Below are 57671 nucleotides of genomic sequence, written 5' to 3'. Positions count from 1 at the left end.
AGAGGGCGTCCCCGACGAGCATGGTGCGGTAGGCGGTGCCGGTGCCGATGGCCAGGGCGACGGCGGCGGCGAGTCCGCCGATGCCGAAGCCGATGTTCACCACGGTGCGCTGGAGTGCCTGGTAGCGGACGCGGTCCGGACCGGCGACGCGGGCGGCGTACAGCTTGGTGAGGACCGAGGCGGAGCGGTCGCCGAGGCTGCCGAGCGCGGCGATGGGGAGCAGCAGCCAGAGGGTGCCGGTGAACAGGATGCCGACGGCGGCCGCGGCGCGCAGCGCGTGGACGGCGGGGAGCAGCCGGGTGAGCGGGACGTGGTCGGCGACGCGGCCCGCGACGGGGGTGCCCGCGACGCCGACGGCTCCGGCGACGCCGAGCAGGAGGCCGATCTCGTGCGGGGCGAGTCCGGCCACGTAGGTGTAGTAGAGCGCCGAAGTGCCGTACCAGAGGCCGGATCCGGCCTTGTCGGTGAGGCTCACCAACAGCATGCGGCGGCCGTCGCGGCCGCCCGGTACGAGCTGCTCGATGTCGCTGCGGCTGCGAGGGAATCGCATGCACTGCCCCCTTGACCCGAAGTTTGTATTGATACAGACTTGCGAATGTGGCAGCACAATATGCGATCAGCGGCACGAGCGCCAAGGGCATTGCCGCGTCCGTCGAACGGGGCGTGGCCGAGGGGACGTTGCCCCCCGGGGCCGCGCTCCCGCCGGTGCGGACGCTGGCCGACCGCCTGGGAGTGAGCCCGGGCACGGTGGCGACCGCCTACAAGGAGCTGCGGCAGCGCGGGATCGTCGTCACGCGCGGGCGCGGCGGCACCGTCGTCGCGCAGGCGCCGTCGGTGGCGTCCAGGAGACCGCCGAAGGTGCCGGCCGGGCTGCGGGACCTGGCGGGCGGCCACCCGGACCCGGCGTTCCTGCCGGAGCTGCCGCCGTCGGTGCGGGTGACGCCCGGGGCGCGTTCGCACCGCTCGGCTCCGCGGCTGCCCGAGCTGGAGGAGCCGACCCGCGCGTGGTTCGACCGCGACGGGGTGCCGGCGGACGACGTGACCTTCGCGCACAGCGCGCTCGACTGCGTGGGGCGGCTGCTCTCCGTCGAACTGCGGCCGGGCGACGCGGTGGCGATGGAGGACCCGGGCTACCACCATCTGCTCGACCTGGTGCCCGCGCTGGGACTGCGCATGGTGCCGGTCGCGGTGGACGACAAGGGCATGCGGCCCGACGCGCTGCGCGACGCGCTGCGGGCCGGGGCCCGCGCGGTGGTGTGCAGTCCGCGTTCCCAGAACCCGTACGGAGGGGCCTTCTCGCCCGAGCGACGGGACGCGCTGCTCGGCGTGCTGCGGGAGGCGCCCGACGTGCTCGTGGTCGAGAACGACCACGCCGCGGAGGTCGCGGGCGTGCCGCTGCACAGCCTCGCCTCAGGGGGGCTGCCGCGCTGGGCGCAGGTGCGTACGGTCACCAAGTACCTGGGCACGGACCTGCGGTGGGCGGCGCTCGCCTGCGATCCGACGACCCTGGCGCGGCACGACGGGCGCCTGCTGCTCACCTCGGGGTGGATCAGTCATGTGCTGCAGGCGATGGCCGCGCGGCTGATGACGGACCCCGCGGCGCGGCTGCTGGTGGACGCCGCCCGGGACGCGTACGCGCAGCGGCGCGAGGCACTCGTGGCGGAACTGGGTGCGTGTGGGATCGCGGCGCACGGCGCGAGCGGGCTGAACGTGTGGGTGCCGGTGCGGGACGAGGCGGCGGTGGTCAACGGCCTGCGCTCGCGAGGGTGGTGGGTGGCCGCCGGGGCGAGGTTCCGGCTCGCCGCGGGGCCGGGCGTACGCATCACGACCGCGGGTCTGGAACCCGCGGAGGCGGGTGCCCTGGCCGCCGACTTCGCGGACGTGCTGGGCGAGTTCGGCGCGACGTACGGGGGGTGAGGCGGGCACGGGCCCGCCCCTCCCCCCTCCGGGCGCTCAGCCGCGGGTGCGGGCCAGCTCCTCGTAGAACCGGAGCAGCTCCACGTTGTCGACGGAGCCCGGGTTGACGGCCCTGTCCATCGGCGTCCCCTGCAGCAGCTTCTTCACCGGGACCTCGATGCGCTTGCCGGTGAGGGTGTGCGGGATGCCGGGGACCGGGATGATCTCGTCGGGGACGTGGCGGGGGGAGAGCTGCTCGCGGATGGTGCGCCTGACCTTGTCGCGGAGGGCGTCGTCGAGCACCGCGCCCTCGGCGAGCTGCACGAACAGGGGCATCCAGTAACCCCCGTCGGGCTCCTCGACGCCGATGACGAGCGATTCGCGGATCTCCGGGAGCCGTTCGACGGCCTCGTAGATGTCGGCCGAGCCCATGCGGACGCCCTGGCGGTTGAGGGTGGAGTCGGAACGGCCGTGGATGACCACCGTGCCGCGCGAGGTCAGGGTGATCCAGTCGCCGTGCCGCCAGACGCCGGGGAACATCTCGAAGTAGCTGTCGTGGTAACGGCTGCCGTCGGGGTCGTTCCAGAAGTGGACGGGCATCGACGGCATGGGGTTGGTGACGACCAGCTCGCCCACCTCGTCGGTGACGGGCTTGCCGTACGGGTCCCAGGCCTGCAGGTCGGTGCCCAGGCAGGGGGCCTGGAGCTCGCCGATGTACACCGGGAGGGTGGGGACGCCGCCCGCGAAGCAGCTGCACACGTCGGTGCCGCCGCTGACGGAGGCGATCCACAGGTCCTCCTTGACCTCGTCGTGGATCCAGCGGAAGCCGTCCGGCGGGAGTGGGGAGCCGGTGGTGGCCACGCAGGTGACGGCGGACAGGTCGTGGTCGCGGCCGGGGCGGACGCCGGCCTTGCGGCAGGCGATGACGTACGCGGCGGAGGTGCCGAACACGGTGGTGCCGGTGCGCTCGGCCACGCCCCACTGGGCGCCGGTGTCGGGGAAGCCGGGGCTGCCGTCGTAGAGCACGATCGTGGAACCCGCCAGCAGCCCGCCGACGAGGAAGTTCCACATCATCCAGCCGGTGGAGGTGTACCAGAAGAACCGGTCCCGCGGCCCGAGGTCGAGGTGGAGGCCGGTCTGCTTGAGGTGCTCCAGCAGGATGCCGCCCTGGGACTGGACGATGGCCTTGGGCAGGCCGGTGGTGCCGGAGGAGTAGAGCACCCACAGCGGATGGTCGAAGGGGACCTGCTCGTAGACCGGCTCGGGATCGCCGGAGACCAGGGACTCCCACTCCAGGGCGCCCTCGGGGGCGGGCGTGCCCAGCAGCGGGATGTGCACGACGGCGCGCAGCGAGGGCAGTTCGGCGCGCAGTTCGGCGACGACGCCGGTGCGGTCGTGCTCCTTGCCGTCGTAGCGGTAGCCGTCGACGGTGAACAGGACGACGGGCTCGACCTGCTGGAAGCGGTCCAGCACGCTGCGGGAGCCGAAGTCCGGGGCGCAGGAGGTCCACACGCCGCCGACGGCGGCGGTGGCCAGCAGGGCGACGACGGCCTGGGGGACGTTGGGCAGGTAGCCGCTGACCCGGTCGCCGGGACGGACCCCGAGGGCGCGCAGCTCGTGGGCGAGGGAGGCGACCTGGCGGCGCAGACCGGCCCAGCTGGTGGCGCCGATCTCGTGCCGCTCGTCGAGGTGGAGCAGGGCGGGTTCATCGGCCCGCGCCACGTCGCCGGCGGGACGCAGCGCGTGCTCGGCGTAGTTGAGGGTGGCCCCGGGGAACCACTTTGCGCCGGGCATGGAGGCGTCGGCGAGGACGGTCTCGTACGGCGTGGAGAAGCGCACGTCGAACCACTCGACGACGGAGCGCCAGAAGGTCTCGGGCTCGCGCACCGACCAGGCGTGCAGCGCCTGGTAGCCGGCGACGGGGTCGGCGGTGTCGGGGGCGGGCGCGCCGTGGTGCCCGGCGGCCCAGGCCTGGAAGCGCGTCACCTGGGCACCGGAGACGCGGTCCGGGCCGGGCTGCCACAGGGGCCGCTCGGTCGCCGGGTCGGCGGTGGACTCAGGTGTGGTGCTCATGGGGCGGCTCCCGGACGGTACGCGACGCTGCGTGATGTGCGGCTGGACCCCGGCCGGGCGGAATGTCCCCGGTCGCGGATGGGCAGGACGATGCCACGTGATCGTCTCCGGCGCCAGGGCACACCCCACACATTCGGGGGTGGAAGCATGTGCCCGGCCGCCAGATGGAAGGCGGCCGGCCGGCGGCGGGGCGGGCGGGAACGGTGAAAGGGTGGGCTTTATGGATGCTCGGGACCTGGTGCGACAGGTACGGCAGGTCGGATCGGCGAACGGGCTGAGGGCGGTGCGCGCGGCATGGCGCCGGCAACGTACGGACGCGCGGGACCTCCCGCGGCGGGGACCGGAGCGGGCGCGGGTGCCGGGACCCGCCGAGGGCGCGGACCCGCTGCCGGGCGGTGGACTGGTCCGCTTCGCCCGCTCGACCCTGCGGGTGCGGGTCGCGGCCGGCGGCGCGGTGTTCTGCGGCTGGGACGGTGCCGAGCCGGAGCCCTCGTACGCGCTGGACGGCGGCTGCCCCGACGCCGACACACGGGCCGTCATCGAGCCCGACAAGGACGGCTGGCGGGTGGTGTCGGAGCGGATCACGGTCCTGGTCTCCCGGCACGGGGCGGTGGAGTTCCGCACACCCGGCGGCCTGCTGCTGCGGCGTGACCTGCCACCGCGCTGGTGGGACCCGGTGAACACGGCGGAGGGCGCGCAGCCCCGCTGGGTGCAGCGCTCGGAGACGGCGGCGGACGCGGCCGTGTTCGGGCTCGGCGGGCGGGCCTCGGGGCCGCGGCTGGGCGAGGGCACGTACCGGCTGTGGAACACCGACCCCGGCGGCGCCTTCGAGCCGCAGACCGATCCGCTGTACATCACCATGCCGCTGCAACTCGTCGTCGCCGACGCGGGCAGCCATCTGGTCTTCCACGACAACACCTGGGACGGCCGGGTGACCCTGCGCGACGGCGAGGAGGGCGCGGGTTCCGGCCACGACCGCCCCGGCGGCTGCGAGACGCGCATGGACGGCGGCCCGCTGCGCTACTGGGTGATCCCCGGCACGCCCGCGCGGATCCTCGCCTCCTGGACCGCGCTGACCGGCCGGCCGGCGCTGCCGCCGCGCTGGGCGCTGGGGTACCAGCACTCGCGCTGGGGCTTCGGCACGGCGGCGGAGGTGCGGCGGGTCGCGGCGGGTTACCGCGAACGGGAGCTGCCGCTCTCCGCGCTGCACCTGGACATCGACCACTACGACGGCCACCGGGTCTTCACCGTCGACCGCGAGCGCTTCCCCGACCTGCCCGCGCTCGCCGAGGAGTTGCGTGGGCACGGGGTGCGCCTGGTGTCGATCGTCGACCCAGCGGTCAAGCTGGAGCCGGGCAACGCGGTGCACGACAGCGGGGTCGCGGCCGAGGCCTTCGTACGGGACGCGCAGGGAGACCCGGTACGCGGCGTGGTGTGGCCGGGCGACGCGCTCTTCCCCGACTTCACCGACCCGCGGGTGCGCACATGGTGGGGCGGGCTCTACGCGGAACGGCTCACCCAGGGCTTCGCCGGGGTGTGGCACGACATGAACGAGCCGGTGTCCTTCGCCGCGTTCGGCGACACCACTCTGCCCCGCTCCGCCCGGCACGCCCTGGAGGGCCGCGGCGGCGACCACCGCGAGGCCCACAACGTGTACGGGCTGACCATGGCCCGGGCCGGGCACGAGGGGCTGCGCGAACTGCGCCCCGACTCCCGGCCGTTCCTGTTCTCCCGCTCCGGCTGGGCGGGCATGCAGCGGTACGGCGGCACCTGGTCGGGCGACGTGTCGACGGGCTGGCCCGGGCTGCGCTCCTCGTTGTCGCTGGTGCTGGGGCTGGGCCTGTGCGGGGTGCCGTACTCGGGGCCGGACGTGGGCGGGTTCACCGGGAGCCCGTCTCCGGAGCTGTATCTGCGCTGGTTCCAGATGGCCGCGTACTTCCCGTTCTTCCGTACGCACTCGGCGATCGACGCCGGGCACCGCGAGCCGTGGCGGTTCGGGCCGAAGGTGCTGGAGGCGGCCGGGGCGGCGATGCGCGAGCGGGAGCGGCTGATGCCGTACCTGTACACGCTGGCGCACACCGCGCGGCGTTCGGGCGCGCCCTATGTGCGGCCGGTGTGGTGGGGCGACCCGGAGGACCGCAAGCTGCGTGCCTGCGGCGACGCCTTCCTGCTGGGGGACGCGCTGCTGGTGGCTCCGGTGCTGGAGCAGGGGGCGACGGAACGGGCGGTACGGCTGCCGCGGGGCCTGTGGTATGACACCGTGACCGGGGAGGCGTACCAGGGGCCCGGGCAGGTGCTGTTGCCCGCGCCGCAGGAGCGCGTCCCGGTGCTGGCCAGGGCCGGTGCCGTGGTGCCGGTGGCGGAGGAGGACGGCACGGTGACCCTGGAGGTGTGGGCGCCGGCGCCCGGGCGCGACGGGGGCGGCACGCTGGTCACCGACGCCGGGGACGGCTGGGCCGAACCGCGGGTGGAGCGCTTCACGTCACGGGTATCGGACGGCGAGGTCGTCGTGGTGCGCGAGGAGCACGACGAGGTGGGGTACCGGGTGCGGGTGCGCGGCGCCGCCTTTTAGCGGCCGTTCGGCCGGCGCGTCAGTAGCGGCCGCCGAACCAGTTGCGCGCCGCCTCGGTGTGCAGCGGGAACGCCAGCTCCGCCGGGGCGAGGAGGATCTCCCGGCCGTCGGTCTCGTCGGTGGCGACGGCGGGCGGGAGGTCCTCGGCGGTGCGCTCCGGCAGGAGGCCGAAGACCAGCAGGTGCCCGGTGTCGCCGCTGAGGGCGTCCGCCAGCCGTACGTCGCCGGCGGCGGCCTTGATGCCGGTCTCCTCCTCGAGTTCGCGGACGACGGCCTCCTGCCACGTCTCGCCGAGGTCCACGAAGCCGCCGGGCAGGGCGAGCAGTCCGCGCCGCGGCTCGATGGACCGGCGCACGAGGAGCAGACCGGTGCCCCCGGGGGTGCGCACGGGCAGCAGGGCGATGGCGACGGGAAGCGGATTGCGGTACGTGACGCCACCGCAGGCCGCACAGGTGCGCGGCCAACCCGCGTCGGGGGCGAACTCCGCACCGCAGTAGGTGCAGTGGCTGTCCTTCTGACGAGTGGTCACGCGCGGACTGTAGCGGACCGCGCCTGGGGAACCGGCCGGATCCGTACGGCCCGCCGGGGCACGGAGGTCGTGCGGAGCCCTGTCCGTCGTGGTGGGTGAGAGGGCACACTGGCGTCCGTGACACCCGAATCCCTCGGAAAAGGCGCCAATCTGCCCGTGCCCGTGCCCGCCGTGCGGGCCGTGCTCGACTGGAGCGCGGGCCCCGGCGTGCCCGATGTCGACGCCTCGGCACTGCTGCTGACCGGCGACGGGCGGGTGCGTTCGGACGCCGACTTCGTCTTCTACAACCAGCCCGCGCACGCCTCCGGCGCCGTGCGGCACGCGGGCAAGCAGGCCGGGCCCGGGCAGGCCTCGGACACGCTCGACGTCGACCTGGCCCGCGTGGAGCCGGCGGTCGAGCGGATCGTGCTCTGCGCCTCCGCGGACGGCGGCACCTTCGGCCAGGTCCCGGGGTTGCGGCTGCGGCTGCTGGACGCGCGCAACGGGGCCGAGATCGCGCGGTTCGACATGGGCGCGACGACGGAGACCGCGTTCCTCGGCGGTGAGCTGTACCGGCGCAACGGGGTCTGGAAGTTCCGTGCCGTCGGGCAGGGCTGGAACTCCGGACTGGCCGGGCTGGCCACGGACTTCGGGATCGCCGTCGACGCGCCGCAGCCGCCCGCGGCGCCGTCCGCCCCGGCCGCGCCACCGCCGCCTCCCCCTGCGCCGTACCCACGGCCCGCGCTGCCCGTGACGGTGCCCCCTCCTCCGCCGCCACCGGTCTTCCACGCGACCCCTGCCGCGCCGTCGGCCACCCGGCTCACCAAGGGCGAGGAACATCTGCCTCCCGACATGCGCGAGCGGCTGAGCCTGCGCAAGGAACAGGTCGCCGTCAGCCTGCGCAAGCACGGCGCGGCGGGTGTGGTGGCGCGCGTGATCCTCGTGCTGGACGCCTCGGGTTCGATGAGCGGCCTGTACGCGCGCGGGGTGGTCGCCGACGTGGTCGAGCGCATGGCGGCGGTCGCGGCGCAGCTCGACGACGACGGCGACATGCAGGCGTGGACCTTCGCCTCGCATCCCGCGCGGCTGCCGGACCTGCGGATCGCCGAACTGCCGCTGTGGCTGCGGCTGCACGTGCGGGTGGGCGAGCTGAGCCTGTTCGGCCGTCCCAAGAAGCCCCGGCACGGGCTGCAGCCGGGACAGGTCGACATGCGGTTCGTCGGCATCCAGAACGAGGAGCAGAAGGTCATCGCCGAGGTGCGGGGCTTCGTGCGGGCGTACCCGACGGCGGTGCCGACGCTCGTGCTGTTCTTCTCCGACGGCGGCGTCTACCGCAACGCCCAGATCGAGCAGCAGCTGCGGGAGGCGGTGGAGGAGCCGGTGTTCTGGCAGTTCGTCGGTCTGGGCCGGGCCAACTACGGGGTGCTGGAGCGCTTCGACACCCTGCCCGGCCGGCGGGTCGACAACGTCGGGTTCTTCGCCGTGGACGACATCGCCACCGTGCCGGACGCGGAGCTCTACGACCGGATCCTCTCGGAGTTCCCCTCCTGGATCACGGCCGCGCGGCAGGCCGGGATCCTGCGCTGAACCTCCCGCTTGTCGGCGGCCGTCGGGCCGTGGGACTCCAGGACCACCGGCGCGCCGAGCACCTCGCCGACCGCCTCCGACCACACGGCCGGATCGGGGCCGGGCACGTCCCAGCGGGCCGGCCGGGCCTTCAGCAGCCGCTCGGTGAGGGCGGCCCGGCGGCCGAGGTCCCCGGGCGGGGCGGTGGGCAGCTGCGTCCCCACGGTGTCGTACGCGCGGACCAGCCGCAGCTGCGGGCAGCGGCGGGGCGCGTCGAGGTGGGTGAGGGCGAGCGCGTCCACACCGCCGCAGGCATCGACGGCGTAGCGGTGGGCGACGCCGTCGAAGTGGCCGGTGCGGAAGGCGCCCTGCCAGGGGCCGTGGCCGTTGTGCGGTTCGGGCAGCAGCGGGGCGAGTTCGGGGTCCTCCGTGACGTGCGGACCGGGTCCGTGCCGGGTGGTGTACGTCCGTACGACGCCGAGCCGGCGGGCCTCACTGCCGGCTTCGGCGAGCAGGGTCTCGGCGCCCGCGAACGTGGTCGTGGACCACGTGGTGTAGGGGTGGAAGCCGTGCCACTCGTCCAGGAGCACGCCCTGGGCGCCCTCGAGGACGACCGGGCCCTCGTGAAGGACGCGGGCGAGGTGGCCGTCGCCGGTGAGGGTGACGGCACGGGCGAAGGCCGTGAAGGCGTCGGCGCAGTCCTCGGGCGGTGGTGCGGGCAGCCGCCGGCCGAACTCGTCGGCCAGGCGGTCGCGCAGCAGGCGGAGCTTGCGCAGCAGCCGGGGGCGTGAGGTGCAGTCACCGGCGGTGGGGGCGTCCTCGGGGTGGGCGAGGGCGTAGGCGGCGGTCTCCCCGATGCCCATGCCGCAGGAGCCGTGGCGGGCCGCGCCCCGTGCCTGCTCCCGCAGCCGGTTGGCGGCGGCGTGGTACGGGGTGGTCAGGCGCGCCGCCCGGTCGACGCTGAGCAGGGCGTACGGCGCGGGGACGCCGAGGGCGGCGAGGTGGTCGGCCTCGGCGGCCAGCGCGAGGGGGTCCACCAGCATGAGGCGGGACAGGATGGTGGGGACGCCCTGGAGGGTGCCGGAGCCGAACTGGGCGAAGGTGTGGTGGCGTCCGTCGGTGGTGACGACGTTGTGCGCCGCCTGGGCTCCGCCGTTGAAGCGGACCACCGCGCGGACCGGTCCGCTCGCGCAGAGCCGGTCCACGACGGTGCCCTTGCCGGCGTCGCCGTAGCCGAGGTCGACGACGATGGTGTGCACGGGGTCCTCCGGGTCGGGGGCGGGCCTACAGGCGGGTGGTGCCGGTCGCGGTGTCGTCCGCGTCGATCAGGGGCGTGTCCGTCACCGCGACGGCCGCGCGCTCGCGGTCGAGGGCCGCGAGGGCCTTGCCGACGGTGCCGGTGGCGGTGGAACCGAGGTCGGCGAGGTCGTCGAGGCCCTCGGCGAGGTCGATGGCCTCCTCGCCGAGCCCGATGGTGAGGGCGATGGTCTCGCAGACGGCGTCGAGGTCGTCGAGCTCGATGACGTTCTGCCCGAGCAGCTTGCGCCAGGTCCCGAGGACCTCGGTGTTGCCGACGTAGGAGGAGCCCGCCGGGAGGATGTAGTAGACGTCGAACTTCTGCTTGAGCTCGGCGACGATCCGCGTGACGGGGATGTCCTCGGCGAGGTCGTCGCCGAGGACCTCGCGCACCTCGCGGGCCTTGACCTTGCCGTAGGGCAGTTCGTCGCCGATCAGGAAGAGGTAGCCGCGGCGGCCGCGCTTGTCGTGGCAGTCGAGCGAGGTGTGCCGGGCCATCGCGTACATGGCGAGCTCGTAGGACTCGGTCATCTGGCCGCCGCCCCCGCCCTCGAGCAGGATGTTGCCGAGGTCGTCGTCCATGCGGTTGTCGGACTCGAACTGCCCGAGCTGGAGCGGGACCCGGTCGCAGGTCGCGTCGCCGACGGCGCCGAAGAGGATCTGCGGGTGCTCGGTGTAGCCCTTGCGCAGGAGCAGGCCGAAGAGCTCGGGGAGCTTGGTCTGCAGGACCTGGGGGACGGTGCGCATGGAGCCGGTGACGTCGAACAGGACGGCGATGGCGAGCGAGGTGGGGTGCTCGTCGGAGTCGCGGCTCTCGCGGACGCCGACGTCCTTGGGGTCTAGCGAGGGGTGCGCGGTCCAGGAGCCGCGCGGTGCGGACGAGGTGACGTGGTCGCTGTAGGCGAAGGCGCCGGCGCCGCTGGCGGCGCGGTAGCGCGCGGCGGCGTCGTAGACGTTGGTGGACCAGCTTCCGCTGCCCATGGTGGTTCCCCCTTGGCGTCAGGTGTCGGATGTCAGGCGTCAGGTGTCGGATGTCAGGCGTCAGGCGTCGGTGCCCGGCATGGTGAACGGGCGGAAGGTGCGCGGGCCGTAGAGGCGTTCCAGGACGTCGTCGAGCTCCGCGAGCAGCCGCCAGGCGTCGTGCGGGCGGCGGGCTTCGGCCGGCAGGGTGCAGCCGCGGAGGAAGGCGCTCAGCGGACGCGGCGCGCGGTCCCCCATCAGTTGCTCGACGCAGCGCGAGGCGAGGTGGATGTCGGTGGCCTCGGTGGCGGGACGGCGGCCGGTGACCTCGGGCGGGTAGAGGGCGCGGTGCCGCTCCACGAGGGCGGGGACCTTCGCGCCGCGGGCGGTGGCGTAGCACCAGTCGACCAGCACGAGGCCGTGCTGTGCGGGGAGGATGAGGACGTGCTCGGGCAGCACGGCGCCGTGGACGACGCCGGCGCGGTGCGCCCAGCCGAGGGCGACCAGCAGGCGGCGCCACATCCACGCGGCGTCGCGCGGGTCGAGGCCGCCGGGGTGCAGCGCGCGGACCTCGGCGAGGGTGTGGAACCCGCGCAGCCGCTGCAACGCGTTGACACGGCGTTCGGCGCCGTCGGGGCCGCGGTGGCGGAAGGACTCGGCGAGGCGGGGTGCGTAGGCGCGGTGCCGGGCGTCGGCGACGGTGTGCAGCCGGGTGAGGATTTCGGCCTCACGCTCCATCAGGTCGTTGTCGGCGGGCCGCCGCGGGATCTTCAGTACGGTGCCGGGCCCGGCGGCGCGCAGCACGGCGAGGTCGCCCTCGGCGAGGACGGGCCCCAGCGGGTACACGCCGCGGGTGGTGGTGAGGGACGGGCCGTCGCCCGTGTGCCGCCGCCAGAGGGCGGTGAGCCGGACGAAGGCCGCCTCGGCCTCGTCCGCGCGGCCGGGCGGGGCGGTGTCGGGGTGGAGGAGACGGGCGAGCCGGCGGTAGTGGCGGGCGGCCTCGCCGGCGCCGGCCGGGAAGGGCCGGCCGAGGGCGGCCAGGGCCTCGTCGAAGGTACGGACGCGGTACGGCGCGGTCGCGGGACGGGTCGTGGCGGTCATCGGACACTGTCCTCACGGTCGGGGCGGAGCAGTGCGGGGTGGAGGAGGCGGGCGTCGCCGGCGCGGTAGAGGCGGGCGCGGGGTCCGCCCTTGGAGCCGCCGCGGCCCGCGGTGGTGCCGGTGGACTCGACGAAGCCGGGCACCGACAGGACCTTGCGGTGGAAGTTCCCGGCGTGCAGGGTGCGGCCCCAGACCGCCTCGTAGACCGAGCGGAGCTCGGTGATGGTGAACTCCTCGCCGAGGAAGGCGGCGGCCAGCGGGGTGTACTCGATCTTGGCGCGGGCCCGGTCGAGGCCTTCGGCGAGGATCGTGCCGTGGTCGAAGGCGAGGCCGGCACCGCGGCCGGCGTCGAAGCCTGCGTCGGGACCGGCACCCTGGCCGGCGCCGTCGCCGGGTGCCTCGCCGGACCGGCGGCCGGAACCACCCCCGTGGATCCCGGCCGGCCGGTCCTGCTCCATGGGACGCGCGGTGGCGGCGTCCGGGTTCCCCTGCGGCGCGACCGCCTCGACGGGCACCCATTCGGCCGCCGCGGCGTCGCTGCCGGCCCGCGCCTCGGGGAGGTCCGGGGCGAAGGCGAGGTAGGCGACGGAGACGACGTGCATGCGCGGGTCGCGGTCGGGGCGGCCGTAGGAGCCGAGCTGTTCGAGGTGGACGCGGCCGAGGCCGCGGGCCGCGTCGAGCCCGGTCTCCTCGGCCAGTTCGCGGGCCGCCGCCTCGTCCAGGGACTCGCGGCCGGCCTGGACGAATCCGCCGGGCAGCGCCCAGGCGCCCTCGTACGGCCGGCCGCCGCGGCGCACCAGCAGCACGTGCAGGGCGCCTTGACGAAGGGTCAGGGCGACGACGTCGACGGTCACGGCGATCGGCTCGAAGGCGCGCGGGTCGTAGGCGGCCAGGAACGCGTCCTCACCCTGCCGGTCAGTCATCGTGCGCCACTCCCACTGGTTGTTCTCACTTCGAGTATTTCTCGATACGAGAAGAACTTAGCACCCGGCACCGACAGCGTCCATCCCGTTCCGCGGTACGGCCCACCCGTGGCAGACTTCTGACGGTCCGTCAGAGACGAGGGGGAGGGGGCCGGACGTGACGCGGTCGCGGAAACCCGTGGTGGCGGGCTGGTTCACGCAGGACCCGGCGGAAGGCGGCGGCTTCCGGCTGATCGGCACCCGCTGCCGCGGCTGCGGCGCGGTGTTCTTCCCGCGCGAGGACCACGCCTGCCGCAACCCGGCCTGCGACGGCGCCGAAGGGGACCTGGAGGAGGTCCCGCTGTCGCGGCGGGGCCGGGTCTGGTCGTACACCGACGCCCGCTACCGCCCGCCCGCCCCGTACGTGTCCGACCCCGCGCGCCCCTGGGAGCCCTACGCGCTGGTGGCGGTGGAGCTGACGGCGGAGCGGATGATCGTGCTCGGGCAGGCCGCGCCCGGGACGGGCGTGGCCGACCTGGCCGTCGGCATGGAGGTGGAGCTGGTGCCCGGCGTGCTGCACGAGGACGCGGAGCACGTCTGGACCACCTGGCACTGGCGTCCCGTGGGAGGCGGACGATGAGCCGCGATGTGGCCGTGCTCGGCGTCGGGATGCACCCCTGGGGCAAGTGGGGCCGGCCCTTCACGCGCTACGGGGTCGCGGCGGCGCGCGCCGCGCTCGCCGACGCCGGACTGGACTGGCGCGACGTCGGGCTGGTCGTCGGCGCGGACACCGTGCGCGGCGGCTACCCCGGTCACGTCGCCGGGGCGGCCTTCGCCCAGGCGCTGGGCTGGCAGGGCGCCCGGGTGGCCAGCGTCTACGCCGCGTGCGCCTCCGGGGCGCAGGCCCTCGACACCGCCCGGGCGCACATCCTCGCCGGCCTGGTGGACACCGCTCTGGTCGTGGGCGCGGACGCGGCCCCCAAGGGCTTCTTCGCGCCCGCCGGGGGCGACCGGCCCGACGACCCGGACTGGCTGCGCTTCCGTGTGCTGGGGGCCACCAACCCGACGTACTTCGGGCTGTACGCACGCCGCCGCATGGCGCTGCACGGCGACACGCCCGAGGACTTCGCCCGGGTCAAGGTGAAGAACGCGGCGGCCGGCGCCGCCAACCCGCTCGCCCGCTACCGGACGCCGGTCACCGCCGCCCAGGTGGCGGCCTCCCCGGTCGTCGCCGACCCGCTGCGGCTGCTGGACGTCTGCGCCACCTCCGACGGGGGCGCCGCCGTCGTCCTGTCCAGCCTGGACTTCGCCCGGCGCCGCGCCACGGCGGACCCGGTGCGGATCCGCGCGGTCTCCACCGTCACCCCGGTCTACCCGCGCACGGTGCCCGATCTCCCGGACATCGCCACCGACTCCGCCCTCGCCGTCGCGCCCCCGGAGCCGGCCGCGGGCTTCCGGTCGGCCGTCGTCCGCGCCGCTTACGAGGAGGCCGGCATCGGTCCCGAGGACCTGGACCTGGCGGAGGTGTACGACCTGTCGACCGCGCTGGAGCTGGACTGGTACGAGGACCTGGGCCTGTGCCCGCCGGGCGGGGCGGTGAAGCTGCTGCGCGACGGGGCCACGGCGCTCGGGGGGCGGATTCCGGTCAATCCCAGCGGCGGGCTCTCCTCCTTCGGGGAGGCCGTGCCCGCCCAGGCGCTCGCCCAGGTGTGCGAGCTGACCTGGCAGGTGCGCGGCCTGTCGGGGCCCCGGCAGGTCGCTGGGGCCCGCGTCGGGGTGACGGCGAACCAGGGCCTGTTCGGGCACGGCTCGTCGGTGGTCGTAATCAGGTGATCTGTCCGATACCTTGACGCTCCATCACCCCGGGACAACACTTCCGGGTGGCGCGGAGGCCGGGCGCGAGGCGGGACCTCCGTACCCGCGTCTCCGTGCGCCATTCTCTGGCGGCGCATGCCCGACACGTGCGCCCGCACGAAGGAGCCGTCATGTATTCCAACGGAGACGTCTTTGTCGGCGAGATCATCGGAACGGCGATCCTGATCCTGTTCGGCGCCGGCGTGGTGGCAGGGGTGCTCCTGCACCACTCGAAGGCTCGGGCATCCGGGTGGATCGTGATCTCATTCGGGTGGGGCCTCGCGGTCCTGGCCGGCGCGTACACCGCGGGCCCGCTGTCCGGCGGGCAGCTGAACCCGGCCGTCACCTTCGGCGTCGCCATCAGCTCGGGCAAGTGGAGCCAGGTGCCGGTCTACCTCGCCGGGCAGATCATCGGCGCGATGCTGGGCGCGGTCCTGTGCTGGCTGGTGTACTACGGCCAGTTCGCGGCGAACCGCGCCGAGGAGACCCGCCAGCCCACGCTCGCCGTCTTCTCCACCGTCCCCGAGATCCGCGTCTGGTGGCAGAACCTGATGACGGAGGCCATCGCCACCATGGGGCTCGTCCTGCCGATCCTGGCCTTCGGTCTCAGCAAGGGCCTCGGCGAGACCGGCACCGGCACCCTGATCGTGGCGCTGCTCGTGACCGGCATCGGCCTCTCCCTGGGCGGCCCCACCGGCTACGCCATCAACCCGGCCCGCGACCTCGGGCCGCGCATCGTCCACTCCCTCCTGCCGATCCCGTTCAAGGGCACCTCCGACTGGGCGTACGCCTGGATCCCGGTGGCCGGTCCGCTGATCGGCGGCGCCCTGTCCGGTCTCATCTACAACGTCGCGTTCAAGTGAGGCGGTCATGACCGATACGTCCGGCACGGCGACCCGATACGTGGCCGCCATCGACCAGGGAACGACCTCCAGCCGCTGCATCGTCTTCGACTCCGACGGGTCGATCGTGGCGCTCGACCAGCGCGAGCACCGCCAGATCTTCCCCAAGCCGGGCTGGGTGGAGCACGACGCCACCGAGATCTGGGCCAAGGTGCAGGCCGTGGTGGCGGGCGCGCTCGCGAAGGCCCGGCTGCGCCCGGACCAGCTCAGCGCGCTCGGCATCACCAACCAGCGCGAGACCACCGTGCTGTGGGACCGCACCACCGGCCGCCCGGTGCACAACGCCATCGTGTGGCAGGACACCCGTACCGCCGCGCTGTGCGAGCGGCTGGGCGGCCAGGACGGCCAGGACCGCTTCCGCGAGTCCACGGGGCTGCCGCTGGCCAGCTACTTCTCCGGCCCCAAGGCGGCCTGGCTGCTGGACAACGTGCCGGGGCTGCGCCGCCGCGCGGAGAACGGCGAGATCGCCTTCGGCACCATCGACTCCTGGCTGATCTGGAACCTGACGGGCGGCACGGAGGGCGGCGTCCACGTCACGGACGTCACCAACGCGAGCCGCACGATGCTGATGAACCTGGAGTCGCTGGAGTGGGACCCGGCGATCCTCGCCGCGATGAACGTCCCCGAGGCGGTCCTCCCGCAGATCCGCTCCTCCTCCGAGGTGTACGGCACAGCGGTCGGTCAGCTGGGCGGTGTGCCCGTGGCCTCGGCCCTCGGCGACCAGCAGGCCGCGATCTTCGGCCAGGCCTGCTACGGGACGGGCGACGCCAAGAACACCTACGGGACGGGCAGCTTCCTGCTGCTCAACACCGGGAACCGGCCCGTGCCGTCGAAGAACGGACTGCTCACCACCATGGGCTACCGGCTGGGCGGGGAGGCGCCGGTCTACTGCCTGGAGGGGTCGATCGCCATCACCGGCGCCCTGGTGCAGTGGTTCCGCGACAGCCTCGGCATCATCACCGCGGCGGACGAGATCGAGGCGCTCGCGGCGAGCGTCCCGGACAACGGGGGCGCGTACATCGTCCCCGCGTTCTCCGGGCTCTTCGCCCCGTACTGGCGCTCCGACGCCCGCGGCGTGATCACCGGCCTGACCCGGTACGTCACCAAGGCGCACCTGGCGCGGGCGGTGCTGGAGGCGACCAGCTGGCAGACCCGCGAGGTCGTCGACGCGATGTACCAGGACTCCGGTGTGCACATCACCGGGCTCAAGGTCGACGGCGGCATGACGGCGAACAACCTGCTGATGCAGCACCAGGCGGACGTGCTGGGCGTCCCGGTGGTGCGGCCGCGGATCTCGGAGACCACGGCGCTGGGCGCGGCCTACGCCGCGGGGCTCGCCACCGGTGTGTGGGACGGGCTGGACACGCTGCGGGCGCACTGGCAGAAGGACGCCGAGTGGCAGCCGCGGATGGACGAGAAGACCCGCGAGAAGGAGTACCGCCGCTGGAGGAAGGCGGTCGAGCGGAGCTTCGGCTGGCAGGACGAGGACGAGGACGACGGCCCCGCGCCGGCCGCCGGGGACTGACCGGCCCGCCCCCGCCCGCCCCCGCCCGCACCCGCGGGCCCCTGCCCGCGCGTGCGGCGCGCGGCTCAGTTGGCGGCGGCCGCCCGGCGGTCGCCGGCCACCTGGGCCGCGTGCTCGACCACGGTGATCAGCACCTTCTTCGCGGAGGCGCGGTCACGCGCGTCGCACATCAGCAGCGGCACCTCGGGGTCGAGGTCGAGCGCGTCGCGCACCGTCTCGGCGGGGTGGCGCTCGGCGTCGTCGAAGACGTTGACGGCCACGGCGAAGGGGATGCCGCGGCGCTCGAAGTAGTCGACCGCGGAGAAGCAGTCCTCCAGGCGCCGGGTGTCGGCGAGGACGACCGCGCCGAGGGCGCCCTGCGCCAGCTCGTCCCACAGGAACCAGAAGCGGTCCTGGCCCGGCGTGCCGAAGAGGTAGAGCACGAGGTCGTCGCGGACCGTGATCCGGCCGAAGTCCATGGCCACGGTGGTGGTCCGCTTGGCCTCGACGCCCGCGGTGTCGTCGACGGGCCGGCCGGCCTCGCTGAGGGTCTCCTCGGTGCGCAGCGGGCGGATCTCGCTGACCGCGCCGACGAGCGTGGTCTTGCCCACGCCGAAGCCGCCCGCGACCAGGATCTTCAGCGTGACGGGCTCGACGGGGGAAGTGCGCCGTTCAGAGCGTCCGAAGGCCATGGCTCACTCCTCCGGTCGTGCCGTTTACACAGGTCAGAGGCATCCTGGGTCCTAGGGACTGCGTCGGGCGATCAGCTGTGGGCAGTGGAACATTACTACGGTCCTACCGGACAACTGCCAGCGGTCCCGGGGCCGTTGCCCGCCTGCCGGTCCGCCTGCCGGGCCCGGACCCTCCTGACGGCCTCCCGGGCCCCGCCCGCGGGCGCCGCGGGCAGTGGTGTGCCCGCGGCGCCCCGGCCGCGTTCAGAGCGCGCGCAGGCCGTCGATGACGTCGCGGAGCAGCCCGGCGTCCGGCAGCTCCGCCGGCGGGACGGGCCGGGTGATGTGGACCAGGCCGGCCTCCAGGACGTCGCCGATGAGCACCCGGACGACGCCCACGGGCAGGTCGAGGTCGGCCGCCAGCTCGGCGACCGACATCGGCTCCGCACGGCAGAGCTCGACGATGTCGAGGTGCTCGGGCGACAGGGTGCGGTCGACGTCCGCGTCGTCGTCCTCGCCGCGGGACTCGGCGATCACCAGGGCGATCAGGTCGAGCCGGCCTTCCGCGGCGTGGCTGGTACGGCCGCGCGTCATGGCGTAGGGCCGCACCACGGGCCCGGCGTCGTCGTCGTACCAGCGGTCCGCTTGGGGAGTCATGACGTCCTCGTCACACCGCCTGCGCCGCGTCGTCGTCGGTGCGCGGCGCGGTCGCGAGGTGGACGCCGACCCGCTTCACCAGCAGCGCCATCTCGTAGGCGACCTGCCCGACGTCGGAGTCGGCGTCGGCGAGCACGGCCAGGCAACTGCCGTCGCCCGCGGCGGTGATGAACAGGAAGGCCTCGTCGAGCTCCACGAGGGTCTGCCGGACCTTGCCGGCCTCGAAGTGCCGCCCGACGCCCTTGGCGAGGCTGTGGAAGCCCGAGGCGACGGCGGCGAGGTGCTCGGCGTCCTCACGGGACAGGCCCTCGGACGCGCCGGTGGCCAGGCCGTCGCTGGAGAGCACCAGCGCCTTGCGGATGCTGGCCACGCGGCCGACCAGTTCGTCGAGTAGCCAGCTGAGCTCGCGGGTCGGGCTCGATGGTGCCGTCATGGACCGTTCCCCTCGGTGGTGGTTCTGGTTGTGCTGTCGCCGCCCCGATCCGCCGGGGAGGTTCCCGGGCGGTCGGCGGGGCGGACGTCGTCGGTGCCGAGGTCGTCGGCGGTGTCCGCGCGGCCGCGCAGCCATCCTCGCTGCAGGGAGGCCATGCGGTCGCGCACCTCCTCGGGCGAGCGCTCCTGGCCGGCGTCGTCGTCCGCGCCGGCGGCGGCGGTACGCGTCCTGGTGGTGGAGTCGCTGCGCAACTGCGGGGCGAGGCTGGCCTGGCGGACCCGGCGGGGCAGTCCGGCGCCTGCGGGTTCCTCCTGCGGCGCGGCCACGGCGGGTTCCTCCTCGGACGCGGGGTCGGCGGGCTCCTGCCGGGGCGCGGGGTCGTCGGGCCGGGGCGCCTCGCCCACCGGGTGGCCGTTCTCGGCGACCAGGACCGGGGTGCGGCGGCGGCGCGGCAGGACCGTGAGCCCCTCGCCCGGTGCCAGGGAGGGCGGCGTCCGCCCGGCCGCGTCACCCGCGGCGGCCGGTGCCGGCGTCCCTTCGGACTCGACGACGTGCGGCCGGTGCTCGCGCGGCTCGTCGTCCGGCTCCGGGACCAGGCCCCACTGGCGGAAGCTGTGCTCGGTGGCGGCCGACATGGGTCTGACGCGCGGCTCGTCCCGCTCGGCGGGCACCGTCCCGGCCGGCGCCGGGGCCTCCTCGGGCGGCGCCTCGGGCAGGTCCTCGCCGGGCTCGGTCAGGAGCGTCGCCGGGACGAGCACCACGGCCGTGGTGCCGCCGTACGGGGACTGGCGCAGCGAGACGCGGACGCCCTGGCGCTGGGCGAGCCGGCTGACCACGAAGAGGCCGAGCCGGTCGGTGTCGGAGAGCTCGAACTCGGGGGTCTCGGCGAGCCGGAGGTTCGCCTCCAGCATGGCGTCGGGGGTGAGGCCGAGTCCGCGGTCGTCGATCTCCAGGACGAAGCCGTTGGCGACGGACTCGCCGTGCACCTGGACGCTGGTGTGCGGCGGCGAGAACACGGTGGCGTTCTCGATGAGTTCGGCGACGAGGTGGGTGAGGTCGGCGACGGCGTGGCCGGTGACGGCGAGCCGGGGCAGCCGGCGTACGTCGACCCGCTCGTAGTCCTCGACCTCGGCGACGGCCGCCCGCACCACGTCCATCAGCTGCACCGGCTTGCGCCACTGCCGGGACGGCACGGCGCCGGAGAGGATCACCAGGCCCTCGGCATGGCGGCGCATGCGGGTGGTCATGTGGTCGAGCCGGAAGAGGTCGGCGAGCTCCTGGGGGTCCTCGGTGCGCCGCTCCATGGCGTCGAGCAGGGTGAGCTGGCGGTGCAGCAGCACCTGGCTGCGGCGGGCGAGGTTGACGAAGACCTCGGAGACCCCGCGGCGCATCTCCGACTGGCGCACGGCGGCCTCGACGGCCGCCCGCTGCAGGGTGTTGACGGCCTTGCCGACCTGTCCGACCTCGTCGTCGGGGTAGTCCAGCCGCGGCGCCTCGGTCTCGACGTCGACCTCCTCGCCCGCGGCGAGCCTGCGCATGACGCGCGGCAGCCGGGCGCCGGAGACCTCCTGGGCCTCCGTGCGGAGCCGGGACAGGTCGCGGATGAGGCTGCGGCCGATGCGTATGGAGACGATGACGGAGGCGACGACCGCGATCAGGCCGAGGCCGCCGGCGGCCGCGGCGATGGCGACCAGCCGCATGCCGATCGGTTCGGCGCGCTTCTTGTGCAGGTCGCCGGCCTCGACGCCCATGCGGTCGAGGTCGGTCAGGGCGGTGGTGGCCGTGGTCTGCCAGGACGCGCGGTCGGCGGCCTGGGGCGCGCCGGAGGCGCCCGCGGAGATGACCGCGTCCTCGGCGTCGCGCAGGGCGCGGCCGGAGGGCCCGGCCCAGTACGCCTCGTAGATGGCGCGCTCGTCGCTCGTCAGCAGGTGGAGGTTGTCGGCGTAGTAGGCACGCTGCTCGGCGACGGCGAAGGTGAAGGAGCGCATCTCCGCCGCGCTCATGTGGCCCGCCGCGATGGCCGCCACCATGAGGGCGTCCTCCTGGCTGATCGCCTCGCGGGCCCGGGTGACCTGGATCAGGGCGCGGCCCTGCTTGTCGATGGCGACGTTGTTGAGCGGGTTCAGCGAGTCCAGGAAGGCGTAGGCCGGGACGAACAGGCCGCTGTACGCGCCGAAGGCGTCGTTGCGGGCGATGCCGCCCTTGCCGACCTTGTCGCGCAGCGTCTCGAGGCCGCCGAAGCCGCGGACGACGAGGTCGAGCCGGCGCAGCGATTCGGGGGCCAGCCGTTCCCGGTTTCCGGCGGAGCGCGCGTTGGCGCGCAGACGGGCGATCACCTTGTCCGTCTCGCGCTCCCGGGCCAGCAGGGTGCCGCGGGCGTCCGACCGTCGAGGATCGGCCAAGTAGAGCATGGCGGAACGACGTTCCTGCTGGAGCGCCTGGATGCTGTCCTCGACCGGGTAACCGAGTTCGTTGACGGTCTGCTCGACGCCGAAGAGGCCCCAGACCTGACGCCCGGTCAGGGTCGCGGCAAAGGCCCAGATGGCCGTGAGGGACACCAGCGGAATGAGCAGCAGTGCCACGATCTTCCGCCGGATCGTCGTACCGCGAAAGCGCATGGCCTCCCCAACGTCAAACCCGGTCAAGGGCTGTCGTGTTCCGACTGCAAACGGCGCGAGCCTACTACTGCCGGATGACCAAACCGAAAGCCCCGCCTCCGCCCTTGCCCCGGGACGACCCGTTTCGTACGGATGAACAGTCGGTACGGCTGGCCGAAATGCAGCGCACAGGGAACCCGCGGGCCCGCTGCGTCGTTTGACGAGCGGGGAGGGGTGCTCCGGATTGCGGAGGGCATTCATCGGCGGAAACCGGGCAGCCACTCTGGAGTCGGACATCGGGGATCCGGCACCGCACCACCGGTATCCCGCAGGGGAGCAGATTTCATGGACGACCTCGTCGAGGACGCATTGGATCGCGACATTCCGCCGCGGAAGACACGGCGGCCGTTGTGGGTGGAGGAGCCCGTGGGGCGGCCACGCATGCCCGACCCGGTACGCCGGGCGGCGGTGCGGGCCGTGCTCGTCGTCTCGTTGACCTTGATCGCCGCGGTGATCGCCATGCTGGGGGCGGCCGGCGAGTCCTGGCTCGCGGCGCCGGCGATGCTCACCGCCATAGGCTTCACCGTCGTCGCCACGTGGGCGGTGCTGGACGTGTGGATCACCCGCCAGGTCTGGAACCAGCGCAACGGCGTGGTGTCCAGCCCGAGCAGCGCGGCCCGCAGGCTGCGCCGCGAGCGCAGGCGCGGACGGCGGCGGGCCCGGTCCGAGGCCCGCGCCGCCGCACGGCGCGGGCGTCTGTCCGGCACCGGCGCCCGTACCGCCTGAGGAAAGTGCGCCACCCGGGAACCCGCACCGTCCCGGGCGCCCGAACGGCCCCGCGAGCCCCCGGCCTTCGGGGCGGGCCGCCCTGGGGCGGGCCGGGGTTCAGCCGCAGGTAAGGAGCAGCCGGCCGGAGCCCGCCGGGGTTCAGCCGCCCTGCGGGGCCGGCTGCTCCGCCGGGCGGCGGAACATCCGCGTCGCCGTGATCTCGCCGTGCACCGGCTCGGACTCCGGGTCCTGCACCGGGAGTCCGGGCCGCAGGTGCTCCTCCACGCTGATGTACTTCAGTCCCGCGCGCAGATCCGCGTCGTTGCGCAGCCGTACGACCAGCGGGAACTCGGCGAGCGCCGTCGTGTCGAACAGGCCCGTGGTGTAGATCAGCTGGACGCCCAGCGCGTCGGCGACCGCGCGCTGCAGCTCCAGCAGGTAGGTGGCGTTGGCGCGGCCGATCGGGTTGTCGAGGAAGAGCGTGCCCGCGTGCCGGTGCCGGTCCCTGCCGCGGTCGTTGCTGCGCAGCGCGGCCATCGTGCAGTACAGCGCGATGGCGGCGGTGAGCAGCTGACCACCGGAGAAGACGTCGCCCATCTGCCCGACGGGCACGCGCTCGGCGCGCAGCACGGCGTCCGGCTTGAGGATCTCGACGGCCACGCCCCTGGGTTCGAGGCCGGCCGCGACCCCGCGCAGCAGCAGCGACATACCGTCCCGGCGCAGGTCGGAGTTCTTGCGGACGGCCGCCCGGGTCGCCTCGTCGATCACGGCGCCGAGCCGCTCGTTGAGCGCCGCGTGGTCCGGGTCGTCGAAGCGGATCCGCAGGAACTCCTGCCCCGACCACTCCCCCAGCCCCTCGGGCAGGCGGGACAGCCGCTGCGCGGACCGCAGGGTGGCCAGCGAGGACTCCACCATGCCGCGCAGCCGGTCCACGATGCTGTCGCGGTTGCGCTCCAGCTGCTCCAGTTCGTCGGTCAGGACCCGCAGCCGCGGCGTGAAGGCGGTGTGCCAGGCGTCCGCGTGCTCGGGCAGCGCGGAGCCGGGCAGTTCGCGGATCTGCTGGCGGGCCGGGGTGCGCACCTGCTCGTAGCGGGCCGCGTTGGCGTGCCGCACGAGGACGTCGCAGGCCTCGCGCAGCTGCGACTCGGCCGCCGACAGGTCGGCGGCGCAGCCGCGGAGGCCGCGGCGGGACTCGGCGACGGCCGTCCTGGCCGCCTCCAGGGAGCCGGAGTGCGGTTCGGGCTCCTCCTCGCCCTCCTCGGGCTGCCGGTCGCCGTCGCGGAGCAGGTCCCTCAGTAGCGCGGCGAGTTCGTCGAAGCCGGTCGCGGCGTCCTCGGCGGAGCGGTGCGCGCGGACCAGGTCACCGTGGCCGTCCCGGGCGTGGGTCAGTGCCTCGGTGCGGGCGGCCAGTTCGCCGTTGGCGCCGCGCAGCAGCTCCTGGGCGTGCTCGGCGTCGCGGGGCAGCAGCTCCTCGGGCAGCTCGGTGTGCGCCTCGCCGTCCGCCGGGGCGTGCCGCTCGGCCTCGCCGCGCAGCCGCCCGAGCTGCTCACTGGCCGCGGAGGCACGGGAGTCGAGGGTCGCCACCAGCTGTTCCGCACGGGCGGCCGCGGCCTGGCGCGCGGGGCCGTCGGCGCCGTCCGGGCCTTCCAGCAGCAGCCCGGCGCGGGTGCGCACCTTGTTGGTGAGGCGCTCCAGTTCGGTGAGCGCGGACTGCTCGGTGCTCTCGGCGCGGGCCTGCTCGGCCCGCAGGTCGGCGCCGACGCCCACCTTCTCGTACACCTGCGAGGCGGCGCGGTAGGCCTCGCGCAGGGTGGGCAGCGAGCCGGCCGGCCGGCCCCCGCCGTCCTCGTCCTCGAGGGCCTCGTCGGGGGCGCCGGTGATCTCCGAGCGCTCCGCGCGGAGCACGCGCGCGGTGCGGCGCGCGTCGTCCGCGGCACGCTGGGCGGCGCGGCGGTCCTCGTCGGCGGCGCGCGCCAGGGCCAGGCAGGCGTCGGCGCGGGTCTCGGCCTCGACGGCGTCCTCGGCCAGCTCCCGGGTCCTGCGCTGCCAGTTGGCCCGCTCGCGCAGCCGGAAGGCGAGACCGGCGAGCGCGTCGGCGGCCCGCCGGGCCTGCTGCGCCGCCTCCTGGCGCTCGTCGCGCACGGCGGTCGCCTCGGCGGCGGCCTCGTCGGCCTCCATCCGTACCGAGCGTTCCTCCGCCAGCTCCTCGCGGGCGGCGACCGCGGTCTCCCGGGCGGTCTCCACGGCCGCGGCCAGCTCCGCGAGCCGGCCACCGGGGCAGCCAGAGCGCCACGAGGAGAGCCGGGCGGCCAGGGTGCGGTCCTCGGCCAGGCGGGCGGCGAGCCCGCGGATGTCCTCCTCGCGGGCGGTCGCGCGGGCGCGCAGCGCCTGCCGCTCGCCGTCGGCGGCCAGTTCGTCGTGCATGGCCGGGTTGGGCGGGACGAGGAAGAGCTCGGGCTCGGCACCCGCCGGGGGCGGCGGGGCGAGCAGCGCCGCCGCCGTGCCGACCGTGACGGTCGACCGCGGCAGCAGCGCGGCCTGCGCCAGCGCCTCGCGGGCCCTCACGTAGCTCTGCGGGTCGGTGACGACCACGCCGTCCACCAGCTCCGGGCGCGCGGCGAGCACGGCGGCGTGGTCGGCCGGGTCGACGGCCTGCGCGAGGTAGCGCCAGCCGGGGAGCGCCGGGATGCCCTGCTCGCCCAGGTACTCGACGGTGGCGAGGACGTCGGGGCCCGGCGGCAGCAGCCCGCCGTCGCCGAGCGCCGCCAGGATGCGGGCGTCGTCGGCGGCGGCGGTGCGCAGGTCGAACAGCCGGCGCTCGGCGGAGGCCACCGCGCCGTCCAGCATCTCCCGGAGCGGCTCCGCGAAGATGTCGAGTTCGGCCGCGGTCAGCGGGCCCTGCTCGGCGGGGCGCGGTACGTCCGCCGGGGCGCCGCGCCGGGCCGCCGAAGCCTGCGCGGGGATGGCCGGGCCGCGGTCCTCGGCGGTCCCTCCCGCCGGGTCCCCCGCCGCGTCGGCCGCGACGGTACCGGGTGCCTCCGCCGGTGGCAGGCTGAGGAGTCCGGCCAGGCGGGGCTCGGCCGCGAGGGCGTCCGCGACGCGTGACTCGGCGGCGTGGGCGGCCTCGGCCGCGGCGAGGGCGTCGGCCGCGCGGGCGGCGGACAGCTCGGCGCGCGCGTCGGCGGCGGCGGCCTCGCGGGCCCGGTCACCGGCCCGGCGGGCGGCGTCGCGCGCGGTCTCCGCGACGGTCGCGGCGGCCTTCTCGGCGTCCGAGGCCTCCAGGGCGGCCCGGGCCGGGTCGGCGTCGGGGGCGGAGTCGTCCAGCCAGCCGGCCCGGACCGCCTCGGCGGTCTCCTGCTCGACCTCCGCCAGCCGCTGCACCAGGTGCCCGGACTCGCTGCGGGCGCGCTGCGCCTCCGTCGCGGCGGCGGTGGCGTCGCGGTGTGCCGCCTCGGACTGCGCCTGGAGTCCCGCGGAGCGTTCCTCCTCCGCGTCCGCCCGCTCGTCGGCGGTGTCCGCGGCGGCGCGCAGGGCGCGGACGAGGTCGCCCGCGGCGGTCGTACGGGCGGCCAGCGCCGGCGCGGCGTCCCGTTCCGCCTCACGGATGGCGGCGGTGACCCGGGCCAGGCGGTCGGCGGCGGCCCGGTGCCGCAGCACGATCTCCGCGGCCTGCCAGGCGGACTGCAGGGTACGGGCGTCGTTGAGCTCGCGGCGCAGCGCGGCGGCGCTCTTCTCGCCGGCGGCCAGGGCCAGCGAGGCGTGCCGGTAGGCGAGTTCGGCGGCGACCAGGGCACCGCGGCCGCGGGCGGACTCGGCGTCGGTGACCGTCTGGGCGGCGCTCGCCGTCCGCTGGGCCAGCTCGGCGGCGCGGCCCCGCTCCTCGCGGGCGCGCGCGGACAGGCCGCGGGCCAGGGCCCGGGTGCGGCGCTCGGACTGGGCGTGGACACCGCGTGCCTGTTCGCGGGTGGCGGTGGTGTCGACGATGCGGCCGAGCAGTTCGAGGGAGCCCGCCGTGAAGTCCCGTTCCGCGGTGAGCTCGGCCCGACGGCCCAGCTTGCCGGCGAAGCCGTGCACGAGGTCGGCGAGACCGTCGGTGTCCCTGGTGTCGGTGACCGCGCGCAGCAGGAGGTCGGTGAAGTCGGAGTCCTTCTTCACCGCGAAGAGACCGGCGGCCTCGCCCTCGTCGGCGTTCATCTCCCGCTGGTAGCGGAAGAGTTCGGGGTCGAGCCCGAGTTCGCCGAGGTGCTCGTTCCACCGGTCGTGGATCTCCTCCCACACCACCTCCAGGTGCGGGTAGTAGCGTCCGGCGTCGGTCAGGGCGTCGCGGAAGCCCTTCATGGTGCGGCGGCGGCCGCGGGCGCCCGAGGCTCCCTCCGCGGAGGGGCGGACGGCGGTGGACTCGGCCACGGGCAGCGAGTCCAGGCCGAGCCCGGGACCGGGCCGGAAGGAGTACCAGGCCTCGGCGAACTTGCGCGGGTCGGAGGAGACCTGGCGGCCGCGCCACTCGCTGACCTTGCCGACGACGACCAGCTCGCCGGTGACCGTGTGCTGCCACTCCAGGGCGACGTGGCCGCAGTCGTCGGCCAGCAGGAACTTGCGGAGCACACCGGAGCTCGCGCCGCCCAGGGTGTTGCGGTGGCCGGGCAGCATGACGGAGAAGATCAGCTTGAGCAGGACGGACTTGCCGCCGCCGTTCTCCAGGAACAGCACACCGGCCGGCGCGGGACGGCGCGGCGGCCCGGTCGGCTCGTCCTCGAAGAACTCCGCCTGGGCGGGTGCGGGTTGCGGCACGGGCTCGCCGACTCCGCGCAGGTCCAGCACGGTGTCGGCGTAGCGCGCACCGGCGGGCCCGATGGAGTAGAGGCGGACCCGGGACAGCTCGTACATGGGGGGCTCTCGTCGTGGTGGTCTGTGGTCGGCAGGTACGGGTGGATCGGCGGGATCCGGGGGCGGACGGCCGCCGTTCAGGAGTGGAAGGGCAGGCCCGCCCCGGCCACGAGGCCGAGGTCCTCGCCCTCCTCCGCGGGCATCAGCGCCGCCGACTCGCCGGGCCGGGGCACGATGCCCAGGTCCAGGAGCTCGGCCATGGCGGCGCTGCCCGCCATGTCGCGGACCTGGAGCTGGTAGCGGGCGGTGGTGCGGTACGTGCCGCCCGACTCGTCACCCGTGCGCTGCAGGAACCCCGAGTCCACGAGGAAGGAGACGGCCTTGCCCACGATGCCGGTGGTGGAGCCCGCGAGGCGCCGGGCGTCCTTGGTGGCGCCGGTGGAGCTGCGGCGCACATAGACCCGCCAGGCGGCCTCCAGGCCGGGGGCGTCGGTTGCCGGGTCGGTGTTCTCCCCCTGCTCCTCGGCCCGTTCCTCCAGCCGGCGGCAGGCCTGGCGCAGGAAGCCGTCGATGCCGTTGACGGTGACGCGCCCGATGTACGCGTCGTCGGCGAGGTCCTCCGGTCGCGGGAAGGCCATGGCGGCGGTGGCGAGGTGGGCGAGGCCGTGCAGGAAGCGGTCGCCCGCGTCGGACGCGGCGCGGCGGGAGTAGTCGCCCATGCGGACGGCGAAGACCGAGTCCTCCCCGGCGGCCAGCGCCATGCCGGCCCGCGCCGAGACCTCCAGCACGACCAGGCCGAGGCCGGCGGCCACGGCGTCGGCCAGCCGCGAGAACAGGGGCTCCTCGCGGTAGCGGCGGATCAGCTCGGCGTACTCGATGTCGCGCGCGGGCAGCAGCTTCGGCTGGAGGCCGAAGGAGACGAGGCGGGCGGCGTCCGCGGCGTCGCCGGGGGTGACGGCCGCCGGGCCGGGGGCCGCCGCGGGCGGCTGCGTGCTCTCGCCGTCGCGTTGGTCGCTCACGGGGTCGTCTCCTCGGTGCGGATGGTCGGTTCGCTCATCGTCACGCCGCCTCGGACCGCTCGGCGGCCATCCCGGCGGCGTCCAGCCGGGCCGTGCCCACGATCAGGTCGGCGCCGCCGAACTCGGGGTCGTCCAGTTCTGTGCCGTCGTCCACGGCGAACAGCAGCCGCTCCTCGCCCTGGCGGTAGGCCGTGCCGACCGGCGGGCTGGCCGCGTGCACCGCCAGCAGGGCGACCAGGTAGGGCAGTTCGGGGTCGAGGCGGCGGGCCTCGGCGAGCAGTCCGGACAGCCGCCGGGGGGCGTCGTGGGGCAGGTCGAGGAGTTCCAGGGCGGTCTCGAGCTGCTCCTCGCTGAACCGGCTGTCGTCCGGGGTGGCGACGAGGTCGGGCTCGGGCATCTCGGCGCCGAGGTGCTCGCGCTCCACCGGCGGGGTGAGCAGCGCGTCCACGAGGTCGGTGACGCGTACCGAGGCGGGGGTGCGCAGGCCCGTGCCGCGGGCGAACCAGGCGTCGGTGACGCGGGTGGCCTGCTCCACCGGGAGCGGCAGGACGGGCGCGACCAGCTGCCCGTACAGGTCGAGCATGCCGACGAGGGCGCCGCCGCGGGGCGCGGCGAAGGCCTGCCGGTCCTGCTCGGCACGGAAGATCGGGCCGGCCTCCAGCAGCCGGGACTGCAGCTGGGTGTGGCGGCGGATGCAGTCCTTGACGATGTCGACGAGCTCGGCGGCGCGGCGCTTGTGCTCCGGGTCCTCCGACTCGTCCCTGGCCTTGCGGATGTTGGTCAGGATGGCGTTCTCGTGCCGGTAGCGGTCGGCGACGTGGTCGAGCGCCTCGGCGATCATGTCGGGGACGGTGCGGATCCAGTCGACGGCCCGGACGTTGCGGCGGGTGGCGTCCAGGGCGCGGCGCAGGGTCTCGGCGTACTGCACCGTGCGGTAGCGGGCCTGTTCCGCGGCGAGCTGGGCGTCGGCGAGCCGGCCCCGGTTGATCAGCACCTCGAGTTTGACCTCGGCGGCGATCTGGGCGCTGGTCACGTCGGTGTCGAGGGCGCCGACGAGCACGTTGACGGCCTCGTCGGTGGTGCGCAGGTAGACGGTGCCGTCGCGGCCCGGGACCTCCTCGATCAGCTTGAAGTCGTAGTCGCGGCGGACATACGCGCCGTCCGCGCCGAAGGTGCCGTAGACCGCGCGGAAGCCGCGGTCGACGCTGCCGACGTTGATCAGGTTCTCCAGGACCCAGCGGCCCACCCGCTCGTGCTCGGGGGCGGGACGGCCGGGGGCCTGGGCGGCGATGCGGGGCAGCAGCCGGGAGATTATCTGGTCGTGGTCGGCGCCGGTGTCGAAGTCCATGTTGAGCGTGACCAGGTCGATGGCGGCGAGGGCGATCTCCGCCATCGCGTAGACCGAGTACTCGCCCGCGAGGTTGGCCTTGCGCGCGTCGAGGTCGTGCAGCGGCGCGGTGCAGGCCAGGGCCTTGAGCCGGCGGGCCAGGCCCTCGTCGGCGGCCGGGCCCGGCGCGGGCCGGACACCGCCGCTGAGCTGGTGCGGAACGGTCGTGGTCACGACGCACAGACTAGGCGCTCGGACCGACATCGTCCCAAACGGCACGGTCCGGGCACCGCGCGTGCGGAACCCCTCAGGCGCCGGCGGCCCCGTAGCCGCCCCCGCCGGGCGTGGCGACGACGAGGACGTCACCGGGCCCCACGTCGGCGGAGTCGACCCCGCCGAGCGGGGTGACGGTGCCGTCGGCGCGCTCGATGCGGTTCTCGCCGAGCGCGCCGGGCCCGCCGCCCGCCAGGCCGTACGGGGCGACGCGCCGGTGGCCGGACAGCAGGGCGACCGTCATGGGCTCCAGGAAGCGGATGCGGCGCACGGCGCCGCGGCCTCCGTGCCACCGGCCCTCGCCGCCGCTGCCGTCGCGCAGGGCGAAGCCCTCGACGCGGACGGGGTAGCGCCACTCGAGGATCTCCGGGTCGGTGAGCCGGGAGTTGGTCATATGGGTCTGGACGGCGTCGGCGCCGTCGAAGCCCTCGCCCGCCCCGGCCCCGCTGGCCACCGTCTCGTAGTACTGCAACCGGTCGTTGCCGAAGGTGACGTTGTTCATCGTGCCGGAGCCCTCGGCCTGCACCCCGAGCGCCGCGTACAGGGCCCCGGTGACTGCCTGGGAGGTCTCCACGTTGCCGGCGACGGTGGCCGCCGGGTACCGCGGGGCGAGCATCGAGCCCTCGGGGACGCGGACGTCCAGCGGCTTGAGGCAGCCGCTGTTGAGCGGGATGTCGTCGGCGACGAGGGTGCGGAAGACGTAGAGCACGGCGGCCATGACCACGGACCGCGGCGCGTTGAAGTTGCCCTCCTGCTGCGGCGAGGTGCCGGTGAAGTCCAGGACGGCGGAGCGCGCCTCGCGGTCGACGCGTACGGCGACGCGGACGACCGCGCCGTTGTCGGTCTCGTACGCGCGCTCTCCGTCGTCCAGGCCCGCGACGATGCGCCGCACGGACTCCTCGGCGTTGTCCTGCACGTGCCGCATGTAGGCGTGCACGACGTCGAGGCCGAACTGCCCCGTCATGCGCCGCAGCTCGGCGATGCCCTTCTCGTTCGCGGCGATCTGCGCGCGCAGGTCGGCGATGTTGGTGTCCGGGTCGCGCGAGGGGTACGGGGCGTCCGCGAGCAGGGCGCGGGTCTCCTCCTCGCGCAGGCGGCCGTCGCGCACCAGCAGCCAGTTGTCGAAGAGGACGCCCTCCTCGTGCACGGTGCGGCTGAAGGCGGGCATCGATCCGGGGGTGAGGCCGCCGATCTCGGCGTGGTGGCCGCGCGAGGCGACCAGGAAGAGCAGCGACCGCCCCTCCTCGTCGAAGACGGGGGTGACGACGGTGACGTCGGGCAGATGGGTGCCCCCGTGGTACGGGTCGTTGACGGCGTAGGCGTCGCCCGGGCGCATGGTGCCCTCGTTCCGCCGCAGCACCTCCTTGATGGACTCGCCCATGGAGCCGAGGTGCACGGGGATGTGGGGGGCGTTGGCGATGAGGTTGCCCTCGGGGTCGAACAGGGCGCAGGAGAAGTCCAGGCGCTCCTTGATGTTGACGGAGTGGGCGGTGTTCTCCAGGCGGACGCCCATCTGCTCGGCGATCGACATGAAGAGGTTGTTGAAGATCTCCAGCATCACCGGGTCGACCTCGGTCCCCACCGCCACCCGGCCGGGCCTCGGCCGCACCCGGGTGAGCAGGAGGTGGCCGTGCTCGCCGACCGCGGCCCGCCAGCCGGGGTCGACGACGGTCGTCGCGTCGGCCTCGGCGATCACGGCGGGCCCGTCCAGGGTGTCGCCCGGCCGCATCCCGTCCCTGAGGAACAGCGGGCAGTCCTGCCTCCGGCCCCCCGCGTACAGGGACACACCGGCGGCCGGTCGCAGCGGGCCCTCACGGGGCGGCAGCTCCACGAAGTGGCGTCCCTGCGGGCCCGCGGAGCCGATCGCCTCGACCGATACCGCCTCCACGACCAGGGGCTTGTCCATGGTGAAGGCGTAGCGGGTGCGGTGCTCGGCGGTGAACGCCTCGCGCATGGCCTCGACGGTCCCGAACGGCACGGGAAGCGCCGCGTCGGTGCCGGCGTAGCGGACGTGGACGCGGGTGACGGTCTCGACGGTGGCGTCGGGCACCCCGTCCTCGCGCAGTTGGGCGCGGGCCAGGCCGTCGAGTTCGTCGCGGGCCTCCCGCAGGGCGGCCCGCCCGTCCTCGGTGAGCGCGGTCTCCACGGAGCGCTCGCGCATGGCGGTGGCGTCGGCCAGGCCGATCCCGTACGCCGACAGCACACCGGCCAGCGGGGGCACGACGACGGTGTCGACGGACAGGGCGTCGGCGACCGCGCAGGCGTGCTGCCCGCCGGCCCCGCCGAAGCTGGTGAGGGCGTAGCGGGTGATGTCGTGGCCGCGCTGCACGGAGATCCTCTTGACCGCGCCGGCCATGTTGAGGACGGCGATCTCCAGGAAGCCCGCGGCGACCTCCTCCGCGGTGCGGCGGTCGCCGGTCGCGGCGGCGGCCTCGTCGGCGAGCCGCGCGAAACCGGCGCGGACGGCCTCGGTGTCCAGCGGCTGGTCGCCGTCCGGGCCGAAGACGGCCGGGAAGTGCGCCGCCTGGACACGGCCGAGCATCACATTGGCGTCGGTGACGGTCAGCGGGCCGCCGCGCCGGTAGCAGGCGGGGCCGGGGTCGGCGCCCGCGGAGTCGGGGCCGACGCGGTAGCGCTGCCCGTCGAAGTGGAGCACGGAGCCGCCGCCCGCCGCCACCGTGTGGATGTTCATCATGGGCGCCCGCATCCGCACGCCCGCCACCTGGGTGCCGAGGACTCGTTCCAGTTCGCCCGCCCAGTGGGAGACGTCGGTGGAGGTGCCGCCCATGTCGAAGCCCACGACCCGGTCGAACCCGGCCTGCACGGAGGCGCGGACCATGCCGACCACCCCTCCGGCGGGGCCGGACAGCACGGCGTCCTTGCCCCGGAAGTGGCCGGCCTCGCGGAGCCCGCCGTTGGACTGCATGAACATCAGCCGGACGCCCCGCAGCTCGGCGGCCACCTCGTCCACGTAGCGGCGCAGGATCGGCGACAGATAGGCGTCCACCACAGTGGTGTCGCCGCGCGGGATCAGCTTGATCAGCGGGCTCACCTCGTGGGAGCAGCTGATCCGGTCGAATCCGGCCTCGCGGGCCGCCCGCGCGACGGCCTGCTCGTGGTCGGGATGGCGGTAGCCGTGCAGCAGGACCACGGCGACGCTCGTCAGGCCGTCCCGGCGGGCCTCGCGCAGGGCGGCGCCGACGGCGGTGGGGTCGAGGGGCCGGACGACCTCGCCGTGCGCGTCGACGCGTTCGGGGACCTCGATGACGCGCTCGTAGAGCGCCTCGGGGAGGACGATCCTGCGGTCGAAGAGCCGCGGCCGGTTCTGGTACGCGATGCGCAGCGCGTCGCGGAAGCCCTCGGTGACGACCAGGACGGTCGGCTCCCCCTTGCGTTCCAGGAGGGCGTTGGTGGCGACCGTGGTGCCCATCTTGACGGAGGAGATCCGGTCGGCGGGCACGGGTTCGCCGGGGCCCAGGCCCAGCATGCGCCGGATGCCCTCGACAGGGGCGTCCCGGTAGCGCCCGGGGTCGTGGGAGAGCAGCTTGCACGTCTCCAGGCCGCCGTCGGGCCGTCTGGCGACGACGTCGGTGAAGGTGCCGCCCCGGTCGATCCAGAACTCCCAGCGTCCGGTCACCCCCTCATTGTCCCAGGGACGTCCCTCCCAGGCGGGCCAGCGCACCGGCCGTGGCGTCCCGGGAGCGCAGGTCCAGCAGGCCGTCGGTGCCCGCCAGCCGGTGCCGGGCCTCCCGGCCGGCGAGCCGCAGCAGGTCGGGCAGCAGATCGGTGCAGCGGTCGGCGACCCAGCGGGTGCCCTTGGTCGCCATCCACCACACGCTCGCCGCGGCGCCCGGTCCCGGCCCGCCAGGGGTCGTGGACGGCGGTTCGCCGTCCGACAGGCCGCGGGCCGCCAAAAGGTCGTGGAACTCGCGGGCCAGCAGCCGGTGGCCGAGTTCGCTGGGGTGCAGCCGGTCCGCGCTCCAGGACGCGCGGTCGGCCACCCACGGGTGGCGGGCGGCGTGCAGGTGCACGGCCCCGTACCGCTCGGACAGGACGTGCACGACCTGGTTCAGCGCGGCCATCCGGCGGCCGAGCGGGCGGGCGAGCGGCCACGGCAGGCCCAGCATGCGGCCGGGGTCCGGCAGGCAGGCGGTGAGGACCTCGGCACCGTGGGAGCGCAGTTGGGCCAGGACGGTGTCCAGGCGGCGGGCGACGGTCTCGATGTCGAAACTGCCGCGCAGCGTGTCGTTGGCGCCGATCACCACGGAGGCGAGGTGCGGCCGGTGGTCGAGGGCGCGGGGCAGTTGCTCCTCGACGACGTCCTTGGTGAGGGCGCCGCTGCGGGAGCAGTTGAGCAGGCGCACGGCCGAGGGTTCGGCGGCCAGCCCCTGCGCCAGGAGGGGCGCCCAGCCGCGCCAGCCGGCGGCGACGGGGTCGCCGAGGCCCTCGGTGAGCGAGTCGCCGAGCGCGGCGAACCGTATCTCCTTCATGCCGGTGGAGGCGCCACCGGGCTGGGCGGGTGCCGCGGCCCCGGTCCCGGGCCCGGCACCGGCACCGGGCCCGGCGGGCAGGTGGGCCGCGGGTCTGGGACGTCCGGGGACGGTGGGCGCCTGCGTGCCCGTCGTCATGGCGTGACCTCCGGGACGGAGAGCCGGGGTGCGGCGTCGTGGGCGGCGAGGAAGGCGCTGACCGCGGTCGGCCAGCCGTAACGCTCGGCCTGGGCGCGGGCGATGGCGCGGCGCATGGGCTCGGGACGGGACAGCAGGTGGCCGACGGCGTCCGCGAAGGCGGGGCCGTCGTCGGTTGCGGCCGCACCGGCCGGGCCCAGGATGTCGGGCAGCGCGGACAGCGCGCTGGCGACGACCGGGGTGCCGCAGGCGAGGGCCTCGAGGGCGGACAGGCCGAACGTCTCCACCGGGCCCGGGGCCAGGACCACGTCGGCGGTGGCCTGGAGGGAGGACAGGGCGCGGCGGACCGGGACGTGGCCGAGGAAGGTGACCGGCAGCCGGGACTCCCGGGCCCGGGCCTCCAGACGGGCGCGCATGGGCCCGTCCCCGGCGACGACGAGGACGGCGTCCACGCCCCGGTGCCGCATGTGGGCGAGGGCCTCGAGGGCGCGTCCCGGCCGCTTCTCGGGGGACAAGCGCGAGCACATCACCAGCAGCACCTCGGCGTTTCCGGCGTACCGGGCGCGCAACTCCGGGTCGTGGTGCGCCGGGTGGCACGCCTCGAGGTCGACGCCGAGCGGCGCCCGCACGACGTTGCGGGCCCCGATCCGCTCGAACTCCGCGGCAGCCCAGGCCGTCGTGCAGACGATGCGCGAGTACACGTGCGCGCTGCGGCGGTTGAGCCGGTCGGCGGCACCCTGGGCGAGGCCGCTGGGCAGTCCCCAGGTGCGCAGCACACCGTCGACGCTCTCGTGGGACACCATGACGGACGGCACCCGGCGGCGGCGTGCCCACTCCCCGGTCCAGCGCAGCGTCGTGCGGTCGGAGACCTCCAGGCGGTCGGGGCGCAGGCCGTTCAGCACCGCCTCCAGCCGGGCCCGGCCGGTCAGCACACGGTAACCGCCGGTGCCGGCCACCAGGGGGCCGGGGAGCGTGATGACGCGGCCCTGGGAGGTGGTCTCGTCCTTGGCGGCGGGACCGGGGACGATCAGGACCGGGTCGTGGCCGGCCGCGAGATAGCCCTCGCCGAGGTGGCGCAGCGCGGTGCGCAGGCCTCCGGAGGTGGGCGTGACGAAGTTCGCCAGCCGGACGATGCGCAGCCGGCCGGTCATGCCGCCACCGCCGTACGGGCGTCGAGCACCTGCGCGTAGTGCTGCAGGAGCAGGTCGCCGACGGCCTCCCAGGTACGCGCGGCCACGTCGGCGCGCCCCTCGGCGCCGAATTGGTCGCGCATCGCCGGAGCGCTCGCCAGCAGCCGTACGGCGCCGGTGAAAGCGTCCATGTCGCCGGGCGGCACGAGCAGCCCGGTGCGGCCGTGGTCGACGAGGTCGAGCGGACCGCCGGCGGCGGGGGCGACCACGGGCAGCCCGCTGGCCATCGCCTCCTGGACGGTCTGGCAGAACGTCTCGAACGGCCCGGTGTGCACGAAGACGTCGAGCGAGGCGTAGATCCGCGCCAGGTCGTGCCCGGTGCGGCGGCCCAGGAACACCGCGCCCGGCAGCGCCTCGCGCAGCCCCGGCGCGCTCGGTCCGTCACCGACGACGACCACCTTCACCCCGGACAGCCGGCAGGCGCCGGCCAGCAGCTCCACGTGCTTCTCCGGGGCCAGCCGGCCGATGTAGCCGACCAGGACCTCGCCGTTCGGGGCGAGTTCACGGCGCAGCGCCTCGTCGCGGTGGGCCGCGTCGAAGCGCACGGAGTCCACGCCGCGCGGCCACAGGTGCACGCGCGGGACGCCGTGCGCCTCCAGGTCCTGCTGGGAGGCGCTGGACGGGGCGAGCGTGCGGTCGGCCGCCGTGTGCACGGCGCGGATCCGGCGCCACGCGGTGCTCTCGCCGAGGCTCAGGTAGGTGCGGGCGTACCCCGCCAGGTCGGTCTGGTAGACGGCGACCGCGGGGATGTGCTGCCGGGTGGCCGCCGCCATGCCGCGCACCCCGAGGATGAACGGGCTGGCCAGATGGACGAGTTCGGCACGGTGCGCGGCGATCGCCGCCGCGGTCCTGCGGCCGGGGAGCGCCACCCGGACCTGCGGGTAGCCGGGCAGCGGCAGCGACGGCACGCGCACGACGGGGCAGGGTTCGTCGCCCGCCGTGGACTCGTGCGGGCCGGCCGGCGCTATGACCAGGGGCTCGTGGCCCCTGCGGACCAGATGTTCGGCCGTGCGCAACGCGCAGTGGGCCACTCCGTTGACGTCGGGTGGGAAGGACTCCGTGACGATGGCTACTCGCATACGGACGTTGTCGGCTCCCCGGGCGTTGTCCGGGTCACGTGGATCTTTCACCTTGGGGAACGTGCCGTGAGCGTTGGCTCCGGATCGGGCCTTCCGGCCGCGGCGCGGCTCCGACGGGGGCTCGGGCGCCGCTCGACGGTCCCGGCGGGAGTTCGCCGCTGAGCACCGGTTCGGCGGTCAGGGCGGCGAGCGGGAGGCCGGCGCCGAGCCCTTCGGCGAGGCGGTGGCAGCCCTCAGGGCGCGCGGGGGGTTTGGGGGGAGCCCCGTCAGGGTGTGGATGCCGGTGACCGGGTGCCCGCCCTCGGCCGGCCGGTCGTCCTGGCCGCATCACCAACCGCCGTGCTCCCCGTTCCGGTCGGCGCCGGGTGCCGTCCGCGCCCGGCCGCTCCGGGAGTTCCCGCGGCTGTCGGCCTGTGCCGTCCTCCCCCGCCGGTTCCGCAGCCTGACGGCGGGACAAGAGCGGACGGCGACGACCGCGCGGCCCGGGGTCAGCGCGCGGGGTCTCCGGAGCTGAGGCGGCCGCGGACGGCGGTCTGGACCTCGGCCTCCTCCGCGGGATCCGCGGCGAGGCTGCGCAGCCTGGCCAGGACGCGGACGTCCGCGGTCGTGGCCGTACGGGCGGCGAGTTCGCGGGTGGTCTCCTCGCAGTCCCACAGGCACTCGACGGCGAGTCCGGCGCCGAAGCTGGGATCGGTGCGGCCGAGGGAGTGCGCGGCGACGCCGCGCACCTGCGAGGAGCTGGTCTCGCGGTAGACGTGGCGCAGCACGGGGGCGGCGCAGTCGATGGCGAGCCGGCCGGCCCCCTCGACGAGCGCGGCCAGGCCCTCGGCGTCGGCGCCCTCGCGCTGGACGAGGCGGCGCAGCGCGCCGAGGACGCGGTCGGCGTCCTGTTCGCCGCCGCGACAGGCGAGCATGCGCGCGGCGGCCGCGCCGAGCGCGTCCTCACGGCGTGACCAGGCGCGGGCCCGGGTGAGGGCGGCGACGCTGCGCATCCGCTCGAAGGACTCGACGGCGGCGCGGGCGACGACTTCGGACGCGGAGAGGGCGGCGGCCTCGATGAGGTCGAGGGCCTCGCGGTCCTGGCGGTCGGAGAGGTGGCGGAGGGCGGCCGCGCGGGCCGCCTCGGGACCGCCGCGGGCCGACCGGACGAGTTCCTCGCGGTCCTCGGGGCCGGCGACGGCGGCGAGGCAGCGGGCGGCGGGGGCGTCGCGGTGTTGCGGCGGGTGGGCGGCCAGGCCCTCCTGGGCCCATTCGAGCACGGCGCCCACGCTCCAGCCCGGGGTCGGCCCGGCGGGCCGCATCTGGCGCTGCCAACGGTCGAAGGCGGTCTGTTCCGATGCCTTGCGCACGCGTTCGGAGACGGCCGGGTCCGGATCCTCGGCCCACAACCGCCAGGGCCGCGGCTCGTACGCCTCGCGGAGCGCGGCGGCGAGCTGGCCGTCACCCTCCGTGGTCATGGGGAAACGGGCGAGCACGGCCGGGCCGAGCGCGCGCAGCGCGTCGTCCTCGTCGCGTACGGCGAGCTCGTCCAGGGCCCACTCCCAGTTGCCGCCGGTGGCCGCGTAGCGGCGCAGCAGCAGGACGGCGTCCCTGCGGCCGTAGCCGGCGAGGTGCCCGAGGACGGACAGGGCCAGGCCGCAGCGGTGCTCGTCGGGGCTGATGATGTCGTCGGGGTGGAAGAGGTGCTGTTCGATCCCGTCGAGCGGGCCCTCGAGTTCCGAGTAGAGGCGCGCGTAATAGAGGGAGCGGGACTCCACGCGCCAGTCGTGGCGGGGGTCGCGCAGGACGCACTGCTCCAGCGCGGCGAGCGCGTCGGCTCGCTGCGCCGCGAGGGCGTGCAGGGTCCCGTCTCCGCGTCCTCTCTGGAGGAGGCCGAGAAGGGTACCGCTGGGCGCTATGTCGGGGTCGAACATGAGGTCAGCATCCGGTGCGGGGGGTTGGTTGGCAACGGGATTTTCCGTTACCGGCTGCGAGGTATCTTCGCAGATCGTCCCGGGTTCAAACCCTTTGCACGGCACCCGGGCAGCCCGTGGGCACGCTCACGGGCGGAGTCCCGCAGCTTACCCGGACCGAGGCATTCCGCGGAGTCCTCCGAGCGTGGGGGCACCCCAGGCTTCTGGCATATGCCTGCAGCACCACCGGATCGGGTATTGCAGAAACCCTTACGGGCCATCACTCCTTGTGCAAGAGTCGTGACTGGCCCATCCGTACGGCCCCCGTTGAGGCCGGCGCCCGGTTCGGAGACATGTTCGGAGAGCGTCATGCCGCCCCATTTGCATGAGGATCGCGACACCGCGAAGCCTGAGCCCGGCACCGTGGACGCGCTCATCTCCCAGACCCGCCAGCTGCGCGGCAAGGTGGACGCCGTGCGTCGCGACGCCGCCACCGAGGACGAGGAGGACCCGCAGCTGCGCTGGCAGCGCGCGCTGTGCGACCTCGCCGTCCACCAGCTCGACGACCTGGGCGCGCACCTCGGGCAGCTGCGTGACGGCCTCCCCGACCTCGGACACCGGGAGGCGGCCGCCGAGCCCGGCGCCGCCGTCCACGCGGCCCGCGCGTCCCGGGAGGTGCCCGTCCCCGCACCGGTCCCCGGTGCCGTGCAGGCGCTGGGGCGGGCCGGCAGCGCCGAGTGGAACCTGGTCACGGACGGTGTCCAGTGGTCGGAGGAGCTGTACCGCATCTTCGGCCGCACCCGCGAGGACGGGCCGCTGACCCTGGACGAGCTGCCCTCCTGGCTGTTCGCCGAGGACCAGCAGACCCTCACCGCGGCCGTGACCGGCTGCCTGGTGGACGCCCGGCCGATCGACTGCGAGTTCCGCATCGTCCGCCCGGACGGTGCCGTGCGTACGGTGCACATGGTGGGCGAGCCGGTGCTCGACGCCGCAGGTGCCACCGCCTCGATGTGGGCGGTGCTCCGCGACGTCAGCGAACTGCGCCGCAGCCAGCGGACGCTGCGTGAGACCCGTGACTCGCTGCAGCGCGAGCGGCAGATCGCGCAGACCGAGCGCCGGCTGGCGGTCGAGCTGCAGGAAGCCGTGCTGCCGCCGTGGCGCGGTTCCCTGCGGTTCCCGCAGGAGGGCGGCCCCACCACGATCGACCTGGCCGCCCACTACCTCCCCTCCTCGACCGGCGCCCTCGTCGGCGGCGACTGGTACGACGCGCTGCAACTGCCCGACGGCTCGGCCCTGCTCACCGTGGGCGACCTGACCGGGCACGGGGTCTCCGCCACCTCCGGCATGGCCATGCTCCTCGGCGCGTTGCGCGGGATGGCGATGACGGGGCTGGACCCGGCCCCGCTGCTCGGCGGGCTCAACCAGCTGCTGGACAGCTCCGCGCAACCCGCGCTGGGCAGCGCCCTGTGCTGCCGCTACCGCCCGGAGGACCGCTCCCTGGTGTGGGCGCAGGCCGGACACCCCGCCCCGCTGCTGTTCCGCGACGGGACGGGGCGGCCGCTCGACGCGCCCGAGGGCGTGCTGCTGGGCGCCACGTCGGGCGCGCAGTACGGCCAGGTCACCGAGCGACTGCTCCCCGGCGACCTGCTGGTGCTGCACACCGACGGCCTGCTGCCGCGCCGTTCCGGCCCGGTGGCGGCCTCGGACGCGGCCGCCGCGGTGCGGCACCTGCTGGGACTCGGCCCGAGGTTCGCCCGGGCCCGTACCCCTCAGGAGTGCGTGCGCATCGTGGTGGAGGAACTCGGCACCCCCGAGCGCGAGGACGACGCCTGCGTGCTCATCGCCACATTCCACTAAGGGGTACGGCTGCGCCGAGGTCCACAGCTGTGCCACCGATCCGGCACCGACCTTTCACGCGCCCCGCACGAAACCCGCACCCCCATACGGGTGCGGATCCGGCGGCCGCGCATGGACATGTCGATGTGTCGACACGGGGAGGGCATCCGGGAGAGCCGGCTCATTCGGCGTCGAGTCGGCTGGTCCCGCGCATCGATGTCCGCGATGCCTGCGATGCCTGCGGCATCTGTGAGGCCTGTGACATCCCCGTCGTCCACGTCCTCCGCTCGGTGCTCCGCTCAGATCACGGGGCCCCTGCGCTGGGGTCCGCTCGGCAGCGCGATCTCGATCTCCTCACGCAGGTCCTGGATCCTCGTGAAGTCCGAGTAGCGGGCCGTCAGCCGGTACATCTCCCGCAACCGGTCCCAGGTACGCAGCGACGAGTTCTGCCTTATGGTCAGCAGCGCCAGTCGCGCGTAGCGGTCCGCCTGCTCCGGGTCGTCGGCGATGAAGCAGGCCGAAGCCAGTGAGATGTAGTCGAAGATGTTGGACCGGTCCCGGCCCTTGTCGCGCAGCTCCAGCGCCTGTTTGGCGTGCTGCTGCGCCGTCCGTGCGGCCAGCGGCTCGTACTCGGCGAGGGTCCGGTACGCGAGCGCCTGCATGCCGTGCAGATCGGCCTCGTCGAACATCTGCATCCAGCTCGGCGGCGGGACGTCGCCGCGGTCGGTGGCGAAGAGGTCCTCGGCCTTGCCCAGGGTGCGGCGCATCGCCTGGCCGTGCCCCATCGAGGCCTGTGCCCAGGCCTCGATGGTGCAGAGCATGGCCCGGGTGCGCGGCAGGGTCTCGTGCCCGGAACCGGACTGCGCCAGCTTCATCAGGTCCAGGGCGTCGTCCGGCCGGCCCAGGTGGACCATCTGCCGGGCGGCGCGTGAGAGCGCCTCGCCGGCCCTCGGCCGGTCGCCGCCCTCGCGGGCGGCGTGCGCGGCGATGACGAAGTACTTCTGCGCGGTGGGCTCCAGGCCCACGTCGTGGGACATCCAGCCCGCCAGGACGGCGAGGTTGGCCGCCACGCCCCAGAGCCTTCGCTTGAGGTGCGGTGGGTGCTGGTAGGCGAGCATGCCGCCCACCTCGTTGAGCTGTCCGACCACCGCCTTGCGCTGCAGCCCGCCGCCGCGGGACGCGTCCCAGGCGCGGAACACCTCGACCGAGCGCTCCAGCGCCTCGATCTCCTGGGAGCCGACGGGGGCCGCCTCGTAGCGGTCGTAGGAGGCGGCGTCGGCGGTGAAGGGGTCGTGGGTGGTGGGGGCGTCGGCCGCGAGCGCCGGATCGGTGTGCAGCCAGTCGTACATGGCGCTGCTGAGTGCGGAACCCGCGGCAAGCGCGGCTCCCGCGCCCACCAGACCGCGTCGGTTGAGCATGAGGTCCATTCCCGTGAATTCGGTGAGGACCGCGGCTGTTCGCTCCGGTGGCCAGGGCAGTCCGTCGGCGCTGACGGACTGCTTCCTTCCCGTATGCCGATGCCGGCCGAACCCGAGATCCTCGATGGTTACGACACGGCCGAGACGCTCGGTGAACAGGGCCGCCAGCACGGTCGGCACGGGTTCGCGGGGAGATTCACCGGTGTCGATCCAGCGGCGCACGCGCGAGGTGTCCGTCGCCAGCTGCGGGTGGCCCATGGCCGCCGCCTGCCGGTTGACGAGTCGCGCGAGCTCTCCTTTGGACCATCCGGTGAGTGCGAACAGGTCCGCTAGCCGTGTGTTGGCTTCCTTGTCCATCCAAGCCCCCAGGTTCCTCGGCACTGTTGACACTAACGGCCGGTCAGCGCCGCCGCGAGCATTCGCCATGGTTCGCCAGGGTGCGCCAGATGGTCTGCCACCCGCATGCGGTGGTCAGGTAGGAACGCGCCACCCGGCCCGGCACTCGCCGGCTCGCGAACGGTCGCATATGAACAACTTTCGAAAAACGCCGATCAGCGTTGAACAACTCGAGAGGCATGTGCGTACTGGTACGCGAGGGGCGTACGGCGCGTGGACAGTTCGGACCGCCGGCCCGGACCCGCATTCCCCAGGGTGCGGGACCGGACGCCGACTCCGGCTCCGGATCCGTCCACGCGCCGGCCCCGCCACCTCGTCAAGAGCTCGTTGGCACACGAAGGGATCTGTCTCCCCATATGTATTCAGCATCGTCCTCCGTGTCCGCACCGCCCCGGCCGACCCGGATCCCGGGGTTCACCGGGACAGGGACCGCCATACGTCCTCGCCCGGTGCTGCCCGCTCCGCGCCGAGGCGCGCCGGGGACCTCCCATCCGCTCAGCGGGAGGCTCGACTTGACCGGACCCCAAGGCGCGCAGCTGCGCTCGGCCATCGCCTCGGTGCAGCGCATCTGCCCCGAGTTCACGCCCGTCCAGATGCTGCGGCGCAGCGGCCGCTCGGTGCTGCTGGTCGGCACCTCGGGCCGCGCCCCCGCGGTCGCCAAGTGCCTGCTGGACCACTCCCCCGCCTGGGTGGAGCGGTACCGGCACGAGATCGCCGCGTACCGGGCGTTCGTACGGCACCGGCCGCCGGTCAGGGCGCCGCGGCTGATCGCCGCCGACCCCGAGAGCTGCACCCTCGTCCTGGAGCGCATGCCCGGACGGGTCGCGGCCCTGCAGCGGCACCCCTCGGAGGCCCCGCCGCGGGCGGATGTGCGGATGGCGCTCAGTGCGATCTCCCGGGTCAACATGTGGCGTCCGCCGGCCGGGGTCTTCGACGCCCCGATCGACTACGCGGCGCGGCTGTCCCGCTACCACGAGCTGGGACTGCTCACCGACCGCGACATGGGTGACCTGCAGAAGCTGCTGCACGGACTGGCGCACGCACAGGGCCAGTTCAACCACGGCGACGCCCTGCTCTCCAACATCCTGCTCTCCCCGGCCGGCCCGGTGCTGGTCGACTGGGAGCACGCGGGCTGGTATCTGCCCGGCTACGACCTGGCGGTGCTCTGGATGATCCTGGGCGACGACCCGGCCACCCGGCGGCAGATCAGCCAGATGGCGCAGGCCGCGGGACCGATCGCGCGGGACGCCTTCCTGGTGAACCTGATGCTGGTGGTCACCCGCGAGATCCGCACCTACGAGACGGCCGTGCAGCGCACGATGCGCAGCACCGTCCCGGTGGGTCCGGGCACGGGCGAGGCAGGCGAGGAGCAGCGACTGCTGCTGCGCCGGCTGCACGACGACGCGGGCCTCGCCCGGCGGGCCGTCAGGGCCGCCGTCGGCACCAGGTGATCCCACGGCCGGTTCCCGGATGGAAGGGGAGGAACCGGTGCGTGGCGGACGGCGACGCACCGCGGTCGCGGACCCGGGGTCCAGGGGAGTGTCCTCCGGTGCCGTCGCGGTGCCGCCCGAGCGGCTTCACAGCCGGGGCGGCACCGCCGGTGGTCCAGTCCACTGACGCACCGCAGGCCACGACGCCCGTGCGGGGAAAGCTCCCGTACGGGCGCTGACATGCGTAAACGGTGATTCCACCGCACAGTTGACGGATCGTCGACCAGCGGATACCCCTGTGGTGCCGAACGGCCCCGTGCGTCACCACAGGAGGCTGCAGTGCGAGGAACCCCCCACAACGCGAGACGCCCGCGCAAGGTCGTCACCGCCGCAACGGTCACCGTGGCCGTCGGCGCCCTGCTCTCCGCGCTGTCGCCGCTCCCCGCGGCGGGCGCGGCCCCCGAAGAGCGGGACGTACCGCTCCGGCAGGCCTTCAGGGACGCCGCGGAGCACCACCACGTGCCGGAGAGCGTGCTGTTGGGCGTGGCCTACCTGGAGTCGCGCTGGGACTCCCACCGCGGGCTGCCCAGCGTCACCGCCGGATACGGCCCCATGCACCTGACGGACGCCCGGGCGGCGCTCACCGACTTCCCTCAAAGAGGTGATGGCGGTGACGACCCGCGCGGCGACGTAGGACGTCCCCTCACCGACGTCGGACCACCCACCGTGGACACCCGCGCGCTGCCGCCGACGCTCACGACGCTGGACCGCGCCGCCGGACTGACCGGGCTGCGCGCCGAGGAGCTGCGCGAGGACCCGGCGGCCAACGTCGAGGGCGGCGCGGCGCTGCTGGCCCAGGCCCAGAAGTCACTCGGTGCGCCGCTGAGTCCGGACCCGGCGCGCTGGTACGGCGCGGTGGCCCGCTACTCGGGCGCCGAGGACTCCGCCACGGCCTCGGTCTTCGCCGACGACGTCTTCCAGGTCATCCGGGACGGCGTCACACGCACCACGGACGACGGTGAGACCCTCACCCTCGCCGCGCACCCCGGTCTCGCACCGGACACCTCCCGGCTCCGCTCCCTGGGCCTGCGCACCGTCTCAGCGGACGGGACGGAGTGCCCGCGCACGATCGCCTGCGAGTGGCTCCCGGCCCCGTACGAGGAGTACGGCACGGACGACTACGGCAACCACGACCTCGCCGACCGTCCGCACGACCAGAAGATCGACTACATCGTCGTCCACGACACCGAGGCGACCTGGGACACCACCCTCCAACTGGTGCAGAAGCCGGACTACCTGGCGTGGCACTACTCGATCCGCTCCGCGGACGGCCACGTCGACCAGCACGTGCGGACCAAGGACGTCGGCTGGCACGCGGGCAACTGGTACGTCAACGCCAAGTCGGTCGGCATCGAGCACGAGGGCTTCCTCACCGACCCGGGCACCTGGTACACGGAGGCCATGTACCGTGCGTCCGCGCGGCTGGTCCGCTACCTGGCCCTGCGCAACGGCATCCCGCTGGACCGGCAGCACATCCTGGGCCACGACAACGTCCCGGGGCCGACCCCGGCGAACATCCCCGGGATGCACACCGACCCCGGCCCGTACTGGGACTGGGCGCACTACTTCCGGTTGCTCGGAGCACCCTTCCGGCAGACCGCCGGGCCGGGCAGCGCCCTGGTGACGATCGCCCCCGACCTCGTCTCCAACCGGCCCGTCTACACGGGGTGCGCGAGCGCCGGCGACACCTGTCCGTCCCGCGGCTCCACGGCCGTCCGGCTGTACACCGAGCCGCGCGAGGACGCCCCGCTCGTGGAGGACACCGGACTGCACGGGGAGGCCCCCTCGACGACCGGGGTGAACGACACCGGTGCCCGCGCCTCGACCGGCCAGCAGTTCGCGGTGGCCGAGCGGCGCGGGGACTGGACGGCGATCTGGTACCTCGGCCAGAAGGCCTGGTTCCACGACCCCAGGGGGCACCGGACCGCACTGCCCGCCACGGGCCTGCTGGTCACGCCGAAGGAGGGCCGCGCCGAGGTCCCGGTGTACGGGCGCGCCTACCCGGAGGCGTCCGCCTACCCGGCGGGGGTCCCGGTGCAGCCGGAAGCCCCGCTGCCGTACCGGCTCCTCGCGGGCCAGAGCTACGCGGTGGGCCAGGCGACGCGCGGCGAGTACTACCGGGCGGTCACCTTCGACGCCTCCCAGCACGTGGTGGTGCGCGGCGAGCAGCGCTACTACGAGATCCAGTTCGGCCACCGGGTGGCCTGGGTCAAGGCCGGGGACGTGACCCTGCGGCCCTCCTGGGCCCCGTTCAGCCCTGCTGGAACATCTCCGCGGGGAGGGGCTTGAGCAACTGGTAGAGGTCGTCGGTGATCGGACGGTCCCAGGTCGCGATGGTGACCTGGACGCCGTCGCTGCGGTCGAACTGCGTGCAGGCGATGCGCCCCTCGGAGAGCTTCACCTTGCGCACGATCAGCAGGTTGTCACCGTGCATGACCGGGGTGTCCTCGGTGCCGACGACCTCCACCGGCTCGTCGTTGCCGAGGGCCAGCATCAGCTGCGCGACCTCGAAGGGGATCTGGCCCTCTTCGAGGTCGCGGGCGGGCGAGCCCTCCGGGAGGTTGCCGATCAGCATGGCGGGACCGCGCCCGCCGAAGAGGTCGTAGCGCAGGAAGATGCCCTGGCAGCTGCCGTCCTCCCCGGGCAGCAGCCCGGCGCCGAGTTCGCCCGGCCAGTCGCCCGGGTCCATGGCCAGGACGTCGAATTCCGGCCCTGTGGGCGTTGCGGCGCTGCGGCGGCGGAGGAACGACATGCGCCCATCGTACGGTCCCCGGGCGGCCCGTGTGCCCGGGGTCGCGTCGCTACGGTGCCAGGGCCCTGGCCAGGCCCGCCCGGTCGGTGCCGATCTTGCGGTAGACGGCGGAGAGCAGACGGGTGACGCTCTCCACGTCGGTGCCCAGACCCGCGGCGATCTGCTCGTCGTCCTCGCCGCGGGCGGCCCGCGAGGCGGCCGTCCGTTCCTGGGCGGTGAGGGCGTCGGTCTCCGTGGTGCGGAGCCTGCGCGGGCGGAGTCCGGCGGCGGCGAGTTCGTCACGGGCGCGTTCGGCCAGGGTTTCGGCGCCGCAGTGGACAGCGGTCTCCAGACCCCGGTAGAGCTGCTCGGCCGCCTCGTGGAGCCGGGCCTCGCGGCGCAGGACGGCGCCGTGGTCGACCAGGGCCCGGGCCAGCTCGTAGCCGGCGGGTGAGCGCTCCAGGTGCGCGACCGCCTCGTGCAGCAGCTTGAGCCGGTCGGACTCCGCGGCCACCTCGGCGGAGACCCGCAGCGCCTGGCCGATCGCGGACGCGGTGCCGTACTGGCGGGCGCGCTCGACGGCGTCGGCGGCGGTGGCACGGGCCCGCTCAGGCGTGTCCCGGGCCTCGGCGAGCGCGAGGTGGAGCTTCCACGGCGACCAGCCGGGGTTGCGCATGCCCCGGGGGTCGAGCCGGCGACCGCACGCCTCGAGCTGGGCGATGGCCTCGTTGACCATGCCCCGTTCGAGCAGCAGCCGTCCGTAGACCGTCTGCGCGTCGGGGAAGGTGACGGCCGCCGGGAAGGGCTCGCGGAAGTCGTAGTCGTCGGCGAGGGCCGTGGCCTCGCGGACCCGTCCCCGGGCGAGCAGGATCTCGACGAGGATCGCCACGGTGTACCAGACGACCGGGGTGCCGCGGCCGACGCGGTCGGCCAGCCGCAGGCCGTCGCGGGCGAAGTCCTCCGCCTCGGCGAGCCGGCCGCGGCGGTACCGCACGTAGCCGAGCAGGGAGTAGCCGAAGGCAAGGTGGGCGCCGCGCCAGCCCTGGCGCTCGTAGTCGCCGATGCCGGCGGCGAAGAGCTCCTCGGCCCGGCCGGGCCGGTCGGCGTACATGTACGTCATCGCGACGAGGACCGGGACCTCGAACCCGAAGTCCTCGCTGGCCCAGGGCAGGCCGCCTTCCAGGGCCCGGTCGGAGTGGCGCAGCGCGCTCTCGGCGGGCTCACCGCGCAGGGTGGCGTCCCAGGCGCGCAGTCCGATGATGTAGCGCTCGGTCAGGTCGCGTCCGGTCAGCCGGTCGGCGAGGCGGGTCAGTCTGCGGGAGCGCGCCGGGGAGTCCGGTTCGTCTGAGCGGAAGGCGTCCCACATGAACTGCTCTTCCTGCAGCCGCAGCCGGGCCCGCGCGTTGGTGGCGGTACGGGCGGCCTGCCCGACGGTGTCCGCGGCCTCGCCGAGCCGGTCGGAGTGGGCCAGCGCCTGGGAGAGCCGGTAGGTGATCGCGTCCCGCATCGCCGGGTCGACGATCGGCTCCTCGAGCGCGGCACGCAGGTGGTTGACGGTGGTGGCCGGCTCGGTGAGCAGGGAGGAGCAGCCCAGTTCGAAGAGCACGGCCGCCCGGTCCTCGAAGGGCGGCGGCTCGCGCAGCGCCCGCGCGAGGTAGCGGCGGGCCGCGTCGGGGGCGCCGGCCCGCGCGGTGTCCCGGGCGGCCTGGCGCAGTTGGGTGACGACCCAGGGGTCGCCCTCGGGGTGGGTCTCCAGCAGGTGGCGGGCGGCCGCGGAGGGGCCGAGCCCGGCGTCCACGACGGACCAGGCGGCCTGGCCGTGCAGGGCGACCCGGACGGCGTCGGGGATCGCCCGGTACACCGCGGTGGCGATGAGGGGGTGGACGAACTCCAGCACGTCACTGCCCGTGAGGATGCGGGCCTTGCGCAGCCGGTCCGCGGCGTCGGCGGCCTCCTCGCCGCCCAGGCCCGCCACGCTCGCGGCGATCGCCGGCGAGATGGACGTGCCGAGGACGGCGGCGGCCCACGCCATGCGGACGGTGGAGGTGCCCAGGCGCTCCAGGCGGGCGATGAGTCCGCTGCCCTTGGCGGCGGCGGCGAGGTCGCGCAGGAGGTGCGCACTGGACTCGTCGGGCCGCAGTGCGCGGTCGAGGACCTTGGCGGTGAGCTCCACGGCCTCGAAGGGGTTGCCGGCGGTGACGGCCCAGGCCTCGCGGCAGAAGGCCTCGTCGGCGTGTTCGCCCACGGTCTCGCGGACGAGCCGGCCGATGGCGGCCGCGCTGAGCGGTTCCAGGCCCAGCGGACGGGTGCCGGAGCGGTCGGGCAGCCCGCGGAACGCCTCGGCCTGGGCGGGGAGTTCGTCGGGACGGTAGGCCACGACGAGGAGCATCGGGAGTTCCTCGGCGCGGGGCGCGAAGGCGGCCAGCCAGCCCAGGGACTCGGGGTCGGCCCAGTGGGCGTCGTCGAGCACGAGGACCACCGGGGCCCGCCGGACGGCGATGTGGGTGAGCACCCAGTCGAGTCCGTCCGCGAGGCCCTGCGGGTCGGGGGGCGCGCCCGCGCCGTCGGTGCACAGTCCCAGGGCGGGGCCGACGATGCCGTACCAGCTGCCGAGGGTGGAGCGGAGCACCTCGTCGCCGGCTCCGGCGAGCTGGGGCTGGAGCAGTTGGCGGGCCACGTGGAAGGCGACGCCCTGTTCCTGGTCCCCGCCGCGGGCGTACAGGACGGTGCAGCCGAGGGCGGAGGCACGGCGCCGGGTCTCCGCGAGCAGGGTCGTCTTGCCGAGGCCCGCGGGGGCGGCGAAGGCCAGCACGCCGCCACGCCGTGTGCCGCTGCGGGGGTGGCCCCCTTCGGTCCGTATGCCCGTGAGTTCGGCCAGCGCCTCGTCGACGGCCACGAGTTCGGCCTCGCGTTCGAGGAGCGGCCTCCGGGACTTCGGTGTGCGCCGCGCCATAGTGCACCCCCTGCCCCTGATCCGGCGCGCGCCGGGAGCGCGCCGGTGTTACTCGGACACCTGTCCGTTGGCACCTCAGCGTACGCCACCGGGGACCCTGCGTGAGTGGATAAATGCGAACTGGTGACGGCTGTTCAAAATCGTCCGCGGAATGATCGACTGTGCTCGATCAGGTGCGCCCACATGCGGGAACGCGCCGCCGCGATGCCTGTGGCACATGCCTCGCGGCGATGACATAACGGCCCGTCAGATACATGTGCAAGGGGGCGCACAACGGGCGCGGCCGGCCGGCGGACACGGCCTGCGCGCCGGCTCCCGGCCGGGTGCGCCGGCGGCTCGCCGCCAAAGGCGGGGGCGGGCCGCCGGCGCACCCGTGAGGTTCCGTCAGGTGAGGTCGAACTCGCCGTCGCGGGCCCCGAGGACGAAGGCCCGCCACTCCGCCGGGGTGAAGATCAGCGAGGGGCCCTCGGGGCTCCGGCCGTCCCTCATGGCGATATAGCCCTCGACGAAGGCGATCTGGACGTCTCCCGTGCCCTGGCTGCTCGACTGCCATGTTGCGTTGGCCAGATCAAGCTGCGGCTTCTTCCCGTTGGCCAACGGCGATCCGATCGTGCTCTCGGCCACGTCCGTTCTCCTCCCGACTCCGTCGTCCGGGCCAGCCTAGCGACCGTGCCGGGGCCCGGACAGGTCATGGAAGAACCTGCCCGGTCCCGGTACCGGTTCATGCCCGCTTCACTCTCCGGGGTGCCCGGATCCGACCACCCACATGGCGAAGAACTGCGAACCGCCGCCGTACGCGTGACCCAGCGCCAGACGTGCGCCGTCCACCTGGTGCCCGCCGGCCGTGCCGCGCACCTGGAGGGCGGCCTCGGCGAAGCGGATCATCCCCGAGGCGCCGATCGGGTTGGTGGACAGCACACCACCCGAAGGGTTGACGGGCAGATCGCCGTCGAGCTCCGTCACCCCCGACTCGGTGAGCTTCCAGCCCTCCCCCTCCTGTGCGAAACCGAGGTTCTCCAGCCACATCGGCTCGTACCAGGAGAAGGGCACGTACATCTCGACGGCGTCGATCTGCCGCCGCGGATCGGTGATGCCGGCCTGCCGGTAGACGTCGGCCGCGCAGTCGCGTCCGGCCCGCGGGCTGACGAAGTCCTTGCCCGCGAACATCGTGGGCTCGCTGCGCATCGCCCCGCCGTGCACCCAGGCCACCGGGCCCGGGGCGCGGCGCCCGCCCGCCTCGTCGGTGAGCACCATCGCGCAGGCGCCGTCGGAGGATGGGCACGTCTCGGAGTAGCGGATCGGGTCCCAGAGCATGGGCGAGGAACGCACCTTCTCCAGGGTGATGTCCTTCTCGTGCAGATGGGCGTACGGGTTCCGCAGCGCGTTGCGCCGGTCCTTGTAGGCGACGAGCGCTCCGACGGTGTCCGGCGCGCCCGTGCGCCGCATGTAGGCGCGCACGTGCGGTGCGAAGAACCCGCCGGCCCCGGCCAGCAGGGGCTGCTGGAAGGGGACGGGCAGCGACAGGCCCCACATCGCGTTGGACTCGGACTGCTTCTCGAAGGCGAGCGTCAGGACGGTGCGGTGCACCCGCGCCGCGACCAGGCTCGTCGCGACGAGCGCGGTGGAGCCGCCCACGGAACCCGCGGTGTGCACCCGCATCACGGGCTTGCCGACCGCGCCGAGGGCGTCGGCGAGGTAGAGCTCGGGCATCATCACGCCCTCGAAGAAGTCGGGGGCCTTGCCGATGACGACCGCGTCGACGTCCGCCCAGGTCATCGACGCGTCCACCAGCGCACGGTGGGCCGCCTCGCGGACGAGTCCCGCGATGGAGACGTCGTGCCGCGCCGAGGTGTGGTGGGTCTGCCCGACGCCGACCACCGCGACGGGCTCCTTGCCGTGCACCGCGCTCATCGGTCCTCTCCTTCCAGGACGGCGACCAGGTTCTGCTGCAGGCAGGGCCCGGACGTGGCGTGGGCGAGCGCCCGGCGGGAGGCGCCGCGGTGGATGCGGGCGGCGGCCTCGCCGAGCCGGATCAGGCCGGCGGCCATCACGGGGTTGGCGGCGAGCGGGCCGCCGGAGGGGTTGACCGCGACGTCGTCCCCCAGGCCGAGTGCCTTGCGGAGCACGACCTCCTGGGAGGTGAAGGGGGCGTGCAGTTCGGCGGTGTCGACGGGCGCCTCGAAGGCCCCGGCGCGTTCCGCTGCCAGCCGGGTGGAGGGTGAGTCGGTGAGGTCGCGGACGCCGAGAGCGTGGGCCTCGATGCGGTGGTCCATGCCGCGGATCCAGGCGGGGCGTTCGCACAGCCGCCGTGCGGTGTCCCCGGCCGCCAGCACGACCGCGGCCGCGCCGTCGCCGACCGGCGGGCAGTCGCCCCGGCGCAGCGGCCGCACCACGTACTCCCCCTGCGGGCGGTCGCCGGGCTCCTGCGCGTACGGGTTGGCGACGGCGGCGGTCCGGTTGCGGCCGGCGACGGCGGCGAGCGCGGCCTCGTCCGTGTCGCCCGCGTCGATCAGCGCCTGGGCCTGGAGCGCGGCCAGGGCAACGGAGTCGGGCCACAGCGGTGCCAGGTAGTACGGGTCGAGCTGGCGGGTCAGCACGTCCCGCAGCCGCCCCGGCGAGGACTTGCCGTAGGAGTAGACGAGGGCGGTGTCGGCCTCGCCGGTGAGCAGTTTGACCCAGGCCTCGTAGAGCGCCCAGGCGCCGTCGGTCTCCACGTGCGACTCGGAGATCGGCGGCCAGGCCCCGACCCCGTCCAGCGCCATGGTGAAGGAGAAGGCCCGGCCCGCCAGGTAGTCGCAGGAGCCCGAGCAGGTGAAGCCGATCTCCCCCGCGGTGAGGCCCACCTGGTCCAGCACCTCGTGCAGCACCGGCATGAGCATCTCGACCTCGGAGAGCGCGGCGCTGTCGCGCACGTGCCGGGTCTGGGCGAAGGCCACGATGGCCACGTCCCGGCGTGCCTGAGGCCTCGTCCGCGTGGTCACAGCAGCTCCTTGTAGGTGTCGTAGTCGGCGTCGGGCTCGCCGGTGGGCCGGTAGTGGTCGGGGTAGCGGCCGTCGCTGGTCCAGACCGGCTCGACGCGCAGTCCCATGCGCACCTGGTCGTACGGGATGCCGCCGATGCGTCCGTGCAGGGCGAGGCCGGCGCCGTCGAGGGCGATGTGGGCGTAGACGTAGGGGACCTCGATGTCGAGCCCCTTGGCCTTGATGTTGACGATGCAGTAGGTGGTGACGGTGCCGCGCGGGCCGACCTCGACCTGCTCCTCGGTGGCGACGCCGCAGGTGGGACAGGCGCCCCGGGGCGGGACGTAGACCTTTCGACAGGAGGGGCAGCGCTCGCCGAGGGTGCGGCGCTCGGCGAGGCCCGCCAGGTAGCGGCTCTGGGCGCGGCCGGGGGCGTAGGTGTACTCCAGCCGGGCGGGCACGGTGATGCCGGTGACGGGTTCGGTGAACGCGCCGGTGTGCGCGGCCGCCCGGGCCGCCGCGGCGGCGGTGCCGTCCCCGGCGGGTTCGAAGCACGCGATGTCGGTGACGGCGCCGGTGCGCCGTTCGGCCCAGCGGACGCGCACGCGCATGCCGGTGCGCACCGCCTCGGGGCCGGGTGCGTCCAGGACGTGCAGCAGCGCGGTGTCGGCGCCGTCGAGGCGGACCAGGACCCAGGCGAAGGGCGTGGACATCGGCTGCTGCGGCCGCGGTGACGGGTTCCAGGCCCAGGTGGTGACGGTTCCGGTGGTGCCGACCTCGACGAGGTCGCGCAACTCCTGCGCGGTGACCGGGTCGTACTCGACGGGCGGTACCAGGACCCGTCCGTCCCCGGTGCGCACGCCGAGGACGGTCCGCTCGCGCAGGCCGGTGAGGAAGGCGCTCTGCACCGGGCCGAGGGAGCGGGTGAAGGGGAACTCGACGACGAGGGAAGCGGTGAGCGGTTCGGGCATGGCGGTGGTGACCTCCCGTGTCAGGCGCGGCGGTAGACGGGCGGGCGCTTCTCGCCGAAGGCCTTGGCGCCCTCCTTGGCGTCGGCGGTGGCGAAGACGGGCCAGCCGCGCTCCAGTTCGGACTTCAGCCCTTCGGCCTCGGTCAGCTCCGCGGTCTCGTAGACCGAGGCCTTGACGGCCTCGACGGCCAGCGGGCCGTTGGCGTTGACCAGGGCGGCGATCTCCAGCGCCCGGTCCAGGGCGGTGCCGTCGGGGACCACGTGGCCGACCAGCCCGATCCGCTCGGCCTCGGCGGCGGTGTAGGGGCGGCCGGTGAGCAGCATCTCCAGGGCGTGCGTGCGCGGTATCTGCCGGGCGAGGCGGACGGTGGAGCCGCCGATCGGGAAGAGGCCGCGGCGCACCTCGAAGAGGCCGAAGACCGCGCTCTCCCCCGCGACGCGGATGTCGGTGCCCTGCAGGATCTCGGTGCCGCCGGCCACGCAGGGCCCCTCGACGGCGGCGATCACCGGCTTGCGGGGGCGGTGGTGGCGCAGCATCGCCTTCCAGTGCAGGTCGGGGTCGGCGGTGAGCCGCTCCCGGTACCGCTGCCCCGCCATCCCGCCGTCGGCGGCCAGGGCCTTGAGGTCCATTCCGGAGCAGAAGGCCCCGCCGGCGCCGGTGAGGACCACGGAGCGGATCTCGTCGTCCCGGTCGGCCTCCGTCCAGCCGTCGTGGAGTCCCACGAGCATCGGCAGGGAGAGCGCGTTGCGCGCCTCCGGCCGGTTCAGGGTGAGTACGAGTGTCGCGCCGACGCGCTCCACCGTGAGGTGTTCGGTGCCGCCCATCGCCGTCCTCCCGCGTCGCGTACCGGACCTAGAACAGGTTGCAGTAGGGGCAGGTCGAGTTCAATACTTTTCTGACTGTCAGTCAGATTCTTGTCGCGGGACCCCTTCACAGCCCCCTCGCGGGGTGCTCTGATGACCGGCTGGGAGCCGGTCGCGCACCCGGTCCCCCGGCCCCCGGTCAGGAGGAGTGCCGTGGAGTACAACCTTGCCGACCTCTTCGAATCGGTCGCCGACACCGTGCCCGGCCGCGAGGCGCTGGTCCACCTCGACCACCCGGGCACGGGGGCCGAGCGCCGGCTCACGTACGCCGGGCTGGACGCCGCGGCCAACCGCCTCGCCCACCACCTGGCGGCGCAGGGCGTCACCCCCGGCGACCACGTGGGCCTGCACCTCCTCAACGGCGTCGAGTACCTGCAGACCGCGCTGGCCTGCATGAAGATCCGCGCCGTCCCGGTCAACGTCAACTACCGCTACGTCGCGGACGAGCTCGTCTACCTCTACCGCGACGCCGACCTCACGGCGCTCGTCTTCGACGCCGGGTTCACCGGCCGCGTCGCGGCGGCCCTCCCCCGCGCCGAACGCCTGCGCCACCTGATACGGGTCGGCGCCGCGCCCCCGGACGCGCCCGAACCCGCCGTCGCACCGGTCGGCTTCGCCGAGGCGGAGGCCTCCGGCTCACCCGACCGCGACTTCCCGGCCCGCTCCGCCGACGACCGCTTCATCATCTACACCGGGGGCACGACGGGCATGCCCAAGGGCGTCATGTGGCGCCACGAGGACCTCTTCTTCTCCGGCATGGGGGGCGGCGCCCCCACCGGCGTCCCCGTCTCCCGGCCCGAGGAACTCGCCGAGCGCGTCGCGGCGGGCGGCGAGGGCCTGGTCTTCTTCCCCACCGCGCCGCTGATGCACGGCACGTCCACGCTGACCGCCTTCATCGGCTTCCACTACGGCCAGAAGGTCGTCGTCCACAGCAAGTACGCCCCCGAGGAGGTGCTGCGCACGATCGAGCGCGAGAGGGTCACGAGCGTCTCGCTGGTGGGCGACGCCATGCTGCGCCCCCTCGCCGACGCCCTGGCCGGACCGCTCAAGGACACCGACGTCTCCTCGCTGTTCAGCCTCTCCAGCTCCGGTGCGATCCTCTCCGAGACCGTGCGCGACCAGTTCCAGGCGCTGGCCCCGAACTGCCTGATCCTCAACAACTTCGGCTCGTCCGAATCCGGCTTCAACGGCACCGCGACCGAGGACTCCGGTCCGCGCAGGGGCTTCCGGCTGCGTGTCAGCGCGCACATCGCGGTGGTCGACCCCGGTTCGCTCAAGCCGGTGCCCCCCGGCGAACCGGGCCGCATCGCTCTGCGCGGCCACGTACCGCTCGGCTACTACAACGACCCCGGCAAGACCGCCCAGACCTTCTTCGAGCACGGCGGCGAACGCTGGGTGCTGCTGGGCGACATGGCCACCGTCGACGACGAGGGCGTCGTCACCGTCCTCGGACGCGGCTCGCAGTGCATCAACACCGGTGGCGAGAAGGTCTACCCGGAGGAGGTCGAGGAGGCCCTGAAGGCCCACCCCGACGTGTACGACGCCCTGGTCGCCGGCGTGCCCGACGCGAAGTGGGGCCACCACGTCTCGGCCGTCGTCCAGCTCCGCGAGGGCGCCCCCGCGCTCTCCCTGGAGGAGCTCCAGACCCACTGCCGGGCCCGCCTGGCCGGTTACAAGGTGCCGCGCAGCCTCGTCCTCACGCCGCTCGTCCAGCGCTCCCCGAGCGGCAAGGCCGACTACCGCTGGGCCCGCACGGTGGCCGCGGAGGGCGCGGCCGGGGGCTGAACTCCCGTGCGCCACGCGGGCGCACGGGCCTCTGCCACCATCAACGGCCATGAGGCGGAGAACGGCTGACATCGCGACGGCGGCCCTGGAGCGCGGACCGTTCGCCCCGGGCGGCACGACCATGGACAGACGGAGCGTGGACCTGGACGGCGGTCCTGTCGCGGCCGGCGTCCGGACCGACGGTGGCCTCGGGTTCGTCCTCGTCCTGCACCGCAGGAAGGACGGGTTCGCCGCGAGCGAGCTGTACTGGTCCACCCGGGGACCCGATCTGCGGTGGACCGTGGCCGAGCACCTGTCCGGGGGTCCGACCGGATGCGACCCCGCGTACGGCTCGTCGTGGGAGGCGGTCCTGGCCGACGCGGCGTTCACGGTGCTCTCCTCGTCGGAGTCGCTGCTGTCCACGGGCGCCGGCGTCTTCGAGGAGGAGGACGAGGGGGAACTCGTCGGCGTCCACGAGCTTCTGGTGAGCCGGCGGGTCGGCCACCTCCGCATCGAGAGGTCCGCCCTCGGGGCGGGGCCGTCGTACGCGCCGCACACGGTGTGGGAGCAGCGTTTGGCCTCGCCCTTCGCCCTGGTGGCCGTCCGGCCAGGTGAACGCGTCCGCGTGGTCGCGGTGGAGCGGGACGGCGCGGCGGGCGAGGGCGTCGAACTCCTCCCGCCGACGGGATGAGCGCGGTCGCGCACTCGATCGACGGGCGGCCCTTCGCACGGGCGGCCCCGCTCCTTAAGGTGTGCGCATGACGCGTCTCGAGGCCCAGCGCACCGCACTTGTCGTGATCGACCTGATGGAACGCATCGTGGAGCTGCCGTTGGCTCCGCGCTCCGGTGAGGAGGTCGTGCTGGCGTCGCTCGGACTGGCGGCGGCCTTCCGGGAGGCGGGGGCGCCGGTCGTGCTGGTGCGCGTGGAGCGCCCCGGGGTCGACGAGCAGCCGCCGGGGAGCGAGCTGGTCGAGGGGCTGGAGCGGGAGGGCGACCTCGTGATCGTCAAGCGGACCGTGGGCGCCTTCCACGGCACCGGGCTGGACGGGGAGTTGCGGGCGCGCGGCGTCGACACCCTCGTGGTCGCCGGCATCGCGACGAACATGGGCGTCGAGTCCACGGCCCGCGCCGCGGCCGACCACGGGTACGAACTCCATTTCGCCGAGGACGCGATGACCGCGCTCAGCGGCGCGGAGCACGAGGCCGCGGTCACGCTCGCCCTCCCGCGCTTCGGGACCGTCGCGCCGGCCGCGGAGCTGGTCAAGGCGCTGTGGAGCTGATCGGCGCGGGCCGCGACGCCGACGTCTGGGCCCTCGACGGCACGCGGGTCCTGCGCCGCTACCGGCACGGCGGCCCGGCCGACGAGGAGGCCCGGGTGATGGCCCATCTCGCCGAGGTGGGCTTCGCGGTGCCCCGGGTGCACGACGTGAGCGGCGCCGACCTCGTCATGGACCGCCTCACCGGGCCCACCATGGCGCAGGACCTGGCCCGCAGGCCCTGGCGGGCACACGCCCACGGCAGGCTGCTGGCCGGGCTGCAGGCGTCGCTGCACGCCGTCCCGGCACCCGGCTGGCTCCGCCGCCGCTTCGCCACCGGGAATCCCGCCCGTGACCGCGTCCTCCACCTCGACCTGCACCCGGAGAACGTGATCCTCACCCCGGACGGGCCGGTGCTGATCGACTGGAGCAACACCGCCGGGGGCGACCCCGCCGCCGACACCGCGCTGACCGTCGCCATCCTGCGCGGCGTCAGCCTGGGCCCCGTCCGCGACACGGGACTGCGCCTCTTCCTCGC

Annotated in this window: 42 protein-coding genes (2 of these 42 running past the window's edge); 15 read left to right on the top strand and 27 right to left on the bottom strand. The window is 74.5% G+C overall.

The features are described 5' to 3' along the window. Positions 1-550 carry the 5' portion of an MFS transporter gene (locus tag CHF15_RS28990; protein ID WP_245939086.1) on the bottom strand. Its footprint begins 800 nt before the window's first position, so 550 of the gene's 1350 nt are visible here — the first part of the coding sequence; its start codon is at positions 548-550; the stop codon falls past the left edge of the window. Between the two features lie 47 nt (positions 551-597). On the opposite strand from CHF15_RS28990, the gene CHF15_RS28985 reads away from it, so the two are divergent. After that, a complete protein-coding gene (locus CHF15_RS28985) occupies positions 598-1917 on the top strand; it encodes an aminotransferase class I/II-fold pyridoxal phosphate-dependent enzyme (RefSeq protein WP_089226846.1) in 1320 nt (439 codons plus the stop codon). Positions 1918-1953: 36 nt separating this feature from the next. Here CHF15_RS28985 and CHF15_RS28980 read toward each other — a convergent pair whose 3' ends face one another. After that, positions 1954-3969 (bottom strand): acetoacetate--CoA ligase, encoded by a 2016-nt coding sequence (locus CHF15_RS28980; protein WP_089226845.1) that lies wholly within the window; start codon positions 3967-3969, stop codon positions 1954-1956. A gap of 220 nt (positions 3970-4189) precedes the next feature. On the opposite strand from CHF15_RS28980, the gene CHF15_RS28975 reads away from it, so the two are divergent. Further along, the gene (locus tag CHF15_RS28975; RefSeq protein ID WP_089226844.1) at positions 4190-6541 is read left to right on the top strand and encodes a glycoside hydrolase family 31 protein; all 2352 of its coding nucleotides are present in this window, start codon (positions 4190-4192) and stop codon (positions 6539-6541) included. Between the two features lie 19 nt (positions 6542-6560). On the opposite strand, the gene CHF15_RS28970 is transcribed toward CHF15_RS28975, so the two are convergent. After that, positions 6561-7070, bottom strand: a complete 510-nt coding sequence (locus tag CHF15_RS28970) for an NUDIX domain-containing protein (RefSeq protein WP_089226843.1) — start codon at positions 7068-7070, stop codon at positions 6561-6563. Between the two features lie 117 nt (positions 7071-7187). Here CHF15_RS28970 and CHF15_RS28965 point away from each other — a divergent pair, with 117 nt between their 5' ends. After that, complete coding sequence (locus CHF15_RS28965; protein WP_089226842.1) at positions 7188-8636, top strand: VWA domain-containing protein; 1449 nt, start codon at positions 7188-7190, stop codon at positions 8634-8636. Here CHF15_RS28965 and CHF15_RS28960 read toward each other — a convergent pair. Genes CHF15_RS28960 through CHF15_RS28945 form a run of 4 tightly spaced genes read right to left on the bottom strand, consistent with a single transcriptional unit; the run spans position 8567 to position 12895 of the window. Next, positions 8567-9874 (bottom strand): adenylosuccinate synthetase, encoded by a 1308-nt coding sequence (locus tag CHF15_RS28960; RefSeq protein ID WP_089226841.1) that lies wholly within the window; start codon positions 9872-9874, stop codon positions 8567-8569. The genes CHF15_RS28965 and CHF15_RS28960 overlap by 70 nt on opposite strands. Positions 9875-9899: 25 nt before the next feature. After that, the gene (locus tag CHF15_RS28955) at positions 9900-10892 is read right to left on the bottom strand and encodes a hypothetical protein (protein ID WP_089226840.1); all 993 of its coding nucleotides are present in this window, start codon (positions 10890-10892) and stop codon (positions 9900-9902) included. A gap of 60 nt (positions 10893-10952) precedes the next feature. Further along, positions 10953-11972, bottom strand: coding sequence for a molecular chaperone DnaJ (locus CHF15_RS28950; RefSeq protein WP_089226839.1), 1020 nt, complete (start codon positions 11970-11972; stop codon positions 10953-10955). Continuing rightward, entirely contained in the window at positions 11969-12895 is a 927-nt protein-coding gene (locus CHF15_RS28945; RefSeq protein WP_089226838.1) for an NUDIX hydrolase, read from the bottom strand. Before CHF15_RS28945 ends, CHF15_RS28950 begins: the two co-directional genes overlap by 4 nt. A gap of 178 nt (positions 12896-13073) precedes the next feature. Between CHF15_RS28945 and CHF15_RS28940 the strand changes: the two genes are divergently transcribed. From CHF15_RS28940 to glpK, 4 genes are all read left to right on the top strand, one after another. Continuing rightward, positions 13074-13514 carry a Zn-ribbon domain-containing OB-fold protein gene (locus tag CHF15_RS28940; protein WP_089226837.1) on the top strand — a complete coding sequence of 147 codons (441 nt, stop codon included), beginning with the start codon at positions 13074-13076 and terminating at the stop codon, positions 13512-13514. Then, complete coding sequence (locus CHF15_RS28935; protein WP_089226836.1) at positions 13511-14707, top strand: lipid-transfer protein; 1197 nt, start codon at positions 13511-13513, stop codon at positions 14705-14707. Before CHF15_RS28940 ends, CHF15_RS28935 begins: the two co-directional genes overlap by 4 nt. 152 nt (positions 14708-14859) lie before the next feature. Further along, positions 14860-15591, top strand: coding sequence for an MIP/aquaporin family protein (locus tag CHF15_RS28930; RefSeq protein ID WP_089226835.1), 732 nt, complete (start codon positions 14860-14862; stop codon positions 15589-15591). A 7-nt stretch (positions 15592-15598) separates the two neighbouring features. Next, positions 15599-17155 carry a glycerol kinase GlpK gene (gene glpK, locus CHF15_RS28925; protein WP_089226834.1) on the top strand — a complete coding sequence of 519 codons (1557 nt, stop codon included), beginning with the start codon at positions 15599-15601 and terminating at the stop codon, positions 17153-17155. 65 nt (positions 17156-17220) lie between these two features. On the opposite strand, the gene CHF15_RS28920 is transcribed toward glpK, so the two are convergent. The 4 genes from CHF15_RS28920 to CHF15_RS28905 all read right to left on the bottom strand — a co-directional run bounded on the left by CHF15_RS28920 (position 17221) and on the right by CHF15_RS28905 (position 21513). Then, on the bottom strand, positions 17221-17826 hold the full coding sequence (locus tag CHF15_RS28920) for a GTP-binding protein (protein ID WP_089226833.1): 606 nt from the start codon (positions 17824-17826) through the stop codon (positions 17221-17223). A gap of 243 nt (positions 17827-18069) precedes the next feature. After that, the gene (locus CHF15_RS28915; RefSeq protein ID WP_089226832.1) at positions 18070-18462 is read right to left on the bottom strand and encodes a DUF742 domain-containing protein; all 393 of its coding nucleotides are present in this window, start codon (positions 18460-18462) and stop codon (positions 18070-18072) included. Positions 18463-18472: 10 nt separating this feature from the next. Beyond that, entirely contained in the window at positions 18473-18895 is a 423-nt protein-coding gene (locus CHF15_RS28910; protein ID WP_089226831.1) for a roadblock/LC7 domain-containing protein, read from the bottom strand. Next, a complete protein-coding gene (locus CHF15_RS28905) occupies positions 18892-21513 on the bottom strand; it encodes a sensor histidine kinase (RefSeq protein WP_089226830.1) in 2622 nt (873 codons plus the stop codon). Before CHF15_RS28905 ends, CHF15_RS28910 begins: the two co-directional genes overlap by 4 nt. Positions 21514-21837: 324 nt before the next feature. Between CHF15_RS28905 and CHF15_RS28900 the strand changes: the two genes are divergently transcribed. After that, a complete protein-coding gene (locus tag CHF15_RS28900; protein WP_089226829.1) occupies positions 21838-22278 on the top strand; it encodes a hypothetical protein in 441 nt (146 codons plus the stop codon). Positions 22279-22419: 141 nt separating this feature from the next. Here the strand turns inward: CHF15_RS28900 and CHF15_RS28895 are convergent, their stop codons facing one another. The 8 genes from CHF15_RS28895 to CHF15_RS28855 all read right to left on the bottom strand — a co-directional run bounded on the left by CHF15_RS28895 (position 22420) and on the right by CHF15_RS28855 (position 38516). After that, positions 22420-27147 carry a coiled-coil domain-containing protein gene (locus CHF15_RS28895; RefSeq protein WP_089226828.1) on the bottom strand — a complete coding sequence of 1576 codons (4728 nt, stop codon included), beginning with the start codon at positions 27145-27147 and terminating at the stop codon, positions 22420-22422. Positions 27148-27224: 77 nt separating this feature from the next. After that, the gene (locus CHF15_RS28890) at positions 27225-28106 is read right to left on the bottom strand and encodes a hypothetical protein (RefSeq protein ID WP_089226827.1); all 882 of its coding nucleotides are present in this window, start codon (positions 28104-28106) and stop codon (positions 27225-27227) included. Between the two features lie 40 nt (positions 28107-28146). Continuing rightward, complete coding sequence (locus CHF15_RS28885; RefSeq protein WP_089226826.1) at positions 28147-29697, bottom strand: hypothetical protein; 1551 nt, start codon at positions 29695-29697, stop codon at positions 28147-28149. A gap of 43 nt (positions 29698-29740) precedes the next feature. Beyond that, positions 29741-33343 (bottom strand): hydantoinase B/oxoprolinase family protein, encoded by a 3603-nt coding sequence (locus tag CHF15_RS28880; protein WP_089226825.1) that lies wholly within the window; start codon positions 33341-33343, stop codon positions 29741-29743. Between the two features lie 4 nt (positions 33344-33347). Next, the gene (locus CHF15_RS28875) at positions 33348-34334 is read right to left on the bottom strand and encodes an SGNH/GDSL hydrolase family protein (protein ID WP_245939085.1); all 987 of its coding nucleotides are present in this window, start codon (positions 34332-34334) and stop codon (positions 33348-33350) included. Continuing rightward, positions 34331-35485 (bottom strand): glycosyltransferase, encoded by a 1155-nt coding sequence (locus tag CHF15_RS28870; protein WP_089226824.1) that lies wholly within the window; start codon positions 35483-35485, stop codon positions 34331-34333. The genes CHF15_RS28875 and CHF15_RS28870 overlap by 4 nt, the downstream gene beginning before the upstream one ends. After that, positions 35482-36603: a glycosyltransferase family 4 protein gene (locus tag CHF15_RS28865; protein WP_089226823.1), complete on the bottom strand. Its 1122-nt coding sequence runs from the start codon at positions 36601-36603 to the stop codon at positions 35482-35484. Before CHF15_RS28865 ends, CHF15_RS28870 begins: the two co-directional genes overlap by 4 nt. Positions 36604-37091: 488 nt before the next feature. Next, on the bottom strand, positions 37092-38516 hold the full coding sequence (locus tag CHF15_RS28855) for a hypothetical protein (RefSeq protein ID WP_089226821.1): 1425 nt from the start codon (positions 38514-38516) through the stop codon (positions 37092-37094). 348 nt (positions 38517-38864) lie between these two features. Here CHF15_RS28855 and CHF15_RS28850 point away from each other — a divergent pair, with 348 nt between their 5' ends. Then, positions 38865-40352, top strand: coding sequence for a PP2C family protein-serine/threonine phosphatase (locus CHF15_RS28850; RefSeq protein WP_089226820.1), 1488 nt, complete (start codon positions 38865-38867; stop codon positions 40350-40352). Positions 40353-40630: 278 nt separating this feature from the next. Here the strand turns inward: CHF15_RS28850 and CHF15_RS28845 are convergent, their stop codons facing one another. Further along, positions 40631-42106 (bottom strand): DNA-binding protein NsdB, encoded by a 1476-nt coding sequence (locus tag CHF15_RS28845; RefSeq protein ID WP_089226819.1) that lies wholly within the window; start codon positions 42104-42106, stop codon positions 40631-40633. Positions 42107-42501: 395 nt separating this feature from the next. Between CHF15_RS28845 and CHF15_RS28840 the strand changes: the two genes are divergently transcribed. Continuing rightward, positions 42502-43596, top strand: coding sequence for an aminoglycoside phosphotransferase family protein (locus CHF15_RS28840; RefSeq protein WP_089226818.1), 1095 nt, complete (start codon positions 42502-42504; stop codon positions 43594-43596). A 318-nt stretch (positions 43597-43914) separates the two neighbouring features. Then, the gene (locus CHF15_RS28835) at positions 43915-45924 is read left to right on the top strand and encodes an N-acetylmuramoyl-L-alanine amidase (RefSeq protein ID WP_089226817.1); all 2010 of its coding nucleotides are present in this window, start codon (positions 43915-43917) and stop codon (positions 45922-45924) included. On the opposite strand, the gene CHF15_RS28830 is transcribed toward CHF15_RS28835, so the two are convergent. The 7 genes from CHF15_RS28830 to CHF15_RS28800 form a co-directional block, all read right to left on the bottom strand. Continuing rightward, positions 45887-46387 carry a hypothetical protein gene (locus tag CHF15_RS28830; RefSeq protein ID WP_089226816.1) on the bottom strand — a complete coding sequence of 167 codons (501 nt, stop codon included), beginning with the start codon at positions 46385-46387 and terminating at the stop codon, positions 45887-45889. The genes CHF15_RS28835 and CHF15_RS28830 overlap by 38 nt on opposite strands. Positions 46388-46436: 49 nt before the next feature. Then, the gene (locus CHF15_RS28825; RefSeq protein ID WP_089226815.1) at positions 46437-49319 is read right to left on the bottom strand and encodes an ATP-binding protein; all 2883 of its coding nucleotides are present in this window, start codon (positions 49317-49319) and stop codon (positions 46437-46439) included. A 384-nt stretch (positions 49320-49703) separates the two neighbouring features. Next, positions 49704-49943, bottom strand: coding sequence for a DUF397 domain-containing protein (locus CHF15_RS28820; protein WP_018561140.1), 240 nt, complete (start codon positions 49941-49943; stop codon positions 49704-49706). Positions 49944-50051: 108 nt separating this feature from the next. Further along, positions 50052-51230 (bottom strand): thiolase domain-containing protein, encoded by a 1179-nt coding sequence (locus CHF15_RS28815; RefSeq protein ID WP_089226814.1) that lies wholly within the window; start codon positions 51228-51230, stop codon positions 50052-50054. Continuing rightward, positions 51227-52300 carry a thiolase domain-containing protein gene (locus CHF15_RS28810; protein WP_089226813.1) on the bottom strand — a complete coding sequence of 358 codons (1074 nt, stop codon included), beginning with the start codon at positions 52298-52300 and terminating at the stop codon, positions 51227-51229. The genes CHF15_RS28815 and CHF15_RS28810 overlap by 4 nt, the downstream gene beginning before the upstream one ends. Beyond that, positions 52297-53250: an OB-fold nucleic acid binding domain-containing protein gene (locus CHF15_RS28805; protein WP_089226812.1), complete on the bottom strand. Its 954-nt coding sequence runs from the start codon at positions 53248-53250 to the stop codon at positions 52297-52299. The genes CHF15_RS28810 and CHF15_RS28805 overlap by 4 nt, the downstream gene beginning before the upstream one ends. A 20-nt stretch (positions 53251-53270) precedes the next feature. Then, positions 53271-54074 (bottom strand): crotonase/enoyl-CoA hydratase family protein, encoded by an 804-nt coding sequence (locus CHF15_RS28800; protein WP_089226811.1) that lies wholly within the window; start codon positions 54072-54074, stop codon positions 53271-53273. A gap of 192 nt (positions 54075-54266) precedes the next feature. On the opposite strand from CHF15_RS28800, the gene CHF15_RS28795 reads away from it, so the two are divergent. From CHF15_RS28795 to CHF15_RS28780, 4 genes are all read left to right on the top strand, one after another. Then, on the top strand, positions 54267-55898 hold the full coding sequence (locus tag CHF15_RS28795) for an acyl-CoA synthetase (RefSeq protein WP_089226810.1): 1632 nt from the start codon (positions 54267-54269) through the stop codon (positions 55896-55898). A 49-nt stretch (positions 55899-55947) separates the two neighbouring features. Next, on the top strand, positions 55948-56568 hold the full coding sequence (locus tag CHF15_RS28790) for a hypothetical protein (protein WP_089226809.1): 621 nt from the start codon (positions 55948-55950) through the stop codon (positions 56566-56568). Positions 56569-56635: 67 nt separating this feature from the next. Next, a complete protein-coding gene (locus tag CHF15_RS28785; protein ID WP_089226808.1) occupies positions 56636-57157 on the top strand; it encodes an isochorismatase family protein in 522 nt (173 codons plus the stop codon). After that, positions 57148-57671: the 5' portion of a phosphotransferase gene (locus CHF15_RS28780; protein ID WP_089226807.1), read on the top strand. It continues 142 nt past the right edge of the window; only the first 524 of its 666 coding nucleotides appear in the window; the start codon lies at positions 57148-57150; its stop codon lies off the right edge, out of view. The genes CHF15_RS28785 and CHF15_RS28780 overlap by 10 nt, the downstream gene beginning before the upstream one ends.

Origin of the sequence: Actinacidiphila glaucinigra (assembly GCF_900188405.1) — a bacterium.
In the GTDB taxonomy this organism is placed as follows: Bacteria; Actinomycetota; Actinomycetes; order Streptomycetales; family Streptomycetaceae; genus Actinacidiphila; species Actinacidiphila glaucinigra.
This window is presented reverse-complemented; position numbering and strand designations above follow the sequence as displayed.

Bases quoted from the DNA above. Each gene is read 5' to 3' on its own strand.
- CHF15_RS28980 (WP_089226845.1), bottom strand. From the start codon at position 3,969: ATGAGCACCACACCTGAGTCCACCGCCGACCCGGCGACCGAGCGGCCC.
- CHF15_RS28975 (WP_089226844.1), top strand. From the start codon at position 4,190: ATGGATGCTCGGGACCTGGTGCGACAGGTACGGCAGGTCGGATCGGCG.
- CHF15_RS28955 (WP_089226840.1), bottom strand. From the start codon at position 10,892: ATGGGCAGCGGAAGCTGGTCCACCAACGTCTACGACGCCGCCGCGCGC.
- CHF15_RS28950 (WP_089226839.1), bottom strand. From the start codon at position 11,972: ATGACCGCCACGACCCGTCCCGCGACCGCGCCGTACCGCGTCCGTACC.
- CHF15_RS28945 (WP_089226838.1), bottom strand. From the start codon at position 12,895: ATGACTGACCGGCAGGGTGAGGACGCGTTCCTGGCCGCCTACGACCCG.
- CHF15_RS28935 (WP_089226836.1), top strand. From the start codon at position 13,511: ATGAGCCGCGATGTGGCCGTGCTCGGCGTCGGGATGCACCCCTGGGGC.
- CHF15_RS28930 (WP_089226835.1), top strand. From the start codon at position 14,860: ATGTATTCCAACGGAGACGTCTTTGTCGGCGAGATCATCGGAACGGCG.
- glpK (WP_089226834.1), top strand. From the start codon at position 15,599: ATGACCGATACGTCCGGCACGGCGACCCGATACGTGGCCGCCATCGAC.
- CHF15_RS28920 (WP_089226833.1), bottom strand. From the start codon at position 17,826: ATGGCCTTCGGACGCTCTGAACGGCGCACTTCCCCCGTCGAGCCCGTC.
- CHF15_RS28915 (WP_089226832.1), bottom strand. From the start codon at position 18,462: ATGACTCCCCAAGCGGACCGCTGGTACGACGACGACGCCGGGCCCGTG.
- CHF15_RS28910 (WP_089226831.1), bottom strand. From the start codon at position 18,895: ATGACGGCACCATCGAGCCCGACCCGCGAGCTCAGCTGGCTACTCGAC.
- CHF15_RS28905 (WP_089226830.1), bottom strand. From the start codon at position 21,513: ATGCGCTTTCGCGGTACGACGATCCGGCGGAAGATCGTGGCACTGCTG.
- CHF15_RS28900 (WP_089226829.1), top strand. From the start codon at position 21,838: ATGGACGACCTCGTCGAGGACGCATTGGATCGCGACATTCCGCCGCGG.
- CHF15_RS28895 (WP_089226828.1), bottom strand. From the start codon at position 27,147: ATGTACGAGCTGTCCCGGGTCCGCCTCTACTCCATCGGGCCCGCCGGT.
- CHF15_RS28885 (WP_089226826.1), bottom strand. From the start codon at position 29,697: ATGTCGGTCCGAGCGCCTAGTCTGTGCGTCGTGACCACGACCGTTCCG.
- CHF15_RS28875 (WP_245939085.1), bottom strand. From the start codon at position 34,334: ATGACGACGGGCACGCAGGCGCCCACCGTCCCCGGACGTCCCAGACCC.
- CHF15_RS28870 (WP_089226824.1), bottom strand. From the start codon at position 35,485: ATGACCGGCCGGCTGCGCATCGTCCGGCTGGCGAACTTCGTCACGCCC.
- CHF15_RS28865 (WP_089226823.1), bottom strand. From the start codon at position 36,603: ATGCGAGTAGCCATCGTCACGGAGTCCTTCCCACCCGACGTCAACGGA.
- CHF15_RS28855 (WP_089226821.1), bottom strand. From the start codon at position 38,516: ATGTTCGACCCCGACATAGCGCCCAGCGGTACCCTTCTCGGCCTCCTC.
- CHF15_RS28850 (WP_089226820.1), top strand. From the start codon at position 38,865: ATGCCGCCCCATTTGCATGAGGATCGCGACACCGCGAAGCCTGAGCCC.
- CHF15_RS28845 (WP_089226819.1), bottom strand. From the start codon at position 42,106: ATGGACAAGGAAGCCAACACACGGCTAGCGGACCTGTTCGCACTCACC.
- CHF15_RS28840 (WP_089226818.1), top strand. From the start codon at position 42,502: ATGTATTCAGCATCGTCCTCCGTGTCCGCACCGCCCCGGCCGACCCGG.
- CHF15_RS28830 (WP_089226816.1), bottom strand. From the start codon at position 46,387: ATGTCGTTCCTCCGCCGCCGCAGCGCCGCAACGCCCACAGGGCCGGAA.
- CHF15_RS28825 (WP_089226815.1), bottom strand. From the start codon at position 49,319: ATGGCGCGGCGCACACCGAAGTCCCGGAGGCCGCTCCTCGAACGCGAG.
- CHF15_RS28815 (WP_089226814.1), bottom strand. From the start codon at position 51,230: ATGAGCGCGGTGCACGGCAAGGAGCCCGTCGCGGTGGTCGGCGTCGGG.
- CHF15_RS28805 (WP_089226812.1), bottom strand. From the start codon at position 53,250: ATGCCCGAACCGCTCACCGCTTCCCTCGTCGTCGAGTTCCCCTTCACC.
- CHF15_RS28800 (WP_089226811.1), bottom strand. From the start codon at position 54,074: ATGGGCGGCACCGAACACCTCACGGTGGAGCGCGTCGGCGCGACACTC.
- CHF15_RS28790 (WP_089226809.1), top strand. From the start codon at position 55,948: ATGAGGCGGAGAACGGCTGACATCGCGACGGCGGCCCTGGAGCGCGGA.
- CHF15_RS28785 (WP_089226808.1), top strand. From the start codon at position 56,636: ATGACGCGTCTCGAGGCCCAGCGCACCGCACTTGTCGTGATCGACCTG.